At 64.7% G+C, this 56,364-nt stretch carries 53 protein-coding genes and 2 pseudogenes (2 of these 55 cut by a window edge); 17 read left to right on the top strand and 38 right to left on the bottom strand.

Annotated elements, in window-relative coordinates:
- The 3 genes in view from NCR39_RS28685 to NCR39_RS28675 are tightly spaced (at most 11 nt apart) and all read right to left on the bottom strand, a layout consistent with a single transcriptional unit that may run on beyond the window.
- Positions 1-900, bottom strand: partial view of a PDR/VanB family oxidoreductase gene (locus NCR39_RS28685; RefSeq protein WP_250456171.1) — the 5' portion only. Its footprint begins 66 nt before the window's first position; 900 of the gene's 966 nt are visible here — the first part of the coding sequence; its start codon is at positions 898-900; its stop codon lies beyond the left edge, outside the window.
- A gap of 11 nt (positions 901-911) precedes the next feature.
- On the bottom strand, positions 912-1,691 hold the full coding sequence (locus NCR39_RS28680) for an SDR family NAD(P)-dependent oxidoreductase (RefSeq protein WP_250456170.1): 780 nt from the start codon (positions 1,689-1,691) through the stop codon (positions 912-914).
- A gap of 10 nt (positions 1,692-1,701) precedes the next feature.
- Positions 1,702-2,973, bottom strand: a complete 1,272-nt coding sequence (locus NCR39_RS28675; protein ID WP_250456169.1) for an aromatic ring-hydroxylating dioxygenase subunit alpha — start codon at positions 2,971-2,973, stop codon at positions 1,702-1,704.
- Positions 2,974-3,129: 156 nt separating this feature from the next.
- On the opposite strand from NCR39_RS28675, the gene NCR39_RS28670 reads away from it, so the two are divergent.
- Complete coding sequence (locus NCR39_RS28670; RefSeq protein WP_250456168.1) at positions 3,130-3,894, top strand: IclR family transcriptional regulator; 765 nt, start codon at positions 3,130-3,132, stop codon at positions 3,892-3,894.
- A 51-nt stretch (positions 3,895-3,945) separates the two neighbouring features.
- Here NCR39_RS28670 and NCR39_RS28665 read toward each other — a convergent pair whose 3' ends face one another.
- The 5 genes from NCR39_RS28665 to NCR39_RS28645 all read right to left on the bottom strand — a co-directional run bounded on the left by NCR39_RS28665 (position 3,946) and on the right by NCR39_RS28645 (position 9,690).
- Positions 3,946-5,094 carry a peptidyl-alpha-hydroxyglycine alpha-amidating lyase family protein gene (locus NCR39_RS28665; protein WP_350029706.1) on the bottom strand — a complete coding sequence of 383 codons (1,149 nt, stop codon included), beginning with the start codon at positions 5,092-5,094 and terminating at the stop codon, positions 3,946-3,948.
- Between the two features lie 105 nt (positions 5,095-5,199).
- On the bottom strand, positions 5,200-6,081 hold the full coding sequence (locus tag NCR39_RS28660) for a Rossmann-like and DUF2520 domain-containing protein (protein ID WP_250456166.1): 882 nt from the start codon (positions 6,079-6,081) through the stop codon (positions 5,200-5,202).
- A gap of 22 nt (positions 6,082-6,103) precedes the next feature.
- The gene (locus NCR39_RS28655; protein WP_250456165.1) at positions 6,104-7,552 is read right to left on the bottom strand and encodes an aldehyde dehydrogenase family protein; all 1,449 of its coding nucleotides are present in this window, start codon (positions 7,550-7,552) and stop codon (positions 6,104-6,106) included.
- Positions 7,553-7,554: 2 nt separating this feature from the next.
- Complete coding sequence (locus tag NCR39_RS28650) at positions 7,555-8,658, bottom strand: tartrate dehydrogenase (RefSeq protein ID WP_250456164.1); 1,104 nt, start codon at positions 8,656-8,658, stop codon at positions 7,555-7,557.
- 111 nt (positions 8,659-8,769) lie between these two features.
- Positions 8,770-9,690, bottom strand: a complete 921-nt coding sequence (locus NCR39_RS28645) for a LysR family transcriptional regulator (RefSeq protein ID WP_250456163.1) — start codon at positions 9,688-9,690, stop codon at positions 8,770-8,772.
- A 243-nt stretch (positions 9,691-9,933) separates the two neighbouring features.
- Here NCR39_RS28645 and NCR39_RS28640 point away from each other — a divergent pair, with 243 nt between their 5' ends.
- Together NCR39_RS28640 and NCR39_RS28635 are read left to right on the top strand one after the other, a co-directional pair.
- Entirely contained in the window at positions 9,934-11,262 is a 1,329-nt protein-coding gene (locus NCR39_RS28640; protein ID WP_250456162.1) for an MFS transporter, read from the top strand.
- A 42-nt stretch (positions 11,263-11,304) separates the two neighbouring features.
- Positions 11,305-12,177 carry an NAD(P)-dependent oxidoreductase gene (locus NCR39_RS28635; RefSeq protein WP_250456161.1) on the top strand — a complete coding sequence of 291 codons (873 nt, stop codon included), beginning with the start codon at positions 11,305-11,307 and terminating at the stop codon, positions 12,175-12,177.
- Between the two features lie 43 nt (positions 12,178-12,220).
- Here the strand turns inward: NCR39_RS28635 and NCR39_RS28630 are convergent, their stop codons facing one another.
- The 8 genes from NCR39_RS28630 to NCR39_RS29850 all read right to left on the bottom strand — a co-directional run bounded on the left by NCR39_RS28630 (position 12,221) and on the right by NCR39_RS29850 (position 21,207).
- Positions 12,221-13,756 (bottom strand): hypothetical protein, encoded by a 1,536-nt coding sequence (locus NCR39_RS28630; RefSeq protein ID WP_250456160.1) that lies wholly within the window; start codon positions 13,754-13,756, stop codon positions 12,221-12,223.
- A 206-nt stretch (positions 13,757-13,962) separates the two neighbouring features.
- A complete protein-coding gene (locus NCR39_RS28625) occupies positions 13,963-14,409 on the bottom strand; it encodes a DMT family transporter (protein ID WP_250456159.1) in 447 nt (148 codons plus the stop codon).
- A 32-nt stretch (positions 14,410-14,441) separates the two neighbouring features.
- On the bottom strand, positions 14,442-15,695 hold the full coding sequence (locus NCR39_RS28620; protein WP_250456158.1) for an arsenic transporter: 1,254 nt from the start codon (positions 15,693-15,695) through the stop codon (positions 14,442-14,444).
- Positions 15,692-16,936, bottom strand: a complete 1,245-nt coding sequence (locus tag NCR39_RS28615) for an MFS transporter (RefSeq protein WP_250456157.1) — start codon at positions 16,934-16,936, stop codon at positions 15,692-15,694. The genes NCR39_RS28620 and NCR39_RS28615 overlap by 4 nt, the downstream gene beginning before the upstream one ends.
- 140 nt (positions 16,937-17,076) lie before the next feature.
- Positions 17,077-17,628, bottom strand: a complete 552-nt coding sequence (locus NCR39_RS28610; RefSeq protein ID WP_250456156.1) for a hypothetical protein — start codon at positions 17,626-17,628, stop codon at positions 17,077-17,079.
- Positions 17,629-17,665: 37 nt separating this feature from the next.
- Positions 17,666-18,412: a hypothetical protein gene (locus NCR39_RS28605; protein WP_250456155.1), complete on the bottom strand. Its 747-nt coding sequence runs from the start codon at positions 18,410-18,412 to the stop codon at positions 17,666-17,668.
- Positions 18,413-18,636: 224 nt separating this feature from the next.
- On the bottom strand, positions 18,637-19,029 hold the full coding sequence (locus NCR39_RS28600) for a hypothetical protein (protein WP_250456154.1): 393 nt from the start codon (positions 19,027-19,029) through the stop codon (positions 18,637-18,639).
- Positions 19,030-19,140: 111 nt separating this feature from the next.
- Entirely contained in the window at positions 19,141-21,207 is a 2,067-nt protein-coding gene (locus NCR39_RS29850; RefSeq protein WP_250456153.1) for a multicopper oxidase family protein, read from the bottom strand.
- A 251-nt stretch (positions 21,208-21,458) separates the two neighbouring features.
- On the opposite strand from NCR39_RS29850, the gene NCR39_RS28590 reads away from it, so the two are divergent.
- The gene (locus tag NCR39_RS28590) at positions 21,459-22,736 is read left to right on the top strand and encodes a hypothetical protein (protein WP_250456152.1); all 1,278 of its coding nucleotides are present in this window, start codon (positions 21,459-21,461) and stop codon (positions 22,734-22,736) included.
- Positions 22,737-22,801: 65 nt separating this feature from the next.
- On the opposite strand, the gene NCR39_RS28585 is transcribed toward NCR39_RS28590, so the two are convergent.
- On the bottom strand, positions 22,802-23,080 hold the full coding sequence (locus tag NCR39_RS28585) for a hypothetical protein (RefSeq protein WP_250456151.1): 279 nt from the start codon (positions 23,078-23,080) through the stop codon (positions 22,802-22,804).
- Here NCR39_RS28585 and cueO point away from each other — a divergent pair.
- Complete coding sequence (gene cueO, locus NCR39_RS28580) at positions 23,070-24,623, top strand: multicopper oxidase CueO (RefSeq protein WP_250456150.1); 1,554 nt, start codon at positions 23,070-23,072, stop codon at positions 24,621-24,623. The two genes, NCR39_RS28585 and cueO, sit on opposite strands and share 11 nt — an antisense overlap.
- Positions 24,624-24,650: 27 nt before the next feature.
- Here the strand turns inward: cueO and NCR39_RS28575 are convergent, their stop codons facing one another.
- From NCR39_RS28575 to NCR39_RS28555, 5 genes are all read right to left on the bottom strand, one after another.
- The gene (locus NCR39_RS28575) at positions 24,651-25,397 is read right to left on the bottom strand and encodes an SDR family NAD(P)-dependent oxidoreductase (RefSeq protein ID WP_250456149.1); all 747 of its coding nucleotides are present in this window, start codon (positions 25,395-25,397) and stop codon (positions 24,651-24,653) included.
- Between the two features lie 49 nt (positions 25,398-25,446).
- Positions 25,447-26,295 carry an alpha/beta fold hydrolase gene (locus NCR39_RS28570; protein ID WP_250456148.1) on the bottom strand — a complete coding sequence of 283 codons (849 nt, stop codon included), beginning with the start codon at positions 26,293-26,295 and terminating at the stop codon, positions 25,447-25,449.
- Positions 26,296-26,603: 308 nt separating this feature from the next.
- A complete protein-coding gene (locus tag NCR39_RS28565) occupies positions 26,604-27,098 on the bottom strand; it encodes a DUF3237 domain-containing protein (protein ID WP_250456147.1) in 495 nt (164 codons plus the stop codon).
- Between the two features lie 27 nt (positions 27,099-27,125).
- Complete coding sequence (locus NCR39_RS28560; RefSeq protein WP_250456146.1) at positions 27,126-27,875, bottom strand: SDR family NAD(P)-dependent oxidoreductase; 750 nt, start codon at positions 27,873-27,875, stop codon at positions 27,126-27,128.
- 58 nt (positions 27,876-27,933) lie between these two features.
- Positions 27,934-28,308 carry a DUF427 domain-containing protein gene (locus tag NCR39_RS28555; protein ID WP_250456145.1) on the bottom strand — a complete coding sequence of 125 codons (375 nt, stop codon included), beginning with the start codon at positions 28,306-28,308 and terminating at the stop codon, positions 27,934-27,936.
- Positions 28,309-28,541: 233 nt separating this feature from the next.
- Between NCR39_RS28555 and NCR39_RS28550 the strand changes: the two genes are divergently transcribed.
- Complete coding sequence (locus NCR39_RS28550) at positions 28,542-29,459, top strand: LysR family transcriptional regulator (RefSeq protein WP_250456240.1); 918 nt, start codon at positions 28,542-28,544, stop codon at positions 29,457-29,459.
- Here the strand turns inward: NCR39_RS28550 and NCR39_RS28545 are convergent.
- From NCR39_RS28545 to NCR39_RS28490, 12 genes are all read right to left on the bottom strand, one after another.
- A complete protein-coding gene (locus NCR39_RS28545; RefSeq protein WP_250456239.1) occupies positions 29,438-30,031 on the bottom strand; it encodes a ParB-like protein in 594 nt (197 codons plus the stop codon). The genes NCR39_RS28550 and NCR39_RS28545 overlap by 22 nt on opposite strands.
- A gap of 49 nt (positions 30,032-30,080) precedes the next feature.
- Positions 30,081-31,472 carry a DHA2 family efflux MFS transporter permease subunit gene (locus tag NCR39_RS28540; RefSeq protein ID WP_250456144.1) on the bottom strand — a complete coding sequence of 464 codons (1,392 nt, stop codon included), beginning with the start codon at positions 31,470-31,472 and terminating at the stop codon, positions 30,081-30,083.
- Complete coding sequence (locus NCR39_RS28535) at positions 31,469-31,777, bottom strand: hypothetical protein (protein WP_250456143.1); 309 nt, start codon at positions 31,775-31,777, stop codon at positions 31,469-31,471. The genes NCR39_RS28540 and NCR39_RS28535 overlap by 4 nt, the downstream gene beginning before the upstream one ends.
- Before the next feature lie 40 nt (positions 31,778-31,817).
- Positions 31,818-32,267 (bottom strand): MarR family winged helix-turn-helix transcriptional regulator, encoded by a 450-nt coding sequence (locus NCR39_RS28530; RefSeq protein WP_250456142.1) that lies wholly within the window; start codon positions 32,265-32,267, stop codon positions 31,818-31,820.
- A 148-nt stretch (positions 32,268-32,415) separates the two neighbouring features.
- Positions 32,416-33,351 (bottom strand): malonate decarboxylase subunit epsilon, encoded by a 936-nt coding sequence (gene mdcH, locus NCR39_RS28525; protein WP_250456141.1) that lies wholly within the window; start codon positions 33,349-33,351, stop codon positions 32,416-32,418.
- Positions 33,348-33,977, bottom strand: coding sequence for a malonate decarboxylase holo-ACP synthase (locus NCR39_RS28520; protein WP_250456238.1), 630 nt, complete (start codon positions 33,975-33,977; stop codon positions 33,348-33,350). The genes mdcH and NCR39_RS28520 overlap by 4 nt, the downstream gene beginning before the upstream one ends.
- Positions 33,977-34,792, bottom strand: a complete 816-nt coding sequence (gene mdcE, locus NCR39_RS28515; RefSeq protein WP_250456140.1) for a biotin-independent malonate decarboxylase subunit gamma — start codon at positions 34,790-34,792, stop codon at positions 33,977-33,979. Before mdcE ends, NCR39_RS28520 begins: the two co-directional genes overlap by 1 nt.
- Positions 34,789-35,631 carry a biotin-independent malonate decarboxylase subunit beta gene (locus tag NCR39_RS28510; RefSeq protein ID WP_250456139.1) on the bottom strand — a complete coding sequence of 281 codons (843 nt, stop codon included), beginning with the start codon at positions 35,629-35,631 and terminating at the stop codon, positions 34,789-34,791. The genes mdcE and NCR39_RS28510 overlap by 4 nt, the downstream gene beginning before the upstream one ends.
- Positions 35,628-35,930: a malonate decarboxylase subunit delta gene (locus NCR39_RS28505; RefSeq protein WP_250456138.1), complete on the bottom strand. Its 303-nt coding sequence runs from the start codon at positions 35,928-35,930 to the stop codon at positions 35,628-35,630. The genes NCR39_RS28510 and NCR39_RS28505 overlap by 4 nt, the downstream gene beginning before the upstream one ends.
- A gap of 35 nt (positions 35,931-35,965) precedes the next feature.
- A complete protein-coding gene (locus tag NCR39_RS28500; protein ID WP_250456137.1) occupies positions 35,966-36,832 on the bottom strand; it encodes a triphosphoribosyl-dephospho-CoA synthase in 867 nt (288 codons plus the stop codon).
- A gap of 5 nt (positions 36,833-36,837) precedes the next feature.
- Positions 36,838-38,499: a malonate decarboxylase subunit alpha gene (gene mdcA / locus NCR39_RS28495; protein WP_250456136.1), complete on the bottom strand. Its 1,662-nt coding sequence runs from the start codon at positions 38,497-38,499 to the stop codon at positions 36,838-36,840.
- Positions 38,496-39,266, bottom strand: a complete 771-nt coding sequence (locus NCR39_RS28490; protein ID WP_250456135.1) for a GntR family transcriptional regulator — start codon at positions 39,264-39,266, stop codon at positions 38,496-38,498. The genes mdcA and NCR39_RS28490 overlap by 4 nt, the downstream gene beginning before the upstream one ends.
- A 144-nt stretch (positions 39,267-39,410) precedes the next feature.
- On the opposite strand from NCR39_RS28490, the gene NCR39_RS28485 reads away from it, so the two are divergent.
- The 3 genes from NCR39_RS28485 (at position 39,411) to NCR39_RS28475 (ending at position 43,126) form a co-directional block, all read left to right on the top strand.
- The gene (locus NCR39_RS28485; RefSeq protein WP_250456134.1) at positions 39,411-40,733 is read left to right on the top strand and encodes an MFS transporter; all 1,323 of its coding nucleotides are present in this window, start codon (positions 39,411-39,413) and stop codon (positions 40,731-40,733) included.
- Between the two features lie 155 nt (positions 40,734-40,888).
- Complete coding sequence (locus NCR39_RS28480; protein ID WP_250456133.1) at positions 40,889-41,335, top strand: LysR substrate-binding domain-containing protein; 447 nt, start codon at positions 40,889-40,891, stop codon at positions 41,333-41,335.
- 30 nt (positions 41,336-41,365) lie between these two features.
- The gene (locus tag NCR39_RS28475) at positions 41,366-43,126 is read left to right on the top strand and encodes an IlvD/Edd family dehydratase (protein ID WP_250456132.1); all 1,761 of its coding nucleotides are present in this window, start codon (positions 41,366-41,368) and stop codon (positions 43,124-43,126) included.
- Positions 43,127-43,378: 252 nt separating this feature from the next.
- Here NCR39_RS28475 and NCR39_RS28470 read toward each other — a convergent pair.
- A pseudogene (locus tag NCR39_RS28470) lies at positions 43,379-43,582 on the bottom strand (altronate dehydratase); the annotation flags it as partial.
- A 21-nt stretch (positions 43,583-43,603) separates the two neighbouring features.
- Between NCR39_RS28470 and NCR39_RS28465 the strand changes: the two are divergent.
- A pseudogene (locus NCR39_RS28465) lies at positions 43,604-43,831 on the top strand (SMP-30/gluconolactonase/LRE family protein); the annotation flags it as partial.
- 41 nt (positions 43,832-43,872) lie between these two features.
- Here the strand turns inward: NCR39_RS28465 and NCR39_RS28460 are convergent.
- Positions 43,873-44,604: a FadR/GntR family transcriptional regulator gene (locus NCR39_RS28460; protein ID WP_284507396.1), complete on the bottom strand. Its 732-nt coding sequence runs from the start codon at positions 44,602-44,604 to the stop codon at positions 43,873-43,875.
- A 133-nt stretch (positions 44,605-44,737) separates the two neighbouring features.
- On the opposite strand from NCR39_RS28460, the gene NCR39_RS28455 reads away from it, so the two are divergent.
- Entirely contained in the window at positions 44,738-46,267 is a 1,530-nt protein-coding gene (locus NCR39_RS28455; RefSeq protein WP_250456130.1) for a UxaA family hydrolase, read from the top strand.
- A 64-nt stretch (positions 46,268-46,331) separates the two neighbouring features.
- Positions 46,332-48,029 (top strand): lactate permease LctP family transporter, encoded by a 1,698-nt coding sequence (locus tag NCR39_RS28450; protein ID WP_250456129.1) that lies wholly within the window; start codon positions 46,332-46,334, stop codon positions 48,027-48,029.
- Here NCR39_RS28450 and NCR39_RS28445 read toward each other — a convergent pair.
- Positions 47,999-48,367, bottom strand: a complete 369-nt coding sequence (locus NCR39_RS28445; protein ID WP_250456128.1) for a hypothetical protein — start codon at positions 48,365-48,367, stop codon at positions 47,999-48,001. The two genes, NCR39_RS28450 and NCR39_RS28445, sit on opposite strands and share 31 nt — an antisense overlap.
- Before the next feature lie 255 nt (positions 48,368-48,622).
- Here NCR39_RS28445 and NCR39_RS28440 point away from each other — a divergent pair, with 255 nt between their 5' ends.
- The 3 genes from NCR39_RS28440 to NCR39_RS28430 all read left to right on the top strand — a co-directional run bounded on the left by NCR39_RS28440 (position 48,623) and on the right by NCR39_RS28430 (position 53,224).
- Positions 48,623-49,726: a purine-nucleoside phosphorylase gene (locus NCR39_RS28440; RefSeq protein WP_250456127.1), complete on the top strand. Its 1,104-nt coding sequence runs from the start codon at positions 48,623-48,625 to the stop codon at positions 49,724-49,726.
- Positions 49,727-49,910: 184 nt separating this feature from the next.
- A complete protein-coding gene (locus NCR39_RS28435) occupies positions 49,911-51,575 on the top strand; it encodes an alpha-amylase family protein (protein ID WP_250456126.1) in 1,665 nt (554 codons plus the stop codon).
- Positions 51,576-52,111: 536 nt separating this feature from the next.
- Complete coding sequence (locus tag NCR39_RS28430; RefSeq protein WP_250456125.1) at positions 52,112-53,224, top strand: NHL repeat-containing protein; 1,113 nt, start codon at positions 52,112-52,114, stop codon at positions 53,222-53,224.
- Between the two features lie 121 nt (positions 53,225-53,345).
- Here NCR39_RS28430 and NCR39_RS28425 read toward each other — a convergent pair whose 3' ends face one another.
- Positions 53,346-54,239 (bottom strand): LysR family transcriptional regulator, encoded by an 894-nt coding sequence (locus tag NCR39_RS28425; protein WP_250456124.1) that lies wholly within the window; start codon positions 54,237-54,239, stop codon positions 53,346-53,348.
- 100 nt (positions 54,240-54,339) lie between these two features.
- Here NCR39_RS28425 and NCR39_RS28420 point away from each other — a divergent pair, with 100 nt between their 5' ends.
- Complete coding sequence (locus NCR39_RS28420) at positions 54,340-55,644, top strand: CitMHS family transporter (RefSeq protein ID WP_250456123.1); 1,305 nt, start codon at positions 54,340-54,342, stop codon at positions 55,642-55,644.
- Positions 55,645-55,656: 12 nt separating this feature from the next.
- A protein-coding gene (locus tag NCR39_RS28415; RefSeq protein ID WP_250456122.1) for an acyclic terpene utilization AtuA family protein crosses the window boundary here: on the top strand, positions 55,657-56,364 show its 5' portion. Its footprint extends 651 nt past the window's final position; only the first 708 of its 1,359 coding nucleotides appear in the window; its start codon is at positions 55,657-55,659; its stop codon lies off the right edge, out of view.

The following is a 56,364-nucleotide window of genomic DNA, read 5'->3' as shown; positions in this document are numbered from 1 at the left end:
CGCCTGCTCTTCGGGCGACAGAAACAGATCGCGATGCTCCGGTTCGCCTTCGAGCACGCGCGTGACACAGGTTCCGCAGATGCCCTGCTCGCATGAAACCGGCACATCGACACCAACGTCCGCAAGCGCCTGCGTCACCGACCGGTCGGCGGGAATTGACACCGTCTTTCCGGTGCGGGCGAGACATACTTCGAACGCTCCATCGGACGACGTATCGACGGCGGGCGCGGCGAAGAACTCGTAATGCAGCCGATTCTCCGGCCATCCGTTGGCGCGGGCCGCATCGAGCACCGCGTTCATGAAGCCCTGCGGCCCGCAGACATACAGATGCGTATTCGCATCGGCATCTTCGAGGAGCGCGTCGAGGCGAAGGCGCTGATGCTCGTCCTCATCGTCGAAGTGATACTGCACGCGCCCGGCCCACGACGCATTCGCGAGCCGCTCCAGAAAGGCCGCGCGCGAACGCGAGCGTGCGCAGTAGTGCATTTCGAAATCGCCGCCACTACGATCGAGGTGCTGCGCCATGCAAAGCAGCGGCGTCAGCCCGATGCCGCCAGCCAGCAGCAGATGCTTCGCGGGACCAGCGGCGAGCGCGAAGTGATTGCGCGGCGTGCTGACGCGCAGTTCGTCGCCTTCCCTGATGACGTCGTGCATGCCGGCCGAGCCGCCGCGCGACTGCGGTTCACGCAATACGGCAATCTGATAGCGCGAGCGATCATGCGGCGCGCTGCACAGCGAATACTGGCGCACATGTCCGGCCGGCAGATAAACGTCGATGTGCGAGCCCGCATCGAAGGCCGGCAGTTCGCGGCCATCCAGACTCGCGAGTTCGAAACTCACGACGCCCTCGGCCTCGATATTGCGCCGCGCGACGCGCACGGTCATGGTGGAATCGTTCATGGCCACCGCCCTCACATGATCGACAGGCCGCCGTCGACCATCAGCGTGACGCCGGTGATGAACGATGCCTCGTCGCTCGCAAGCCAGAGAATCGGCCATGCGACTTCTTCGGGAGACGCCCAGCGTCCGATCAACGACGTGTCCTGCCTTTGCGTCTTGAGCGTCTCCACGCTCTTTCCGGCTGCCTGTGCGCGATTCACGTGGAAATCGGTCAGCGTCGAGCCGGGGCAGATCGCGTTGGCGCGCACGCCGTGCGCCGCTTCTTCGAAGGCGAGCGTGCGCGTCATGGCGAGCATGCCGGCCTTGGTCGCGTCGTAGAGGCCCATGCCTTTGCGGCCGGTCACCGCGTAACAGGACGATACGTTCACGATGCTCGCCGAATCCGCCTTGCGCAAGAACGGCAAGGCCGCCTTGCAGTAGTTCGACGTGCCCACCAGATTCACCGACACCATGCTCTGCCACTCCTCCGGCGTCGCGTCGGCGATCGCGCTGTAGTTGCGCATCGCGGCATTGTTGACGAGCACGTCGAGCTTGCCGAACGCATGCATGGCCAGCTCGACCGCCGCCGTCGCCTGATCCGGATTCGCGACGTCGGCCACGTGGGTTTGCACGTTCGCCGCGGGATGACGGCTCTTCAATGCGTCGGCGACGTTCGCGAGCGCTTGCGGATTCGCATCGACGAGAACGACTGCCGCGCCTTCGTCGCAGAACACGCGTGCGGTCGCGGCGCCGATGCCGCCTCCCCCGCCCGTGATCAGCGCGACCTTGTCTCTTAGTCTTGAACCTTGCATGTGCGCGCGCTCAGATGGAGTAGATCGGCTGGCCCTTGCCATCCGAAAGATGGATGACGGCCCATTCTTGCGGCTTCTGATCGCGCGGAAGCAAGGCGCCGGCTGCACGCACGCGCTGCTGGTTCGCATCGATCGCGGGCGGGTCGGTGTCGATCTGCAAGGCAGTGGCTGCTTCATACAACATGCGTCGAGCCATCACGATGGCGCGGTCCGTCGGCAGCAGCTTCTCCTTGCTGTGGTCCTGAATCGGGCCCATGCTTTCCTGCAACGATGCGTCCTGCATCGCGAAGCCGAACACGCCCGAATAGGCGCGCTTGTCCTTCTGCGCCTGACGGTCGATCAGATAGTCGTTGTCCTTGTTCGCCTTCGGACGGAACGTGCCCGGCTCGTATTCGCAGTGAATGCCCTTGCCGGCGTTCAGGTCGTTCATCTCTTCCCCGGACAGCGGACGATCGGGACGGAAATTGATGCTCCACGCCCAGCACGTGTGATCGTCGATCGGCACCCAGACGTGGCCCGCCAGCGAGTGATCGCCGAACGGCGGAATCAGCGTGTACCACGGGAAAAGGTACTGCGTGATGCGCCAGTAGTACGAATCCGGCTCGCCATTGCGACGGCCGAAGAGCGTGAGCCCGAACGGCTGCTTCTCGATTTCGAAGATGACGTTGCCGTCCGCCTTGATGTATTCGAGCGCCTTGGTGCCCTGGTGCATCGGGTCTTCGTCGACTTCATAGCGATGCACGTACGAGACGTGGCTGGTGTCGATGCCGCCTTCCATCGCCTGCAGATAGTTCGACTCCTGCAGACGCTTGGACACGAACACATGGTCCGCCGGCAGATTGCACCATTCGAGGTCCGGCGGCGCGGGTTGCTTGTCCTTCGGTCCCATGTAAGCCCAGACGATGCCCGCGCGCTCGATGCACGGATACGCCGTGATGCTCATGTGCTTGCATGCCTGCGGCGCCGACGGCACCTCGACGCAGTTACCGTTGCGGTCGAATTTGAGGCCGTGATACGAGCAGCGGATGCCGTTTTCCTCGTTGCGCCCGAAATAAAGCGATACACCCCGATGCGAACAGAACTCGTCGATCAGCGCCGCGTTGCCGTCCGAATCCCGAAACGCCAGCAGCTTTTCACCGAGGATCTGCACGCGCACAGGCGGGCAATCCGGTTCGGCGACTTCGCTCGCCAGAAGAATCGGCACCCAGTAGCGCCGCATCAGATTGCCCATCGCGGTGCCCGGACCGGTGCGCACCAGCGTTTCCGACATGTTCTTGTCCATCCTCAAACTCCAATTCGTGTGGGGGATTGTCCGCCTGATGAAACTGTGATTTCATTCTACGGACAACCTGCGCGGAATTCAAGCGATTGGGACTTAGGGGATTTCTCTACAATGGCGCTGACGGCTTGGGCTCAAAGACCAGAAGGACACGGAAAAATGGAAGAAAAGAAGGCGCACGAAAGCGTTCGTGCCGTGGAGCGGGCGTTGGAAATACTGCTGGCGTTCAGGCCGGGCGATAAATCTCTGACCGTCGCGGAACTGGTCACGCGAGTGGATTTGAGCCGTCCGACGCTGTATCGGCTATTGAATACGCTGGAGCAGTCGGGCTTTCTCGCGTCATCGGGAGAACCGCAGCGCTTCCATCTCGGAAGCTCGGTCGCGCAACTGGCGCATGTCTGGCTGAGCGACCATAGAGTCGCCGAACTCGCGCAGCCGGTGCTGCGAAGCCTCTGGGAAGCCACGTCTGAAACCGTCGCGCTCTTCGTCCCCGACGACACTTACCGGCTTTGCGTCGCGGAACTGGAGAGCAATCAGCCGCTCAGCTTTCGGCGCGGCATCGGCTATCGCGAGAAACTCGTGCGCGGCGCGAGCGGCCGCACCATCCTTTCGCAGATGCGACTCACGCCCGAGGAATTGCGGCGATACCTCGTGGATCCCGAACAGGACGTCGAGGCGGTGATGAACGACATCGAGCAAATTCGCGCCAGGGGCTTCGGCACGAGCCATCATGAATTGATCGAAGGCGCCGTAGCCGTCGCAGCGCCCTTCTTCAACGGCGCCAACCAGGTAGCGGGTTCGATTTGTATTTTTGGCCCGAGCGTCCGGGTCACGGAACAGCGGGTCGAGCAGTTTGCGGAATTGCTCGAACAGGCCTCTGCAAGACTCTCTCGTCTGCTCGGGCAACAAGGGGCTTCTTCGTAGAATCGGCGGCACATCGCGAAGCCGCTTTCCGTAAGCCGCCCCAAGCGTCGATCAAGCGTGAAGCACCAGCTTCTGCACGCGCCAGTTCAGCAGTTCGGCGACGAACAGCACGTTCTCCGACGGGCACGCCATCTGATGAATCCAGCCGAACTGCTTCGGCTGCTTGCCGGCTTTCCCGAGCACGCCGAGCACCTTGCCGTCGAGCGTCATCTTGTAGATGCGGCCCGGGAATGCGTCGGCGCTGTAGAGCACCTGATTCGGCCCGGGCGAAATGCAGATGGCCCACGGCGAGCCCGGCGCGAACGTGCCTGCCGCGATGGCCGCTTCATCCGGCATGTTGCCGATCGCCGGACGCGCGTCCGGCGGCACGGGAACGTCGATCGTGAATTGCCGCTGGAAGTTGCCTTCGGTGTCGAACACCTGAATGCGCCGGTTGCTGCGATCCGCGACGTAGACGTTGTCGTGCGCATCGAGCGCGATGCTATGCGGCGTATGAAACTGGCCCGGGCCGGTGCCGCGGTCACCCCACGACTTGATCCAGTTGCCGTCGCGATCGACTTTCGCGACGCGCGAGTTGATATAGCCATCGCTGATGTACGTATTGCCCGCGACGTCCCACGCGACGTCGGTCACCTGACGGAAGCGCCCAGGCTCGGCGGGCAGCGGCGGGTTCGGGTGCTTCAGCGGGGCGGTCTCCTCGTCGGCGGCTTCCTGTTTGCGGCCGAACACCATCGCGACGCGACCTTCCGGCGTGAACTTGATCACCATGTCGGAGCCTTTGTCCGTCACCCAGATGTTGTCCTGCCGGTCGATCTTGACCGTGTGGGCGAACGACCACGCGTACAGGTTGTGCCCTATCTCGCGGACGAAGCGTCCGTCCGGCGCGAACTCCAGCAGTTGTGCCGCGGCGGCGCCATAGGCGGGCCCGGTCGTGTTGCCGCGCGACAGCACGAAGATGTGCCCGCGCGAGTTGAGCGCGACACCCGAGCACTCGCCGAGATACATGTCCTTGGGTAAATGAACGGGATCGGCAATCGAGTCGTAAGCAATCGACGGCACGGGCTGAGCGTCGGCGAACGCGGGAGGCATCGCGAGTCCGGCAGCGGTACCTGCAATAAGACTCATGAAAGCACGGCGACTCATTGCCCGATGCCCGGCACTGCCACAGCACGGGCAAAACAGCCCATCTCGCTCACTCATCTGGCGTCTCCTGTGTGGTGTGTTGCGTGCTGCCTGGCCAACCTGCTCGACGTAGGCAACGTGCAGAGGCAATCGTAGTGCACAAAACGCTTGATTGCCCGATCGTTAACGGCCAAGCGATGACGTGGCGACATCGAAACTGCCATCCGCAGACGGCACGTCGCGCACCTTGCCCGTGCGCGCAAGCCGCGTTGCGAGCGTCGAGAGCGCATCGTACGCATCGCGCGATACCGCGTCCCACGCGCCGATGGCCTGCGCTTGCGCTTCGACCACGGCATGATCGCCGCGCGCCGCCGGTCCGGTCAGCGCATCTTTCGGCCCGAGCGAAACGACGTTGGTCGCGGCATTGCGCGTGAGCGCATGCATCATGTCATCGATGAGCGCTTGCGGAATGCCCGCCGCCTGCCACATCTCGACGGACATCGCCGCGAGTATCGGCAGAAAGTTCGACGCGACGACCGCCGCCGCGTGATAGAGCGCCTTGCTGCCCGGCTCGATATCGAAGCAGCGCGCGCCGATGGCCGCGAGAATCTCGCTCCATGCCGCACGCGCGGCGCGATCGCCTTCGAGTCCGCACGGCGTGCCTTCGAACTGGAACACGGCGGTGCCCGGCTTGGCGAAGCTCAGCATCGGATGCGCGCTCGCCACGCTCCAGCCGATCGCGCGCAAGGGCGCGAGCATGTCGGCATCGAGCGCGCCGCTGCAATGCACGGCGATCGCAGACGCGTCATCCTTTCGATGCCGCGCGAGCATCTGCGCCACATCCGCGATACGCGCGTCGGGCACGGAAAGCAGCCAGATATCGGCGGGACGCATCGCGGCGATATCGCCGAGCGCGCGGCCCGCGCCGATGAAATCGACCGCTTCGTGCGCGTGCGCGATATCGCTGTCGCAGACATCGCCGATATCGAGCACGCGGTTCGCGACGATCAGATTGCCGAGCGTCGCGCCGACACGCCCCGCGCCGATGATGTTGAGAGTCGCCATGACGATGTGAACCCGCGCGAAACTAGCCGTGCCTGATCGCGATGGTCTTCAGGCTCGTGAAGCCGTACAGCGCTTCGAAGCCCTTCTCGCGTCCGTGCCCGCTCGCCTTCACGCCGCCGAACGGCAACTCCACGCCGCCGCCCGCGCCGTAGTTGTTGATGAACACCTGCCCCGCCTGCAGCTTGCGCGCGAGACGCAGGCCGCGCGATCCGTCGCGCGTCCACACGCCCGCGACGAGACCGTAGTTCGTGCCGTTGGCGAGCTTCACGGCTTCGGCTTCATCGTCGAAAGGCATCACCGCGAGCACCGGGCCGAAGACTTCTTCCTGCGCGAGCCGGCTTTGCGGCGGCACGTCGCGAAACAGCACCGCTTCCTGAAAGAAGCCATTACGCGATGCCTCCACCGCGATCTTGCCGCGCGCCGCCACGCGAATGCCTTCGCCTTCCGCCTGCTCGACGATGCCGCGCACGCGCGCATGTTGCTTCGCGTTGACGAGCGGGCCCATGTCGAGGTCCATCGCGGGCGGACCGGAACGCAGCGCTTCGAAACGCTGCGCGAGACGTTCGATCACGGTTTCGTAGATGCCGCGCTGAACCAGCAGACGGCTGCCCGCCGAGCACGTTTGCCCGGCGTTCTGGATGATCGCGTTCTGGATGACGGGCAGGGCTTCGTCGAGATCGGCGTCGTCGAAAACGAGTTGCGGCGACTTGCCGCCGAGTTCCAGCACGCTCGGGCAATGACGTTCCGCGGCCGTGCGTCCGACGAGCGCGCCCGTCACCGTCGAGCCGGTGAACGAGATATGACCGATGCCTTCGTTCGCCGACAACGCCGCGCCCGCTTCGCTGCCGAGTCCCGTGACGACATTGATCGCGCCCGCCGGAAAGCCGATGTCGGCGGCGATTTCGGCGAGACGCAGGATCGACAGGCTCGCATCTTCAGCGGGCTTCACGACGCACGCGTTGCCCGCCGCGAGCGATGCGCCGACGCTGCGCCCGTAGATCTGCATCGGGTAATTCCACGGAATGATGTGGCCCGTCACGCCGATTGGCTCGCGCACCGTCAGCACCGTGAAACCGGTCGTATAGGGCAGCGTTTCGCCGTGCAGCTTGTCGACGCAGCCGGCGTAAAACTGCAGATAGCGCGCGAGCACGGCCGCGTCGGTGCGCGCGGTCTTGAGCGCCTTGCCCGTGTCGCGCGCTTCGAGTTGCGCGAGTTCGTCGGCATGGTCGAGCACGGCCGCCGCATAGGCGAACAGCAGGTTCGAGCGCTCGGCCGGCGAGAGCTTCGCCCACGGACCGTCGAGCGCGTCGCCCATCGCGTTGCGGGCGGCGTGGACGGCCGCGCCGATATCGGCGGCGTTGCCGCGTGCGATCGCCGCGAACGGCTCGCCGGTGCTCGGGTCGATGACATCGAGCGATTCGCCGTTGTCGCCCGCTCTCCACGCATTGCCGATGAAATGACGATATTCCATGCTTACTCCGTGATCAGTGCGTGTTCCGTGACGGCTTCGGCGATCGCCGCGCCGACTTCGATGGTGTTCGCCGTGCCGCCCATGTCCGGCGTGCGCGGGCCGTTTTCGAGCACGCTTTCGATAGCCGCGACGATGCTCTTCGCCGCCGCTTCGTAACGCGCATCGCCGTGTCCGAGATGCTGCAGCATCAGCGCGGCCGACCAGATCTGCCCGATCGGATTGGCGATGCCCTTGCCCGCGATATCGGGCGCTGAGCCATGCACCGGCTCGAAGAGCGACGGAAAGCGCCGCTCCGGATTCAGGTTCGCCGAAGGCGCGATGCCGATGGTGCCCGTGCATGCCGGCCCGAGATCCGAAAGAATGTCGCCGAAGAGATTGGACGCGACCACGATATCGAAACGGTCCGGATGCTGCACGAAATGCGCGCACAGAATGTCGATGTGAAACTTGTTCGTCGCGATGTCGGGGTAACGCTTTGCCGCTTCGGCCAGGCGCTCGTCCCAGTACGGCATCGTGATCGAGATGCCGTTCGATTTGGTCGCGGCGGTCAGTTGCTTCTTCGGGCGGCTTTGCGCGAGCCGGAACGCGAAGTCGAGAATGCGATCGACGCCCGTGCGCGTGAACACCGCCTGCTGCGTCGCGAACTCGCGCTCGGTGCCTTCGAACATGCGTCCGCCGACCGATGAATACTCGCCCTCGGTGTTCTCGCGCACGACCAGAAAGTCGATGTCGCCGGGCTTGCGGTTCGCGAGCGGCGAAGGCACGCCGGGCATGAGGCGCACCGGGCGCAGGTTCACGTATTGATCGAAGTCCCGGCGAATCCGGATGATCGATTCCCACACGGCCGTGTGATCCGGCACGATGTCCGGCGTGCCGACCGCGCCGAAGAAGATTGCGTCGTGCTTGCCGATCTGCCTGTCCCAGTCGGCGGGCATCATCGTGCCGTGCTGCACGTAGTGCTCGGTGCACCATGACGCGAATTCGTCGAAATCGAGCGCGATGTCATAGCGCGCGGCGGCGGCCTTCAGCACGCGCAAGCCTTCGACCATGACTTCCTTGCCGATGCCGTCGCCCGGAATGACGGCGATGTGATGCGTTGTTGCCATTGCCCGATGTCTCCTCTTTTCGACGCCTGTTCAGAGGGCCAATCTAGCGGACGCGCGTAAGCGGAGGAAGTGCGAATGCGGAAACGGGAGTCTTCGAATATGCGCAAGGCTTCATCCGGCGGAGCGCTCGCCGCCCGGCGCGACGAGCGCAGCGGGCGCGAGCGCGCTCAGATATTCGAAGAGCTTGCGCGCGGGCAACGGCGCCGCGCCCGAGCGTATGCCGACGGACATCACGCGCTCGGCCCACGGATTCGTCAGGCGGATGAAGCGCAGGCGCATCGGCTCGCGAAAGAGCCGCACCGCGCCTTCGGGCAGCACGCCGATGCCCTGTCCCGCCGCGATCAGCCTGCACATGCCTTCGAAGCTCTGCACCTGCACGCGAAAGCGGATGGTGCGGCCCGCGAGCGCGGCTTCCTTGACGAGCATGCGAGTGACTTCGGCCTTGTCGTCGAGGCCGACGATATCGTGTTCGAGCAGCGCGGCAAAGTCGATCTCATCGCCCCGCAGCACGTGATCTTCCGGCACGACCACGCTGATGCGGTCGGTGCAGTACGGGGCGAGGCGAACGCCTTCCATGCCGCTCTGCGACGTCACCACGCCTACGTCCGCGCGCCCTTCGCGCAAGGCCTGAAGAATATCCATGCTGCGCAGTTCGCTGATGTGCAGCTTGATGTCCTGATAGCGCTGCGAGAATGCGCGCAGATGATCGGGCAAGTCCTGACTGATCGCGGAGATATTGGCGAACACCCGCACGCGGCCGACCGACCCTTTCGTATAGTCGGAGAGTTCGCTATAGATCGCGTCGGTCTTGAGCAAAAGATCGGTGGCATGACGCGCGAGCGCTTCGCCTGCTGGCGTAGGCTCGACGCCCGCCGACGTGCGGTTCAGAAGCCCCACGCGAAAGTGATGTTCGAGCAGCGCGATGCGCCGGCTCGCGGTCGACAGCGACATGTGCGATTGCTGCGCCGCCTTGGACAAGCTGCCCATTTCGACGGCGCGCAGAAAGAGAGCCAGCGACGTGAGATCGAACAAAACCGGATGCCCCGCAAAAGTTCATGCCGCGCAGTATGGCATTCGCCCACGCTCGCCGCGTCGCGCCCGAGTACAGGAAAACCCTGACCGGGGCACGCGCCGTGCCGGAAAGCGCGTGTTCGAAGTATTCGAAAGCCCGCTTCAGCGATTTCGCATATCACCCGCGCTGAGTAGCCGCTACATTTCTCCTGTCCCGCCGCGTCCCGCGCGAGCCGGACTCAAAAAACATATACGGAGACAGACGTGGAAATCGATGCGACCAACATGCCGCAAGGCGCGGCATCGCCCGCCCCGTCACACGATGGCGCCACTGCGGACCGAATTTTCCGGCGTCTCGCGCTGCAGGTCCTGCCGATCCTGATGTTCGCGTACATCACGTCTTATATCGATCGCGTGAACGTGAGCTTCGCGAAGCTGCAGATGGCGCAGCAACTCGGTTTCTCCGATGCCGTGTTCGGCTTCGGCGCGGGCATCTTCTTTCTCGGCTACGTGGTTTTCGAAGTGCCGAGCAACATGGTCCTGCAGCGCGTCGGCGCGCGCCGATGGATCACGCGCATCATTCTCTCGTGGGGCGTCGTGTCGGGGCTGACCGCATTCGTCGCCACGCCGATGCAGTTCTACGTGATGCGCTGCCTGCTCGGCGTCGCGGAAGCGGGCTTCATTCCGGCGATCATCTTCTATATCGGCCAGTCGTTTCCGCGCAACCGGCGCGCGCGCATCCTCAGCATGTTCTATGCGGCGCTCGCGCTCGCGGGTCTCATCGGCTCGCCGCTGACCGGCTTCATCATGCAGTACTTCGACGGCCTCATGCACCTGGCCGGCTGGAAATGGATCTTCATCGTGGAGGCGTTGCCTGCGTTCATCGCGGCGGTCTACACATGGAAAGGCCTCGACGACGACGTCACGAAGAGCCCGCGCTTCAGCGAAACGGATCGCGCGTTCCTGTCGCGCGTGCTCGCCGAGGATCGCGCGGTGACGGCGGAATCGAATCACAAGGGCCTCTTCACGAGCGTGCTCGTGTGGGCGTTCTGCCTGATCTATTTTCTCGATGTCTTCGGCATCTACGGCTACACGTTCTGGGCCCCGACCATGATCAAGTCGATGGGCATTTCCGGCGACTTCGCGATCGGCGCGCTCGCGGCATTGCCCAACGCGGTCGCGGTCGTCGTGATGGTGATGTTCGGCCGCAGCGCGGACCGGCGCGGCGAGCGGCGCATGCACGTCGCGGCGCTCTTGCTGATGGGCGCGGTCGGCCTGTCGCTCTCGGTGCTCTGGCATGACAACCTGTGGCTCGGCATGATCGCGCTGTGCATCGCCAATGCGGGATTGCTCTCGTTTCCGCCGCTCTTCTGGAGCATGCCGACTGCGGTGCTCGGGCAGGCCGCGGCGGCGGTCGGCATTGCATGGATCAGCGCGTTCGGCAATCTCGGCGGCTTCTTCGGCCCGTATGCGGTCGGATTTCTGAAGCAGGCATCGGGCGGCATGACGCTGCCGATCTTCTCGATGGTCGGCTGCCTCGTGCTCGGCATCGTGCTCACCATGATGCTGCCGAAGCGCCTCGTTAACCGATAAGCCATCCTTATCAATTCGACAACGACAACGGAAAAGACACGCATGAAGCAGCGAATCGGCATGATCGGTATCGGCCTGATGGGGCACGGCATCGCACGCAACGTGATGAAGCACGGTTATCCGCTCACGGTGGTCGAGCATCCCGGCAACCAGCCGCTCGACGAACTTCTTGCGGGCGGCGTGAAGACCGTCGCGAACGGCGCGGCGCTCGCGCGGGAATCGGACATCGTCATTCTGTGCGTGACGGGATCGCCCGAGGTCGAAGCGGTGCTGACCGCGCCCGACGGCGTGCTGGCGGGATTGCGGCCGGAAACGATCGTCATCGACTGTTCGACGGCCGTGCCCGCATCGACGCGTCGCATGGCGGCGCTCGTGGTGGAAGCAGGCGGTTTCTTCGTCGATGCGCCGATGACGCGCACCGCGAAGGAAGCGCACGAAGGACGTCTGAACCTGCTGGTCGGCGCGTCAGCCGAGTTGTTCGCGCGCATCGAGCCGTTGCTGCGCACGTATGCGGAAAATGTGACGCTCGTCGGCGGCGTTGGCGCGGGACACAGCATGAAGCTGCTGCACAACTTCGTGTCGCTCGGGACGATTGCGCTGATCTCGGAAGCGGCGGCCTGCGCGACACGCGCGGGCGTGGATGCGCACACGTTCGTCGACGTGCTCGCAAAGGGCGGCGGCGGCGGCGCGGCGCTGGAACGGCTGCGTCCGTCGCTCATCGAAGGCGATGCGTCGGGCATGCCGTTTCACATGTCGAACGCGCTCAAGGATCTCGGCTACTACGTGACGATGGCCGGCGACAACGAAGCCGTCGACGGGATCGCTGCCGCCGTGCGCACGACGTATGCGGATGCGGTCGAGCAAGGCGGCGCGCATCGGACATTGCTGGAGCTGCCGAAGCTGCTCGGCGATTGAAGTGCCAATGACAGATCGCGCGCCGGGCGGCCTGAGAACGCGCTCAGTTCGTGCCGCCCCGCGCCTGTTTCTGAAACCCGCCGGCGCGTTGGTCCGAACGTGACACCGCTTGCGAGGGATCGACGGTAAGCTCGATCACCTTTCCCTCCTGCGCCATGTAATACATTCGACCGGCATAGCCCGGCTGAATCATGGTCCCGGTATCGACTACAGGAAGCAGGTCGGATCGCGCCAGTTCGCGCCCGGTTCCGGCTTCGCGCCAGACCACGGCGTCCTGCGTATTCGAGCCTATCGGCTGGTTGGCGGGAATGTCGGTGCCCACCACCACGCGATGCTCGGCCGGCCCGATCAGCGCGAGAAATTCGGTCGTCCGTTGCTTTGCTGTCCATACGGTTTTCAGGCCATCGGAATCCAGTTGCAGCACGCCTATGACACCCGGACCGGCATCGAGAACGAAGACCCGGTTGCGCAGCGGGTCGACTGATACGGCCGACGGCGAAAAGCTGATGATGTTGGATGGCGACTCGAACGACTTGAACGGCTGGACGGCGAATTGTCGGGCGGCGTCGGCCTGATTGATCGCGGTCACCGTCATCCACGGAGAGGGGCCGGGGGACGGTTGCGTGACCGGCGTGCCGTTATTTTCGAAGACGATCCAGTCGTTCATGACGACGACCGCCGAGGCAGCCGTCTGGCCCGAGTTGCGATCCCGATAGACGACCGGGCCCCACGAGGTATCGAGCGAGAAATGTCGGTTCTGGTAAAGGTAGCGGAAGATCTTGGTCGAGCCGGCGACATAAGCGTAGTCCTTGCCCTGAAATCGAACCGAGGTGATGCGTCCGCCGATGAATTCTTCTGCTCTGATCCTGTCGACGACTTCCAGCGTCCGAGGGTCGATGGCCACGATGATCGAGCGTGGCACCGCCGCAGGATGCTCGCACTTCAGAAAGGCCGAGAAGCCTTGTTCCTCGCAGCCTTTCTCGCGATACACCGTCTTCGCGATCAACGTGCCGTCGGGCAGCGCGTCGAGACCGTTGTAAGAGGTATCGCGCAGGTCCGCCGTCGGTGCGGTCGGCAGTTGCACCGGTCCCGCCACCACGTGCCCGTCGACGGGATCGAGCTTGACGATCCGGTAGCCGTAGATGACGTAAAGATAGCCGTTGCGCAGGATGCTCACGACGCCCGGATAATCCCACTCGTTCGTCTCGACCGTGTTGATCAGCTGATTGGTCCAGAGCGTCTTCAGCGTCGCCGGATCGATCCGCGCGACGAAGGCGCCGATTCCGCCTTTGTCGCCGTAGCCGCCTCCGTAGACGAACATCGCGTCGGCGTCGAGATACACGACGTTATAGGGCGTCAGGTAATCATCGGGGGAAACTCGAACGTCGACCGCGTTGCCGCCCTGAACGAACGATCCGTGGAATCTCGCCTCGGTGAAGAGGTGGCTGCGTCCGGAATCGTAATGCTCGAACGCCATCAACGAGGGATACCACGGAGCGTTGCTGTCGGGCGGTTCGGCCATCGCCACTCCGGGCAGCACCGCAAGTGCCGCGATGATCGAGAGTCGAAGCGCATTCATGAATGTCCCTTCCGCGAGTGCCCGAAAAAATTGGCTGGGGTTGCCGCTTCGACACGCTCGTCGAGAATTCTCAGTATAGGAACGCTCAACGAATTGGGCGCAATTTTCGTGGCGGCGCGACGGATTGATACGGAAGACATCCGTCGATCGACGGGAGGATTGCACCGTCCGCTTTTTAGACAGACGAATCAACTCGCGGAGGCACATCAGAACCGCATCACGAGCGCGACGCCCGCCACCATCAACACCGTGCCGAGCGCGCGCAGCCAGCCCAGCGGATGCTCGGCGACGCCAATCAAACCAAAATGGTCGATCACAACCGATGCGACAAGGTTCGCGCAAATGGTCAGCCCATTGAGCGTGCCGACGCCCACCTTCTGCACGAGCGTCAGACCGGCGAACACCGCGACAGCGCCGACGATCCCGCCAAGCGGCGCCCACCACTTCATGTTGCGCAGATCATCGAGTGTCGGCAACGGCGTCGGCGCAATCGCGAACAACGCGATGGCGAGAAACGTGACGAGCAGAAACGACACGCCCGAAGCAAGCCAGGGATTGACGAGCGCGTGCTTGAGTTCGCCATTGATCGGAGCGCCTGCCGCCTGAAGCACGCCGCCCAGAATGATGAAGGGGTAAATCCATGCGCTGCTCATGTTCTTCTCCGTTTGCGGGCGTCAATTTCCGGTCAGTGTCCGGTCAGGAGCCGGCTGCCGAGCGCCAGCACGAGCGCCGGAATCATCACCACCACGCCGACCTTCAGAAACTGCATGAAGCTCACCTCCTCGCCTTCGCGCCGGATCGATGAAAGCCACAGGATGGTTGCGAGCGAGCCGGTGATCGACAGATTCGGGCCGAGGTCCACGCCGATCAGCAGAGCGTCGATGACGCGCTCCGGACTATGCGCCTGCAAGGCCGTCGCGCTCGCGATGAGTCCGGCAGGCAGGTTGTTGATCGCGTTGCTTCCGAACGCGATGACGAGGCCGGATACCGCCGCCGTCATCGGCTGACTGTGCCCGCTTGCCTGCGCCAGAAACGCCGAGAGTTCGCGAATGACGCCCGTATGATCGAGCACCTCGACCAGCACGAAGAGGCCCGCGACGAGCGGCAATACGCTCCACGATATTTCGCTGACGAGTTCCACGGGCGACCGGCGCTCCTTGACCAGCACGACCAGCGCCGTGAGGATGCCGAGACTCGCCGTGGGCAAACCGAGTTGCAGATCGAAGGCAGACACGACAAGCAGCGCCACCGCCGTCACGCCCATGCTCGCCAGCGTGACTTTGCCGTTCGTGCTGAGCCGTTCGACAGGCAGGTCGCGCGCGCACGCACCGCCCAGATCCGCGCGCTGGGTCCAGCGCAACATGACGAACGTAGCGACGATCGACAGCGCCGAAGGCAGCGCGAAACGCGCCACCCAAAGACCCAGCGCCGGCGTGTGGTTCGCATAGAGCACGAGGTTCGCGGGGTTCGAGATCGGCAGGACGAAGCTCGCCGCATTGGCGATGAACGCGCACGCGTAGAGCAACGGCAGCGGCTTCGCATTCGCTTTCTTTGCGGCAGCGAACACCGCGGGCGTGAGCACGACGGCGGCTGCGTCGTTCGACAGAAAGGTCGTCACCACCACGCCCACGAGATAGACCAGCAGGAAGAGCTTGCGAGGCGACCCTTTTGCGTAATTGACGGCATGCACCGCCACCCAGTCGAACAGGCCTTCGCGACGCCCCAGTTCCGAGAGCAGCATCATGCCGATCAGGAACAGATAGACGTCCGTGCCCTTGCCGACCGCTTGCCACGCAAGCTGCGCGGGAAGAAGCCCGAGCGCGACGAGCATCAGCGCGCCGGCCACGGCCCAGATTGCTTCGGGCCATCGGAAAGGCCGCAAGATGACGCCGGCAGTGGCGGCGAGCGCAATGCCCCAGGAAAGAAAAATCGGATTCATGTCGCCAGAGGAGATTCGTTATTCACGTCGCGGCGAAGGCCGCAAGCTTTTTTGAGCGTCGCGCCGAAGAGCAGCCACAGCGCAAGCGATCCGGTCGACACAGCGCCCAGCACGAGAAACGCGCTCGCGTAACCGAAATGTTGAGCGAGCACGCCGCCCAGCGCGGGACTCAGCGCCGCGCCGATTCCTTGCACGGTCATGACGACGCCCTGCCCGACATTCACCCGTCCCGTGCCCTGCAGCAGCCGCACCACCAGCGCGGGCACCGCGACGCTTTGCAAGCCCGCGCCGATGCCGTCGAGCGCCTGGACCGGCCACACGCCCCACGCGGTAATCGACATCGCGGCGACCATGCCACGCAGCGGCAGCGCGAGGAACGTGATCAGGATCACGCCCCAGTAGCCGATTCGCTGAATCAGGCGATTCGCAAAACATGCCGCGACGACCATCACGAGCTGCGCGACCACGATGGTCTGCGCGGTAAAGGCGCTCGGATCGCCCTGATGCGCCGCGACGACCGCGAGGCCGTAGAGCGGCAGCATCGCCGCATTGCCCAGATGAAACATCGCGAGCGACGCGGCCAGCAGCAGCAATGGCCGGCACGTCAGCAAGACGCGAAAGCCGCTCGCATGTTCATGCCCGGCGTCCGGCTCGCCCGATGCCGACGTTGCGAGACCGCGCGCGCTGTCGTGATCGATCGCATCGCGCCGGATCAGCAGCGTCGAGACGACGGTCAAGAGGCCGAACACGCCGGCGAGCACGAACACCGCGCCGAAGCCGTATCGCCATCCGAGCCAGCCCGAAAGCGCCGCTGCGACGACGTTGCCCGCGTGATTCGCCACCTGATTGCGGCCGAATTGCCGGTCGAAGCCCTTTTCGCGCACGATGCCCAGCGTCACGCCGGCCACCGCCGGACCGAGCGCCGCGCCCGTCACGGCCGTGAAGATCTGCGAAGCGGCCACCATCCAGTAACTGTGCGACACCCACAGCACGAGCGACGCGAGCGTCGTCATGATTCCCGCAATGACGATGATGCCGCGCTTGTGATGCGTGGCATCGACGAGCGCGCCCGCCGGTGATGTCGCGAGCATGCCCGCGATACCGCCGAGCGTCATGACCGTGCCGATCGCGTCGGGATGCCAGCCATGCGCCTGGAGGAAGACGCCAAGGAACGGTCCGATGCCCGCCTGCACATCGGCCATGAAGAAGTTCAGTCCTTCGAGCGCGTACCGGGGATTCATGGTTCATCCATGGCGTCCGTTGTTGTTGGGTCCGGGCGGCGGGTGGTGCCCGAGATGCTTTTCAGCGTGGCCCGCATGAAGAGCGCCGACGCGCATCCGGCTCGACATGACACACGCGCCATGGGTGAGATGCGGCTTCGTCAGATTGCCTGCGATGCGTCGACGAGCTGGGCTATTTCATCGACCTCGATCGTGCGCCCGTGCCTGTTTTTCACGCCGTGGCCCCAGGCGTGAACGTGCGCGCCGGGCATCAGGTAATCGGCGAGTTCGGCGGCAGCGTGAGGCGGCATGCGCAACGATGTGCCATCGTCCAGCAGCGCCCCGCGCAGTTCGCCTTTCGGGCCGAAGAGCGAAAGAATCACTTCGCCGGATGCGTCCATCGGCTTGCGCGCGACGTCCGGCCTCTGATGCTTCTCGCCGTTGCGATGCGGACCTTCGTCGAGAATCTCGACGCCGCTTTGGGTCGTCAGCGAAACAGCGGCGATCATGTCGGCGTCGCGAGGCTTGACGCCGCGTACGCGAACGACGTCGCCGAGTGCGACGTGACGCGCGAGTTGTTTCGACAGATGCGGCGGAAAATGAACCTGACGCGCGCCGATGACGAGGCCGTCGAGTTCGCCGTGCGGATTCAATAGGAAGCGCGTGACTTTGCCGTGCGTTTCCGGAAGGCTTGCGGGATCGATCCAATGCATTTTGTTTGTCCTTGTGAGGTGTGTTGAACGTGCGGCTTCAAGGCATCTGCGCATTACGGTCGTAGAGCGGAGTCAGGTTGCCCGGCGAGCCGAATGCGGTCGCCTGAAGCGCGGTGCCGTATTGATTGCGTGTGCCATAGCCTTGCGCCGATACCGTCGCGCCCGTACGGACCAGCCCCGGGAACTGTTGCGCCACGGGCGGCGTGAGCTTGATGACCGTGCCGTCGGAGAGAATCACGCCGTCGGGTTCGCCGCGTGGCGCGGTCGTGACGTGCGCCACCTGCCCTTGCGCGCTCAGGCGCGACAGACCTTCGCCACGCGCGGCGCGCGGCAACGGCGCGGCGCGGCCCATCGGCGGCTCGTCGATCACTTGCTGACCACTTCGCGTATCGGTGATGCGTTGAGCCGCGAAGCTACCGCCTTCGTCGCGTCTGCCGATGACTTGCACGACGTCGCCGCGACGCACCGCCGAAGTCAGTTGCGTGCTCATATGCGGAGGAAAGCGCACGAGGGTCCCGTCGTCGGTCATGAAACCGTCGACATCGCCATCCGGATTGGTCAGGAAGCGCGACACGGTGCCCTGCGTGGTCGTGATCGCAGCCGCGTCGGCCAGCGGACCCGGTTCGGCGCCCGGCGGCGGCGGAGCGGGCGGCGCGGGAGGTATCGGAGAAGCGGCGACGGGCGGCGGTGTCGACGGTGCAGGTTGCGCGGCGCAGCCACCGCTTGCCATGAACAAGACAGCCAGCGCCGCGATTCGCAGATTGGGATACCGAGTCGTTTGCATGATTCACTCCTTTTGCATGGCGAGGAGCTATCTGCAAGGGCTATGCCAATCGTCAAACGCCGATGGCTCGGCGCGCGCCGCGCGAGAGGCAAATCGAAGTGTCAGGAAATCCGACAGCGCATGTCCGGTTCCTTGACAGCCGGACAAAGCGCGCCAGTGCGAAGATCATCGAGGTCGTTGTCGAAGCACTCGGCTTCGCCGGTGACATGCCATCGACGGCGTCGTCACATATTCGTTCGCATGGTGGAAGTCACTCGACGCGAGTTCGCACGATGGCCTCCGAGCGCTTCATGCAATCGCACGAGCCACCAGCGCCATTGACGGACCTGATAGAACATGGGGCCGGGCGCGGCAGTCGTACAAACCGCGATCTCCACGTAGTTCCCGGCGACCATCCCGAACCGCGTCTTCGGAATGTCGTCGCTATTCCATTGGCACAACCAGCTCCGTGCATCGCGGATCGTGCAGAAAGGAAGCTCGCGTGGCAGACCCGGATCGTTCATCGTCCAGTACAGCACGGAATGTTGATCGAACGACACCTTGTAGACGAAAGGCACAGCCGTTCTCTCATCGCCTTCGCACGCGCCGTTCGCGCGCACTCCGTCGCAAGACAACATGTAGACCGTCGTTTCGTTTTCGAACGGAGTCCGGAATGTCGATGCGACAGGGAACGCTGCAAAACTCACGCCGACCAAAAGGCCGCCCAATAGCCGATGCATTTTGCCGAGTCAGTTCGTCACGCGATATGGCCGCATCATCTCGTTGTCTTCATGGGTGAGGACATGACAATGCCAGATGTAATACCCCTGCGTCGGATCGAACGCGTAAAGGTTCTGTCCTGCATAGGATTGACCGGGTTGGACGGGAACGCTGGAAGGCGTCCATCGCACGAGTATCCTGAGCACCTGTCCGGAATGCGCATCGGCTGTGTCTTTCCAGCCGGATTCTCCCGCCGTCGGCGCGATCACGGCGCCCTGAAGATAGCCGCTGAAGGGAAGATTGCCGCCCAGTGCGCCATCCTTGTTGGGCGTTGCGTAGTCCAGCGGCGGCCCGTAATCGGCGCAATAGGTGCCCGCCGTGCATCCGGCCGGCAGCGCCGCCGCACTGCTGCCCGCCGCCCCGAATGCCCGGGTCCAGTCCGCGAGATATTGACTCGTGTTGATCTCCTGACGATTGAGCACCTGAAACTGCGAAAGATGAATATGAACCGGATGGCTCGCTCCGGGCATGGTCGAGAGATAGACGATCTCCCACATTTCCGTCGATCCCACGCGCGGCAATTCGCTGATGCCGTCGCCCGGAAAGTCGTGCGCGATACCCGGCGACTCCAGGCCGTTCCACGCGGTGTTATTGACCAATTCCCTGATGTCGGTGGGAACCGGGCCGCCCGAGCGCTCGACATCGTCGTAGAGAACCATCTGCCTGACGCGGTCCACTTTCACGCCGGGCAATATGCTGCCTTGACCGTCGGTCAGGCGAACCAGCGGATGCGGTCGCGCGCAGATGCCGGCGGATGTATCCGGACTCGCGGGATCGCAACTCGTGTCGGGCGCGGACACCGAGGACGCCACTCTGAACTCCATGATGTCGGGTAACTGGACGTCCTGACCGCCCTGCGTATTCGTGAGTTCGATCGTCTGTCCGGCGAACCCGGAGAAGTCGACGATGATGTCTGCGCGCTCTCCCGGCGAGACCGGCAATCCCGCCGACGCGCCGGTCGAGGAAACGGGCAGCGGAACGGGCTTGTCGAAATAGTTGTCGTCGCTTCCGACCAGATAAGCGGGGGCGCTGCCGAAGACGAAGGTGTATCCGCGATTCAGACTGCCATTGAGAATGTGCAGCCGGTAACGTCGCGGCTCGACGTTCAGGTAGGGAAAGGCCGCGCCGTTCACGACCGCGACATCGCCTTCGAAGATCGGACTCCAGAACGGATGGTTGAGCGATGGCTGCTGGACCGGCAAATAGGACTGGCCGGTGGTGTCGAACATATGGTCCTGCACCGCCATTTCTATTTCGTGGGGACCGTCCGGATACCCTTTTGGCTCCGTGTCGGCGTCTTTGAGGAAATAGAATCCGGCGAGGCCCGCGTACACGTCGAGGCGTGTCGTCCCCAAAGCATGATCGTGGAACCAGAGCGTACCCGGCTCCTGTGAATTCGGATATTCGAGGGTCGCCGCGCCGGGCGCCGGCTTTCCGATGGTGTGATAGTCGGCGCCCATCAGACCGTTCGGCGTGAACCATGATTCCGGATCGCCGTCATCGGCGGCGGGCAGTTCGGCGCCATGCAAATGCACGGCGGCTGGAACCGGACCGATGTAGTTCGATCTGCATGCCGAACTGGTGGCCGCACCTTGCGTGGGCATTCCGCAGCCGCTTTTCAAAGGATCGGCCCAGTGAACGGTCTGATCGAATGGCAGTTCTCCCTGCACCATGCCGGGACCCGTCGGATTGTTCGGATCGAAGCTCGGCAGCCTGTTGACGTAGGTCGTGCGCGTTGCGATGCCGCGCTGGGCCGCAATGGTGACGGCTGGCCAGTGAGCCGGACCGAGCACCGCGCCCGTCTTCGAGTCTGTCGTCTGGTATGTCCAAACGCGCGTCGGGCCCAGCGTCACGCCCGGGCCGCATCGGGCGTAGGAACCCGGCGGCAGTACCTGCTGGCTCGTCTCGGCCATGGTCACGGTCAAATCGGGATGAGCCGCCGCATCCACGCGCGGCAGTTGTCCGGCGGGCCCGAACACCGGCATGGGAATGGCGAACTTCGCGAAGCACGTTCCATCGAGTTTGGTCCTTGTCACGGCTGTCGGGGCGTTGTCGCTATCGTCGCCGTGGCAGCCGTGAGCGAGAAGCACCAGCGACAGCGTAGCCACACTCAAGACGATCGAGCGCCGCAGGGACTGCGTTGCACGCTTGCGGCGCCCTGCTGCATCCCGGGACATGACGTCTCTCCTTTTACGTGCCTGTCGATCCAGCGACTGCGACGCGGACCTCGACCGAGTGAGAATCGAGTAAGAAGTGAGTGAGAAGCGAGTGAAGTGTGTAATATCGAGTGCAATCAGACATCCCCAGAACTGGGGATGCTCGCGCCGAATCCTCTCCTCACGCGGATCCTTTCTTGCAACGCTTCGAACTCACGGACGTTGTCGATCTGATTTATGCTGCCGCGCTCGGCGAAGGTGCGAGCTGGCAGGATCTCGGTGACAGTTTCATGACCCTCATGAACGCCCAGCGCGCCACGCTGTGGCTGGGCGAAGAACCTGGCGCGACAGGCAACCTGTTGATGCACGCCGATTCCTATGACGAGGAGTACGCGTACCGATACGTCGCGATCGACCCTTATCGCGAAGCGGCGGGCAAGGTCGGTCTGGACGAAACCGTGCGCCGCCGGGGAGATATCCGGCTCGGTCACGAGATCATTCCCGATGCAAGCTATGTGAAGAGCGAGTTCTATGTCGACTTCGGCCGCAAGAGTTCGCGTCGCTATATGATCGGCGGCCTGATCGGCACGTCGAAGGTCATTCCGCTGGGGCTGCATCGGGATGTTGCCTCCCAGCCATTCGTCGAGGACGACAAGCGCACGCTTTCCCTGCTCCTTCCGCATCTGCAACGCGCGCTTCAGATGCGTGCGCGGCTGGCGCCCACAGCAGCGAGTCTCGGTGACGGCGCGCTCGATCTATTGCCGCTTGGCGTCATCATCGTCGATCGGGAGATGCGGCTTCTCTACTGCAACGCGGAGGCCGACGCCTTGCTCGGCGATCCGCAATGCGGCCTGTCCATCGCACGGCATGGGCGCGGACCGCATACGAGCGCATCGAGGCTTGTCGCGCGACATCCGGCCGACGACGCGCAACTCTGCAGCCTCGTCGCTGCGGCCTCACGAGGCAGCGCCGGCGGCGGCATGCAGATCCGTGCGCGTTCAAGCGCATTGACCGGCGACTCCGCGACGCTTTCTGCATTGATATGTCCGGCTCTGCGCCATCTGTCGTCGCCAGGGCAACCGAACATGGGCACGAGCGTCGTCGGTGGCGCTGCGACCGTGCTCGCGCGGCGCCTGCTCGGGCGTGCTATTCCACCTTTCGGGCTGCTCATCGATCTGTTCGGTCTCACGCGCTCGGAAGCCGAGGTTGCGGTGGCGTTGGCTGGCGGCGTAACGGCAGAAGAAGTGGCGCGCACGCGAGCTGTCACTCTCGATACGGTACGCAGCCAGATTCGCGCAATACTGAGAAAAACCGGCGCGTCGGGTCTGCGCGATTTCGAGCGGATCATCGCTTTGAGTTCGACGATGCACACGGCGACCGCCGGAAGCCGCAAGACCGGCATCGACTGATATGTTTCGGCCGCCTGCAAGAGCAGGCTCGGACTTGTGACGGGCGATGCACCGGGCCGGCTCCGCTAATGCACGAAATTGTCACGCCGAGCATCGGCGGCTTTCACATCGACAGGAAACAGGAACGCTGCATCGGCTCCGCCATCGCCTACAATGATTTCGTCCCCCGAGTTGCACGAAGCGAGTTGTAGTCGCAGGTTCGCTGCGCCTGAGCGTGTGCGGCGTCGGACACCGCGATGGAGTGCGCCGCACACGCCGTTACGGGCGCCTATGTCGTGGTGATGACCCTTGTTGATCGTGACGCCGGCGTGCCGGCCCTTGCGGGAAATCACCATGCTATCCATGTCGCGCCGCCGGGCGCTTCAGACCGTTGCCGCGCTCGGCGCGCTGGCCGTGCGCCCCGGCTGGGCCGGCAATGCACGCGTCAGCTTGCCCATCCCGCGAGAACGCAGGGCGGACGCGCAAGGCGTGATCGCCTTCGACGCCCGCAGCGCGAGCAAGCGCTTCCTTCACGGACGCAACACGCCGACCTACGGCTACGACGGCGCCTATCTCGGGCCGGCGCTTCGCGTAAGGCGCGGCGAGACGGTGACGATCGACTTCACCAATCGCCTGCCCGAGCCGACCACCGTGCATTGGCACGGCCTGATCATTCCCGGCGATGTCGATGGCGGTCCGCACCGGCCCGTGGCATCCGGCGAGCGCTGGCGGCCCACGCTGCAGATCGACCAGCCCGCCGCCACGCTCTGGTTCCATCCGCATTTTTATCCGTCCACCGCAGCGCAGGTCGTCAGGGGTCTCGCCGGCCTGCTGATCGTCGATGACGAGGAAGCGGAGCGGCTCGCGCTGCCCTCGCGCTGGGGCATCGACGACGTTCCACTGATCATTCAGGACCGGCGCTTTCGCAGCGACGGCGCCTTCTTCGATGCGATGAACATCGTCACGGCGATCAACGGCTATGTCGGCACGCAGCCGCTGGTCAACGGCGCCGTCTATCCTCAGGCGCGCACCGCGCGCGGCTGGGTGCGCTTGCGCGTGCTGGACGGATCCAATGCCCGCAGCTACCGGCTGAGCGCTTCGGACGGTCGCTCGCTGTTCGTCATCGGCTCCGATGGCGGATTGCTGGAGCGTCCGGTCGAGGTGAACGAGATCGTCCTGCACGCGGGCGAGCGCTTCGAGATGATGGTGGATTGCCGCTCGGGCAAACCGTTCGACCTCGTCGCGCAACCCGAGGGCGAAGCCGTCATGCGGCTGCCCCCCTTCGACGCGCCGCTGCGCCTGCTGACGATCCATCCGACGGGCGTGGCGGGAAATAGCCGGCTTCCCGAGGTGCTCGCGAAGTTGCCTTCGTTGCCGGCCGAACCGCCCGAGATCAGCCAGGCGCTGGTCATGAATATGTTCCACGATCAGGCCGGCATGATGCCGCTGATGAAAGCCGGACTCATGATGGGCATGACGCCCCCGGGGCCTGTCGCGCCCGAGACCGTCGCCCGCGTTACCCGGCTGATCGAGGGCGAACCGACTCTGCCGATGGCCGAGCAACTCGCGCTGAATGGCGTCAACGGCAAGCCTTTCGCGCTGAAGGAGCCGGGCTTCGTGGCGGCCCGTGGCGACCTGCTGCGCTGGCGGGTGTCCGAAGGCGACGACAAGATGCTGCATCCGGTGCACATTCATGGCTGCCAGTTTCGCATCCTGTCCGAGAACGGCCGCCCGCCGCAGCCGCATCGCGCCGGCTGGAAGGACATCGCACCGATCACGAATGCCGGCGTCAGCGAGCTGCTGCTGAACTTTCCTCACCCGGCCGATGCCGACGCGCCCTACATGGCGCACTGCCACATCCTGGAACATGAGGACTCCGGCATGATGGCGCAGTTCACGGTGGCGTAGCGCGCGCCGAGCCCGCGCACGCGGCACTCACAGTTTCGAGCCGCCATCGACGCGCAGCGTATCGCCCGTCACCCACCGCGCTGCATCGGACGCGAGGAAAACCGCTGCTCCCGCGATGTCCTCAGGCTGGGCTACGCGCTTGATGGCCTGAATGCCGAGCGTGAAGTCGCGGCCCGCGTCGGTCCGGGCGAAGTTCGACATGTCCGTCTCGACGACGCCCGGCGCGATCGCATTGACGCGAATGCCGCGCTCGCCTAGCTCGGACGCGAAGTGCCGCACGAGCGTATCGATCGCGCCCTTGGTCGCGGCGTAGGCCGACAGATTGTTGACCGCGCTGCGTGCCGCGAGCGACGACAGCAACACGACGCTGCTGCCTTCGCCGAACATCGGCAGCAATTGCTGCACGAGGAAATACGGCGCGCGCACGTTGACCGCGAAGAGATCGTCGAAGTCCTGAACCGTCGTCTCTTCGATGGCAGCCGCTTTGGAGATCCCCGCATTCGCGACGAGGACATCCAGCCGGTCGCCGGCCAATGCGCGAACCCGTTCGGCAAGCTCGTGCGGGCCATCGGAAGCGCGCAGATCGGCCGCTATCTTGTCGGCGCTGCCGCCTGCGGCGCGAATGGCTTCGACGACCGCGTCCGCAGCGTCTTCCGCGCTGCCGAAGTGAACCAGCACGCGCGCGCCGGCCTTTCCCAACGCCAGTGCAATGGCGCGGCCGATGCCGCGCGAAGCGCCCGTGACGAGCGCGGTTTTTCCGGTCAGAGTGGTCATGATCTAGCTCCTTAAGATGAATCACCAAGACGCGCGCGTGTGCAGGGCGTCATTCAGAAAGAAACTGCGCGGCGTGCGCGACAAAGCGTTCGGGATACTGATACAGCGAGCCGTGATTGGCATCCGGATAGATGATCAGTTGGGCATCGGGGATATGCTGCTGAAGAATCCACGAATTGATCGAATAGATGATCACGTCGTCGTCGCCGTTCACGACGAGCGTCGGCTGCGTGATGGCCTCCAGATACGCATACGGGTTCTCGCGCGCGACGCCCCACTTGGCGAGCGCGGCGAGTTGCGCGGGCGCCACCTTGTCGTTCGCTTCGGGATCGCGATTCTCCTTGCGCAGACGAAACCGCTGGAGAAACGCGCGCCCCGCTGCCTGGCTCGCGGCAGACGGCGCGAAATGCACGCGCAACCAGATGTCGTCGGGTTCGTCATAAGTCACGCTGAAGATTTCCTGTGCCTCCGGCGTCAGCGAAGCCATGCCTTCACCGCTGCGCGGGCCGGTGCCGACGAGAATCAGCTTGCGCACGAGTCGAGGTCTCGTGATCGCGAGTTGCTGCGCGATGAGACCGCCCATCGAGAAGCCGAGAACGTCGACCTGTTTCAAATCGAGTGCATCGATGAAGGCCGCCGCGTTCGCCGCCATGTCTTCGATCGATTCGGGCACGGCGCCCGAACTGCTGGAAATGCCGGCGTTATCGAACAGGATCACTTCGCGGCCTTGCGCAAGACCATCGGTGACGGCCGGATCCCAGTGATCCATCGTGCCGGTGAAGTGAATGTTCATGACGAGCGGCACGCCTTGCGGATTGCCGAAACGGCGGTATGCGAACCGGATGCCGTTCGCTTCGACGTATTGCGTGGGTGCGGTCTGGTGAGTATGGCGAGTCATGGCTGTCATCCTTTGAGTGCGGAAGAGAAGTCAGGCGGCTCATATCTCGAACGTATGGCCTGTTCGTCGATGCGTCGCCTGTTGACGTTCAATGTAGGCTCGCCGCGCTCGCCTGAAAAAGACTTTCGAGGCAGGCCGCCATGCATGGCAGGCATGGGCGCTCGCGCATCGGTGCGTGCCATGCCGGATGTCATGCTGTGACCGGAAAGGGTGTCGCGGCGGCGCGGCCTCGCTTGGTGATGAGCGTGTCGAAGACTTCAGCAGAAACGCATCGTTGCGATGCGCGGAATCGACCGGACGGTCATCGCTCAAAGCACTTCGAACACGCTGTACACGGGGCCGTCAGGAAAGCGATGGCCCATGCCGACCGCAAGGACGCGGTTCAGCCATTCGTAGCGGCCCGTCGGCGCTTCGAATAGTGGGTTGATGCGAAAGTAGTAACGCGCGGGGTCGACGGCTTCGCCTTTGTCCAATCGCCGAATCACGTCCGCGGGGCCGTGGCGGATGCCGCGATACGACATCAAGATGGCGACGCCGTCATCGGTTCGCAGCACGAGCCGCACGTCGAGCGTGGTGCTGCCATCGCTGCGCACGGTCTGCCAGTCGCTGCTGCCGTCGAGCACTGCGCCCGAAAGCCGATCGCCCGCGAACGCGCCGGACGGCACGATACCGACACGGCGAAAAGGCCCGGGCGTCTCGCCGACAACGACGATCGGTTTCACGTCGAGGCGAAGCACGAACAGCGGCCGCGTCTGCACGCGCTGCAAGGCGGGAGGCAGATCGTCGAAAAGCGGTGTCGGCATGTCGTTCACCTTGCGGTCTGGGCAGCGTCAGGCAGCCGTTCTTCCACCATTCACGCGCAGCACTTCGCCGGTCATGAAACTCGCCTTCGCCGATGCCACGAACACGATCGCCTCGGCGATCTCCGCGGGCGTGCCCGCGCGCTTGAGCGGAACGGTCGCGAGCATGGCGGCCTTGCGCTCTTGCGAACCGGTCAGGCGGTCGAGCATCTCGGTTTCGACCGGCCCCGGCGCGACGGCATTGATGCGCACGCCGAGCGACGCCGCTTCCAGCGCGGCGGACTTCGTCAGGCCCTCCACGGCGTGCTTGCTCGCGGTGTAGATCGAAAGACCGGCTGCGCCGCGAATGCCCATCGTCGAGGACACGTTGACGATGCTGCCGCTTCCTTGCGAGGACATCGCGCGCAACTCGTGCTTCATCGCGAGCAGCGTGCCGAGCACATTGGCATCGAAGACAGCGGTGTAGCGTTCGGTCGTCTGGTCGACGACGGGCGCGGCCTCGCCCTCGGTGCCGGCGGCGTTCACTGCGACGTCCAGCCGGCCGAAGCGGGAGACGGTTCGCTCGACGAGCGCCTGAACCTGATCTTCGAAGCGGACGTCGGCCTGCACGAACTCGGCTTGCGCGCCGAGCGCGCGGAGTTCATCGGCCAGTTCCTTGCCGGCATCGGCGCGGCGGCCGGAAACAACCACGCGGGCCTTTTCTCTGGCGAATGCAAGCGCCGCGGCGCGGCCGATACCGGACAGAGCGCCGGTGATGAGAACCACGGGCATGTCATTCATTTCGGCTTCCTGATCGAATTTCGAGTCTCAGAGACCATGAAGGCGCAACCATGAGAAGTCAGTGCTTCTCTTCGATCGAGTCCACGCGGTCGGGATAGAACGCAAGGTGGCCGCGAATCGATTCCACGGCTTCATACGGCTCTTCATACGTCCAGACGGCGTTCGTTCCCTGTTCGCCGGCGGACGAAATCGAAAAGTACGCGCACTCGCCTTTGTATGGGCAATACGTCGCGTGCTCCGTGCGTTCGAGGCGCGTCATGTCGACGTCCTTTCGCGGGATATACAGCACCGCCGGGTAACTCGCTTCGCGCAACGTCAAGGCGTCGTGCGTATCGGCGATGACCGTGCCGCCCGTCGTGACGACCACGCGCGAAGCGTTACGTTCGATGGTGATGGGATGGCTGGCGTCCGGCACTTTGATGGTTCTGGACATGACGGTGTTCCTCTGACAAGTGGGTTCCTTCGGCGATTCAGCGATTCGGCTGACGGCGGCTGCTTGCGTCACGGCACGCGACGGTGCGTGGCTGTCACTCACCTTTCGGCATCACGTTGCTGGCAACGCGTAAGACATGCGCCGCCGATCAAAACCAAAGATAGACGATGCTTGCCGCCGCGAGAAAGACTTTATAAGCTGCCCTCCATACCTACGGGGCATGGGACATGAACATGGAACTGCGCCACTTGCGGTACTTCATCGCGGTCGCGGAAGAAGGCAGCCTGACGGTGGCAGCGGAAAAACGCCTGCACACGTCGCAACCCTCGCTGAGCCGGCAGATTCGCGACCTCGAATATCAGGTTGGCGTGCAGTTGCTGATGCGCAGCGCGCGCGGCGTCGAACTGACCGATGCCGGGCGGGCATTTCTCGATCAGGCGAGGCTCGCGCTGGCGCAAGTGGACGCCGCACGCGAAGCCGCGCGCCGCGCAGCGCGGCCCGCCAAGCCGGTTTTCGCGGTCGGATTCCTGAGCGGTCAGGAAGTCGTCTGGCTCGCCGAAGCGACGCGCGCGCTGGCAGGCGATCTGCAGAACATCGAAATGAAAGTATCGAGCGAGCACTCGCCGGAACTCGCGGAGGGATTGTCGATGGGACGGCTGGATATTGCTTTCATGCGGGCCGAGCCGGGGCGGCCGGCACTGGAATATGTGACCGTCGCCCGCGAGCCGTTCATCGTCGTGATGCCGAGCGATCACCGCCTCACGGCCCACAGGAAAGTGGACGTGCATGAGCTTGCCGGCGAGCTGTTCATCGGCGGATCGGAAGTCGCGGGCCCGATGCGCAGCGTCATCGAACGCTATCTGACCGAGAACGGTCTCGATATCGAACCCGCACATCGCGTCCACAATCTGACGATGGCGTTGTCCCTTATTACATCGACGCGCGGTGTCGCGTTGTTGCCATCGTATGCCGAGAATTTCCTGCCCGGGTCGGTCACGAGCCGGCCGCTCAAAGGCGAAGCGCCGACGATCGATCTCGTCGTCGGCTACAGCAAGACCCATCGCTCACCGATCGTCGAACTCTTTCTCTCGCGAATCGACCTGATTCGAAAGTGCCAGCCGCGAGACACTCAATCAACCGGTCCCAAATAACCCGGAAGCCCGAGCGCCGATTTGCTTCGCGCGAGTCTTACTGCCTTCTTCACCAGTGACTCGAACTCACTATCGCCATCGGGTTTCGGCAGATGAGTTCGAAAAAAATCGGCCCATCGAAATTCCTCTAGCGGGACGGGAGTCTTCTCGTAGCCGCCCGCCTCACGCACCGACGCCGACAGGCTGCGAAAGACGTCATCGTCGAGATCCCAAACATGCTTGCGCATCTCCGAGAACGAGACGCGCCGGCCATTCGCGTCGTAGGGATAAGTCCAGCGCTTGTTTTCCAGCGTCAGCCAGAATTCGGCCCTCGATAACGCCGACAAGTCTTCGAGAAGAACGACCGGAACGCTCTCGATTTTCGCCATCCACAATGCGGCGGCAACGTGATGATGGTCGGTTGCATACGCCGCGTCATCCGGGCCGCACACAATGGGAACGGGTTTCTCCGCGATCGCCATCTCAAGTTCGTGCCCCGTCAAAGACGCATAAGTCTTCGCTTTCTCGCGCACTTCGCGCATTCCGTGGGTCAGTTGAGTCGGGCGTAGTCGAGCGATCTTTACCGTCTTCATCATCTTCTCCGATCAGCTTTGCTCGGCTTTTAGCAACTTTCGCGCCGCGTCAGCTTCGCTTTCGCGAGCCACCTCTGCCCGGCAGCCGCACCACCGTCACGACCATCACCGCATGCACGATACCGAGCAGCAGAAATGCAGCTTCCCACGCGTTGACTCCGGCAAGCGTCGGCGGCGCGCTGAGCCATTGCGCCAGCACCAGCGCGCAGAGCGTCGTCACGGTCGGTCCGCCGAGCCGCTGCAGAATGTTGAGCGTCGTGGTCGCCATCGGCAGATTGCGCGGCTCGACCGACGCGTAGGCGGCCGACATCGCCGGCAGCGCCGTCGCACCGAGTCCCGCGCCACGCACGAACAACGTCGGCACGAGCGCGGCGACCTGCAACGGACGCGAGGCCAGCCACGCCAGCATCAACGTCGCGGCGAGCGACAGCAACGCGCCACCGGCCGCGACCGCGCGACCGCCGAAGCGTCCGGTCAGAAAACCCAGCGACGGAAACGCGACCATCATTCCCAGACCGAGCGGCGCGAGCAGCCAGCCCATTTCCGCAGGAGAACGGCCGCACGCCTGAATGAGAAAAAGCGGAATCAACATCTGCCCGGCGAACATCGCGCCGTTCGACAAGAATTGCACGCACGCCGCCACCGTGAACGCGCGCTTGCGAAACTGGCTCAGATCGATCAGCGCCCGCCCGGCCTTGCGCGCTTCCACCCGCAAGAAAACGACGAGCAGCACGACGCCCGCCACCATTGCGACGATGCCCGCATGTTGGCGGATGCGCTCCGCGCCGAGCAGTATCAAGGCGAGTCCGGGCGATAGCAGAATCAGCCCGAGCCAGTCCAGTTCGCGCGGACGACGAACATCGCGATCGTCCGGCAGAAACATCATCGACAAAACGAACGCGAGCACGCCGACCGGAAGGTTCACGAGAAACAGCCAACGCCACGACGCATGCCGAAGGATGACGCCGGCGATCACCGGACCGAGCAGCGGCCCGAGCAGAATCGGGACGGTCGCGTAGCCCGCCACGCGTGTGAACTGGTTGCCCGCCGCGCGCTTCATCATCAACTGCGCCATCGGTGCGAGCAGACCGCCGCTCGCGCCCTGCAACAGACGAAAGCCGATCAGCGCATCAGCCGACCATGCGAGACCGCACAACAGCGAACTGAGCGTGAACGACGCGAAGCACCACAGATAAAGCGCCTTCGCGCCGATCCTGTCGATCAGCCAGCCGTTGAGCGGCAGCACCAGCGTGAGCGCAAGCAGATATCCGCTCGTGACCCATTGGATGGCCGGCAACGTGGCATGGAGATCCTGTGCCAGCGTCGACAGCGATACGTTGACGATAGTCGCATCCAGCTGCGCGAGCAGCGAGCCGAGCACGGCGACGGCGGTGATTTTCCAGACGAGCAGATCGAGCCGGTCGGGTTGCGTCGCGCTCAAAACAGCCCTTCGCGACGCACGCGGCCAAAATGAAGCGATGCGAACACGCCCATGACCAGCACGCCGACCAAGAGCGCCGCGCTATCCATGTTCACGCCCGGCGCGAACGGGCGATGAATCAGCAGCGCCAGCCCGATCAAAGCGTTCAGCATGCCCCACAGAAAATTGGTCAGCGGCGACGACGGCCCCTTGCCATGCGGCCTCGAAAACGGAGAAGGAAACACCTCGCCGCGCAAGCCCGCGGTGAGATGCGGCATCGCGTTGCACAAGAAGGCGCCCGCGAAAAAGGCCTCGACGAAACTCATGGTTCGGTCCTTTCAAGAGAAACGGTAGAAGCCGCGAAGGCTAGGGAAGCGTGGAATCGCCGAGTCGCCGGATGAGCGGAATGGCGGCGGCAAGCGTCGCGACGTCGTGCGCGTCGAACTCTTCGAGCTTCGTCAGAAGCCAGTCGCGCTTGGCCGCCGTGCGCCGCTTGCGTTCGTCCAGCCCTTTGCGCGTGATCGCGAACAGAATCTGGCGGCCGTCCGTGGGATGCGGTTCGCGCTCGACACATGCCTCTTCTTCGAGGCTCGCGAGGATGGTCTTCATGGACTGCGGCTTCATCGATTCGGCGCGCGCGAGATCCGCGGTGGTCATCGGTCCATCGCGCTCCAACCGCGCGAGCACGCTGGACTGCGACAGGTTCAGGTCGCCGGAATGGGTGCTGCGCAGCCGCCGCAAAAGCTGGCCAACAGCCAGCGTGAGATCGGAGACGACGCTTTCAAGCGGCGGAGTGGATTGGCGGGAGCGAGTCATGCGCGAAGCATAAGACACGACAGCTAAACTTGCAAGTTTAGCTGTCGATTTGCGGAGCAAGCGCGAACACGGCCACGACGCTTAATCGTCCTTCCGACTATGCGCCGCAATGTAGTCGATCAGCAGCCGCACCGACGGCAGCATTGCGTCACGCCTGCGCGCGTCGGCAGGCGGCCCGTACACGCGCGGCGACCGATGCGGCCGGCGACGCATCCATCGCGATCGCGGCGGCGTCCGGCAGCGCATCGGTGGCAAGTTGGGCGAGCGTCTGACCCGGCGGCATCTCGACGAAGACGTTCGCGCCGAGTTCGGACAGCGCGACGGTGGAATCGTGCCAGCGCACCGGATAGCGCAGATTGGTGGCGAGGTCTTCGCGCACGGCATCGGCGTGGCGCAGCACGCGCGCACCACGATTGCCGACGTACGGAATGCGCGGCGCGCCGATCCGCACGTCGCGCGCGGCTTCGGTCAACTGCATGGCGGCGTCGTCGAGCAGCACGCAATGCGACGGCACGCTCACGCACAGGCGCTCGGCCTTGCGCGCGCCCCGCGAGAGCGCGATGTCGCGGACCTGGGCGAGCGCGGCGTCGCCGCCCGACACGACCATCTGGCGCGGCGCGTTCAGATTGCCGATGTAGGCGTCGGCGCCGCTGTCGGCAATCGCGCGGGCAAGCTCCGTTTCGTTCAGGCCGAGCACCGCGAGCATGCCGTAGCCGTGCGGATAGGCGTTCTGCATCAGCGTGGCGCGCAGTTGCACGAGCTTCAGCGCGTCGGCGAACGCAATCGCACCGCACACGACCGCCGCGCCGTACGCGCCCACCGAAAGCCCTGCGACCGCCTCCGGCTCGATGCCTTCGCCGGCGAGCGCGCGCGCGCCCGCCACGCCCGCCGCCACGAGCGCGACCTGCACCGCGACGGTCGATGCGAGCGCGTCCGCCGTATCGAGCGCGAGGACGTTTTCGCCGAGCGCATCCGATGCCTCGTCCAGCGTGCGCACGATTTCCGGATGCGTTTTGTCACCGCCGAGCCGATGCATGAAGCCCGGCGTTTGCGCCCCTTGGCCCGGAAAGAGATACGCGATCATGTCGCCGCCCACGGATCGATCGCGAGGCGCGGGCCATCGGCGCTGCGCAGCAGCACGCGCAGATTCGTGCGCGCGAATTCGGCGAGCGAAAAGGCCGCGTCGGGCGTTTCGAGCTGCACGTCGATGCGCGTCCCTGCCTGCCGCGCGGCGTGCGAGAGCGCGTCGAAGAGCGATGACGCGTCCGCGCGCGGCAGCGGCGTCGGCGTGCGCACGACGATGTCGAGGTCGCTGTCAGGCGTGATCGTGGGCAGCGCGCTCGCAAGCTCGAATCCCGCGCTGCCCGCGGGGCCCCAGTCGAGACCGCGCGCGTCGATGATCGGCGCTGCCGCGCGCAGCAACGCGAACGCGGGCAAGCCGGCGCGCGCGGGATCGGGCGCGCGCGTGCGCAGATCTTCGGGACTGAGAAGCGCGTCGATCCAGCGCGGCTCGATCCACGTGCCGAAGCGTTCGCCGCGCGTGCCGCCGCGCACGCCGACCGCGATGCCTTCGCCGATGCGCGGCGCGCGCCGCACGACGACGAAGGGCGCGCGCGCAAGCGCTGTCGCGACCCACGCGGGCGCATCGCCGAAAGCAGGCGTGCCGGGCGCGAGACGCAACAGATCGTGCGGACGCGGCGCGCGGTGCATCACGCGTCCCACTGCTCGCGCATGCGCCTGCGCACTTCGATGGACGCGGCGCGCGTGCGCTTCGCATCGGCGGAAGCGAGCCGGTTCGAGAGATCGCGCGAGCCGTCGCGCGCATCCTTCACCGCAGCCGCGAGCGATGCCTTCACGCGTTCGATGTCGGCGGGAGAAGGCGCATCGGCATCGACGTTTTCGATCAGTTCGTGCAGCAGCCCGAGCTTCGCATAGGCGCTCATCTTGTAGGACATCGGCAAGACCGTGTCGCCGAGCGCGTCGAGACTCTCCACGCTGCGACGCGTGACGCGCGCGGCGGCTTCCTTGCCCATCGCGTGAACGGCGGTGCCGGGCGCGTCGAGCGCGACGATGCGGTTCGCCTGATAGCCGTGCGCGAGGTACGCACCCGACATCGCCGGACCGACGATCAGCGCGATCACCGGATGTCCGGCGAGGCGCGCGCTCGCGTACGCATCCACGGCGGCCGCGCACGCGAGATGGATGCCGAGCAGTTCCTCGCGGCGTCCGTACGCCTGGCTCTTCACGTCGACGACGGCGACGACCGGGCGCTTCACATCGGCATCGCGATCGGCGTCGATGACGTCGCGCACGGCGCGCGCAAGCAGCCAGCCTTGTTCGAGGCCGACGACGTTATCGGTCGCGCGCGGGAAGCGGTTCTGCGGATCGGGCACGACGGCGATGAAACGCGCGCGCTCGCCGCCGAGCTGGCCGTCGCGGGCGCGAACCGGGCCGCTTTCGGCCCCGGCGGAATCGGACGCGAGCGCGTCGAGCCAGCGCGCGCCACGGGAAAGCGTGTCGGTCATGATGTGCCCCAGAGGTTGCGCAGCGTGTCGGGATCGATGGCGTCGGGATTCACTTGCGCGAGCCGCGCGACGTAACCGTCGACGTCCTCGGTGCGATGCCGCTTCGGCACGCCGCGCGCGAACGCGGCGAGCACGGCGTCGCGCACCTGATCGGTATCGTCTTCGACGAGCGTATCCGCCAGCCCGACCGCGACGCGTTCCTCGCCGCCGATCATCGACCAGATCAGGCGGCGATCGCTCGCATCCAGTTCCTCGATGCCCGCTTCCTGTTCGATCACTTCCGGTCCGTTCATGCCGAGCCGCGCCTGACGCGTCATCACGAGTTCGGTGCAGAGCGCCGCCGCGAGCGACATGCCGCCGAAGCAGCCGACCATCCCGCCGATCACGCCGACGACCGGCACATGACGCCGCAACGCGACGATCGCCGCCTGAATCTCGGCGATGACCGCAAGCCCGAGGTTCGCTTCCTGCAGGCGCACGCCGCCGGTTTCGAACAGCACGACGGGGCGGATCGGACGGCCGGCCTCGCATTCGCTCAAGGCCATTTCGAGCGCCGCCGCGATCTTCGCGCCCGACACTTCGCCGATGCTGCCGCCCTGGAACGCAGGCTCGATCGCGGCGATCACCGCAGGCTCGCCGCCGAGCGTGCCGCGTGCGATGACCGCGCCGTCGTCGGCCTGGCAAACGATGTTCTGCATGGCGAGCCAAGGCGATTCGAGCTTGTCGAACGGTCCGAGCAATTCGCGGAACGTTCCCTTGTCCAGCAGCGCGCGTGCGCGTTCGCGCGCCGTCAGTTCGATGAAGCTGTGCCGCGCGAGAAAAGTGTCGTGCGCGTTCATGCCGGGTCTCCTTCGCTCGCTTCCACCGCTTCGTTGAGGCGCAGCATGACGACGCCGGGCGTCGCGCCGAAGTCGTTGAGTTCGATTTTCGCCGCGCCGTCGTAGCGCTGGAAGAAGCGGTCCAGCACGCTCTTCCACACATGACCGTAGCCGTCGACGCTCGTGCGGATCACCACTTCCGCGTTCGCCGTCTGCGACGGCGAAAGCAGCACTTCGAGATCGCCCGAGCCGACCACGCCCACATGCGCGCGGCGCGTGACGGGCCGTTTGGCCGGGTATTCGTATCGCATGTTTTCCATCGTTCGTTCCTCTTCGATGCGCTTCGTGGTGCCTTTCAGGCGAGGCGCCTGAGACTGTCGAGAAAGAGCGTCGCGGCGAGCAGGTCGGCGGCGCCGCCCGGCGATGCGTTCAGCGCCAGCAATTCGGCGTCGAGCCGGGCGAGCGCGGCGCGGCCCTCTTCCGTGCCCGCGCCGCCTGCGCGCATCACGCGCTCCGCGCCGCGTTGCGCCGTGGCGAGCGCCGTCGTTCCGCCGCGATGCAGCAGGCACGTATCGTCCAGCGACGCGATGATCGCGATGAGCGTATCGAGCCGCGCGTCGGATTCGGCGAGACCGCGCGCGCGCGCATCGTCGAGCGCGGGCAGGCCGACGAGCCGCGCATGCGGAAAGCCCTCGCGCGCTTCGCCCCGCGCGCCCGCGACGCGATAACGTTCGCTCACGCGCGCGCCGTGACTCGTCGCGACGGACGCGGGCGCGTAGCGGTCGTCGTACTGTGCGATCGCGGCGGCGGATGCGCAGATCGCCTCGCTGTCGCCGGGTGCATGCATCGCCGCGCCCGCGCACAACAAGCCGACGATCCAGATTGCTCCGCGATGCGCGTTGCTGCCGTTCGTCGCGCGCATCATCGCGGCTTCGCCTTCGCGGCCGATGCGCGCCAGTCGCTCGCGCAACGCCTGCGACGGCTGCACGCCGCACGCGGCGCGCGCGATCGCGAGGAAGGTCGGTTGCAGTGCGCGCGCGGAACGCAGCATCGTGTCGAGATCGAGATCGCGATGCGCGCCGCTGCCGCGTTCATCGACGAGCGCGGGCTTCGGCGTGAGACGCGCCTCGGCGATGAGCGCATCGACGGCGTGTGTCGCGATGGTCAGCGGCGGCGCGACGAATGCTTCGGCGTCGCGGCGCAAAAGGGAAATGGCGTTCATCGCGATCACCAGCTTCTGAAGCGCGCGGGCGGCGCGTAAAGGCCGCCCGACCACGAAACGAGATCGTCGATGCTGCGCGCCGCCAGCAGCGAGCGCTTCGCTTCGCCGCGCCGCACGCCCAAATCTTCCGGATACGCGACGATGCCGCGCCGCCTCAACTCCTCCGTCTTCGCGGGATTCGCGCGCATGCCGATGGGCGTCACGCCCGCGACCGCCGCGAGCGCCGCGCGCCGCTCGTCGACGCCTTCCGCCGCATGCAGATACGCGATGCCCTCCTCGGTCACGACATGCGTGACGTCGTCGCCGTAGATCATGACGGGCGCGATCGGCATGCCGCTTTTCTCGCCGACGGCGATGGCATCGAGCGCATCGACGATGGTCGGCTCGCCGCCCTTCTTGTACGTCTCGGCGGTCTGCACGACGAGCTTCTGACCGCGCGCGATCTTCGGATTCGGGCCGTCGTCCTTCAGGAGCTTCAGCCACGCTTCGCTCGAATGGCGTCGGCCACGCGGATCGTGTCCCATGTTCGGCGCGCCGCCGAAGCCCGCGAGCCGCCCGAGCGTGACCGTCGACGAATTCGCGTCGGCATCCATTTGCAAAGTCGAGCCGATGAAGAGATCGACGCCGTATTGCCCCGCGAGCTGACAGAACACGCGATTCGAGCGCAGGCTGCCGTCGCGTCCGGTGAAGAACACGTCGGAGCGCGCCGCGATGTAATCCTCCATGCCGACTTCGCTGCCGAAGCAATGCACGCTCTGCACCCAGCCGGATTCGATCGCGGGAATGAGCGTCGGATGCGGGTTGAGCGCCCAGTTCGTGCAGATCTTGCCCTTCAGCCCGAGCGCTTCGCCGTACGTCGGCAACAGCAGTTCGATCGCGGCGGTATCGAAGCCGATGCCGTGATTGAGCGACGTGACGCCGTAACGGTCGTAGATGCCGCGTATGGTCATCATCGCCATCAAAATCTGCAATTCGCCGATGTGACGCGGATCACGCGTGAAAAGCGGCTCGACCGCGAACGGGCGGTCCGCCTGCACGACGACATCGACCCACGAGCCGGGAATATCGACGCGCGGCAGTTCGTCGACGATCTCGTTCACCTGCGCGACCACGATGCCATGTCGGAACGCGGTGGCCTCGACGATGGTCGGCGTGTCCTCGGTGTTCGCGCCGGTGTAGAGATTGCCGTGGCGGTCCGCCTGCACCGCGCACACGAGCGCGACCTGCGGCGTGAGATCGATGAACATGCGCGCATACAGTTCGATGTACGTATAGATCGCGCCGATCTCCAGCTTGCCGTCTTCGAGCAGTTGCGCGACGCGCAGGCTCTGCGGCCCGGCGTACGCGAAATCGACCTTGTGCGCGATGCCTTGCTCGAAGAGCGCGAGATGCTCCGGACGGCTGATGCTCGAAATGAGCAAGTGAATGTCGTGCACGCGTTCGGGATCGAGCTTCGCGAACGCGCGCGACAGGAAATCCGCCTGCTTCTGGTTGTTGCCCTCGAGCGCGACGCGGTCGCCGGTGACGATCAGCGCGCTCAACGCATCGACGATGCGCGCGGAATCGAGCACGGAGCCGGTCAGCCACGGCTCGATCAGCTTCAGACGCCGCGCCTTTTCCTGTGCGCGCGTGTTCCAGTTCCGGGTTTCAGCGATGACGTCGTTCATTGGTCGGCCTTCGGAGTTTTCGTTCGGTTCGATGCGCGGCGCTTCTTCTTGACGTGGCTCGACTGCGCGAGCGCTTGCGCATCGGCGAGAAAGCGGTGGATCAGTTCGCCCGTCGCGAGCAGATGACGCGCGACGAGCGTCTGCGCCTGTTCGATATCGCGCGCGACGAGTGCGTCGAAGATTGCGCGGTGCTCGGCGTCGGACGAATCCTTGTGAATCGGCAGCCCGAGCTTCAGACGCAGATAACGCTCGCCGCGCCGATGCATCTGGCCGATCAGTTCCATCAGGCGCGGCCGGTTCGCGGGCGCGTAGAGGCTCATATGGAACTGCTCGTTGCGCACCACGTAGAGCGTGGGATCGGGCTCGTTCTCGGCGGCTTCGAGCAGGCGCTTCGATTCGGCGAGCGTCTCGGGCGTGTGATGCCCGATCGCAATGCCGATCGCCAGGCTCTCCAGCGACGCGCGGATTTCATAGATCTCGCGCGCCTCGTCGGCGGATTGAAGGCTGACGGCCGCGCCGCGATTCGGCTCGATCATCACCCAGCCCTCGCTTTCGAGCTGGCGGAACGCCTCGCGCACCGGAATGGCGCTCACCGAGAACTGCCGCGCGATCGCGTCCTGACGCAGCGGCTCGCCGGGCAGCAGCGCGCCTTCGACGATGGCGGCGCGCAGCGCATCCGCGATGAAACGCGACGTGCTCCGGCGCGGTTCGAACTGCGCGTCGCGGAAGGAGGACGGCTGCGACACGGCGGAGAGATCTGTCGACATGGCTAGGTGAAAGTGCTGAGTTGTCGTGTTCCGATGTTCAAATATTATATATAAAAATGCACACGGAACCCCGGTGCTTTCCCTAGACGCCAGAACAAACACGATTAACCGGCGCGTCGTTAATTTCCTTGGAGAGACATGGCCATGCCGACAACGCTAGATCGACAGATAGGCGCCACGCGCGCCTCGAAGACGCCGCTGAACCGGTCGCAGATCACCGGTTTCTGGGGCGCGTGGGCCGGCTGGACGCTCGACGGCATGGATTCGTTCATCTACGCGCTCGTGCTCGCGCCTGCGCTCACCGAGTTGCTGCCGCGCTCGGGCTACGCGGCGACGCCCGCGAATGTCGGTCTCGCAGGCTCGATCCTGTTCGCGCTGTTTCTCGTGGGATGGGGACTCTCGTTCATCTGGGGGCCGCTTGCCGACCGCTTCGGCCGCACCAAGGTGCTTGCCGCGACCATCTTCACGTTCGCGATCTTCACGGGTCTCGCCGCGACCGCGCATACGGTGTGGGAACTCGGCATCTACCGGTTCTTCGCGGGCGTGGGCATCGGCGGGGAATGGGCGCTCGCGGGAACGTACGTCGCGGAAGCGTGGCCGGAAGATCGCCGCAAGATGGGCGCAGGCTATTTGCAAACCGGCTATTACGCGGGCTTCTTTCTCGCCGCCGCGCTGAACTACACCATCGGCGCGGCGTTCGGCTGGCGCGCGATGTTCCTCGTCGGGCTGTTCCCGGTCGTCATTTCGATCCTCGTGCTGTTGCGCGTGAAGGAAACCGACAAGTGGGAACGCGTTGAAGCAGCCGAGCCGCGTGTCACGCACGTGAAGCATCAGAGCCCGCTCAAGGCGATCTTCAACGCGCAGTACCGCAAGCGCACGATTGTCGCGGCCGTGCTGCTGACGGTGGCGATCATCGGGCTGTGGGCGGGCGCGGTGTACGAACCGTCGGCGGTCATCCAGCTTGCGGCGAAAGCGGGCATGGACAAGGCGGGCGCTGCGCGCATGGCGTCGATCGCCACGGGCCTGTTGTCGATCGGCACGATCGTCGGCTGTCTCGCGCTGCCGCCGATGGCCGAGAAAATCGGCCGCAGAAAGACGCTCGCGGTGTACTTCGTCGGCATGGCGGCATCGATCGCGCTCGCGTTCGGCTGGGCGTTCTATCTGCCGCACGGACTCGTGCCGTTCATCGCGCTGCTCGTCGTGCTGGGCTTCTTCGGCGGCAACTTCGCGCTCTTTTCGCTGTGGCTGCCCGAGCAGTTCGAAACCCGCGTGCGTGCGACGGCGTTCGCATTCTGCACGTCGGTGGGACGCTTCTTCGGCGCGATCGTGAACTTCGGCATCGGCGCAATGGTGCTCAACATGAAGACGCTCGGCGTGCCCATCGCGCTCACGTCGATCGCGTTCCTGATCGGCCTCGCGGTGATCCCGTTCGCGCCCGAGACGAAGGGGCACGAACTGCCGAACTGACGCGTCAGACTTGTTCTTCGACGAGCGGCCTTCGCGATTGCGAGGGCCGCTTTTTTGCTACACGACGCGCTTCCACTTGCCGGCCTTCGCGACCTGCGCTTCATCGAACGAAAGCCCAGAGTTGCGACTGGCACACGTTCCGCAGCGAACCGCTGGTGCTGCTTTCGAAACCTTTCATTCGTTACGACCGCGATGTCGTCGGCGGCCAGCTCGCGGATGCCTATCTGCGTCAGCATGGCATCAAGCCGCATCAGCGCTGCGAACTCGACGGACTCGCCGCCATCGCGACACTCGTGGATCGCGGGCTCGGCGTCTCGCTGGTGCCGGACTGGGCGCCCACCGAATACGCCGCCATTTCGGTGCGCAAATGGCCGTTGCCGCATGTCGCGCCGAAGCGGCTCGTCGGCCTGATCTGGGCCGCTCGTGCGCGCGCATCCGGCTCGTGCACGCCTTTCTCGACGCGGCGGAATCCATCGAACGGACGCGGCAGGCGCAGCCGAAACCGAAGCGATAGACGAGCGTCGCTCACGTCCGGAAGCAAAAACTTCTATGCTTTGAAGCTAGCGGCAACCCGTCGCGGCATCGGCACGCGCTGGCCATAATGCAGTAACCCCACAGGAGACGCCCTCGACATGAGCGACACATTCAAGAAGAAGCCCGCGAGCGATGCAGCCGCGCCACCGAGCGGCCTGCGCAAGTCGCTCACGAACTACGGCGACAACGGCTTCTCGCTGTTCCTGCGCAAGGCGTTCATCAAGGGCGCGGGCTACACCGACAGCGCGCTCGACCGGCCGGTGATCGGCATCGTCAATACGGGCAGCGCGTACAACCCGTGTCACGGCAACGCGCCGCAACTGATCGAGGCGGTCAAGCGCGGCGTGATGCTCGCGGGCGGCTTGCCGATGGACTTCCCGACCATCTCCATCGCCGAATCGTTCTCGCAGCCGACCAGCATGTACCTGCGCAACCTGATGTCGATGGACACGGAGGAAATGATTCGCGCGCAGCCGATGGACGCCGTCGTGCTGATCGGCGGCTGCGACAAGACGGTTCCCGCGCAACTGATGGGCGCGGCGTCCGCGAACATTCCGACCATTCAACTGATCACCGGTTCGATGCTGACGGGCGCGCATCGCGGCGAGCGCGTGGGCGCGTGCACCGATTGCCGTCGATACTGGGCGCGCTTTCGTGCCGAGGAAATCGACAAGACCGAAATCTCGGCGGTGAACAATCAGCTTGTCGCGAGCGTCGGCACCTGCTCGGTGATGGGCACGGCGAGCACGATGGCCTGCATCGCCGAGGCGCTCGGCATGACGGTGCCGGGCTGCGCGTCGCCGCCCGCGGTGACGTCGGACCGCATGCGCATTGCCGAACTCACGGGCACGCAGGCGGTGCGGATGGCGCGCGACGGTCTCACCATCGACAAGATCCTGACCGCCGAAGCGTTCGAGAACGCGATGCGCGTGCTGCTCGCCATCGGCGGATCGACGAACGGCATCGTGCATCTGACGGCGATCGCCGGGCGCATGGGCTACGACGTCGATCTGAAGGCGCTCGATCGCATGGGCCGCGAGACGCCGGTGCTGGTCGATCTCAAGCCGTCCGGCGCGCATTACATGGAGGACTTTCACAAGGCGGGCGGCATGGCGACGCTGCTGCGTGAACTGAAGCCGCTGCTCAACCTCGACGCGCTGACGGTCACGGGCCGCACGCTCGGCGAGGAGATCGAAGCGGCGGGTCCGGCGTTCGAACAGGATGTCGTGCGTCCCTTCGATCAGCCGATCTTTCCGCAGGGCGGCATCGCGGTGTTGCAGGGCAATCTCGCACCGGGCGGCGCGATCATCAAGCAATCGGCGGCGAATGCAAAACTCATGGAGCACGAAGGCCGCGCGGTGGTGTTCGAGAACGCGGCGGACCTCGCCGCGCGCATCGATGCCGACGACCTCGACGTGAACGCCGACGACATTCTCGTGCTGAAGAACATCGGTCCGAAAGGCGCGCCGGGCATGCCCGAAGCGGGCTATATCCCGATTCCGCGCAAGCTCGCGACGGCCGGCGTGAAGGACATGGTGCGCATCTCAGACGGCCGCATGAGCGGCACCGCGTTCGGCACCATCGTGCTGCACGTGACGCCTGAATCGGCGGTGGGCGGGCCGCTCGCGTTCGTGCAGAGCGGCGACCGCATCCGGCTCAGCGTGTCGAAGCGCGAGATTAGCCTGCTTGTGGCCGATGCCGAACTGAGTGCGCGCGCGCAACGTCATCCGGTGACGATACCGGCCGCCGACCGCGGATATCGCAAGCTCTTCTTCGATACGGTCACGCAGGCCGACAAGGGCGTCGACTTCGATTTTCTGCGTGCGACGGAGCATCGCGGGACCACGCCGCGAAGCTAGGCGCGACGTGCTGCATCGCTAATCGAGGCCGCTTTCGAGCGGCCTTTTTCATTCGTGCATCGCCTGTACTTCGCGCTCCGGCCGGCGGCCATACTGGGCGCGCCCCGCATAACATCAGGAGACGCCTGCCCATGTCCACGACCTTTCACGGCGCGCTGTCGCCCGAACGAAATGAAGCGGCCTCGATACCGTTCGAGCCATCGGCCGCGGATGATCGCCTGCTGTATACGCGTGCGTCGAACAACGTTTCGCTCAACTCATGATGCCGATCTGCCACGGCACGAATTCGTGGTCGCCCAGCCCGAGAAGTTCGCTCTTGCTGCGCTCTCCCGATGCGGTCGCGAGCAACGCATCGAAGATCGCCCGACCCATGCTCTCGACGCTCGCCTCGCCGTCGAGGATCGCGCCGCAGTTCAGGTCCATGTCCTCGGTGAGACGCCGGTACATCGGCGTGTGCCCGACCGAATATTCTTCCTTCGCGTCGATATCGACGGCAATCTGTGGTGCGGCTGGGGCATGGGCAGCGACGAGCTGGACGGCGTGATGGTGCTGTCGCCCGCGGGCAAGCTGATCGGGCGCATTGCGTTGCCCGAACGCTGCGCCAATCTCTGCTTCGGCGGTCCGAAACGCAACCGCCTGTTCATGGCGGCGTCGCGGTCCATTTATTCGGTGTACGTCAACACGCAGGGCGTCGCGGGCGGCTGAACCATTCGGGAATGCCGTCGGGCGATTCGACGGCGGCGTTCTCAGGCTTGCTGTGCGAATCCCGGCTCGAACTGCTTCCCGACGAACGCGATGTGCGCAAACATCGCCGTTTGCGCTGCCTCGGCGTCGCGGTTTCTCACGGCATAGAAGATCGACTCGTGCTGATTGAGCCGCATCGCCGACTGGCTGACGGCGTTCGCGTTGTTGACCGTCGCATCGAACGTATTCGCCGCGATGTGCTCGCGAAGCGCGCGGATCGTGGTCGCGTAGAACTGGTCGAACACGCGGTTGTGCGAGGCGGCCGTCAGCGCCGTATGAAACTCGCCGTCGCCGACGGCTTCCGCGTCGACATCATGCGCTTCGACCGCGTTGCGCATCTTCACCAGAATCGACTCGAGCTTGCCCAGTTCGTTGCTCGTCGCCCGTTGCGCGGCGAAGCGCGCGGCCGCGCATTCGAATACGAGGCGGAATTCGAGCATGTCTTCCCTCATCGGCGGATTCTCGGACACCAGTTCGAGCCACGGCGCGCTCAGGCGCGCGGGCTGCCTGTGCACGACGTAGACGCCGCTGCCGGGCTTCGTTTCGAGCATTCCACGGCTCACGAGACGCTGGATCGCCTCGCGCACGGTCGACCGCGACACACCCAGTGATTCGGCAAGCACGCGCTCCGCAGGCAGACGCGCCGACGCGCCCCACTTCCCTTCAAGCACTTCTTCTTCGATTTGCCTTACGGTCCTTTCGACCGCGCTAGACGAACGACTGTGAAAAGCCATGCCGGTGCTTCCAGAAATTGGTCCGACCGATTTGCTTCGGTTCATGAAGGAAATCAGTATTCGCCGCATCGAGCACGCGGACATCGAAACCGTTGCCGACGCCCACGAACCACACGATTCAGGAGGAAAATCAGTGGCTGATTCTAACTCTCAGGTGATCTCGCTGCATGCCGACGACGACGTTGCGATCGCGCGTGGCGCCATCGCCGCCGGCACCGTGCTTCAGGAACTCGACGGCCTCGCCGTCATCGCCGATATTCCGGCCGCTCACAAGATCGCCGTGCGCGCGCTCAAGTCCGGCGATCCGGTGCGCCGCTACGGACAGATCATCGGCTTCGCCACGCAGGCGATCGCCCCCGGCGCGCACGTCCACACGCAGAACGTATCCATGGGCGATTTCGCGCGCGACTATGCGTTCGGCACCAATGTGAAAGCCCCCGCCGCCGCAGCGCAGCCCCGCACGTTCCAGGGCTTTTTGCGCGCGGACGGTCGCGTGGCCACGCGCAATTACATCGGCGTCGTCAGCACCGTCAATTGCTCCGCCACCGTGACGAAACTCGTCACGCAACATTTCTCCGCGCCCGGCGCGCTCGACGCGTGGCCGAATGTCGATGGCATCGTGCCTATCACGCACAGCTTCGGGTGCTGCATCGACCACAACGGCGAAGGCATCCAGCAATTGCGCCGCACGATTGGCGGCTATGTGCGCCATCCCAACTTCGCTGCCGTCGTCGTGATCGGTCTGGGTTGCGAGGCGAATCAGATGGGCGCGATGTTCGTCGCTGAAGGACTCGAAACGGGCGAGACCGTCGTGCCGCTCGTCATTCAGGAACAGGGCGGCACGCAGAAGACCGTCGATGCCGCGATCGCCGCGATCGAAAAGCTGCTGCCTGTCGCGAACCGCGCTGTGCGCGAGCCGCTTCCCGTCTCGCATCTGAATATCGCGTTGCAATGCGGCGGCTCGGACGGCTACTCGGGCATCACCGCGAACCCGGCGCTCGGCGCGGCCGTCGATCTGCTCGTGCAGCACGGCGGCACGGCGATTCTCAGCGAAACGCCCGAAATCTACGGGGCCGAGCATTTGCTCACGCGCCGCGCCGTCACGCCCGAAGTCGGGCAGAAGATCGTCGATCGCATTCACTGGTGGGAAAGCTATGCGGAGCGCGAGAAAGGCAGCATCGACAACAACCCCACTCCGGGCAACAAGGCAGGCGGCCTGACGACCATTCTGGAGAAGTCGCTCGGCGCCGTCGCGAAGAGCGGTTCGACGCCGCTGATGGATGTCTATCGCTACGCCGAGCCGGTGACCGCCAAGGGACTCGTCTTCATGGACGCGCCCGGCTATGACCCGATGGGCGCGACCGGGCAGATCGCGAGCGGCGCGAATCTCGTGCTCTTCACGACGGGACGCGGCTCGTGCTTCGGCGCGAAGCCCGCGCCTTCCATCAAGCTCGCGACGAACACGAAGATGTACACGCGCATGGCCGACGACATGGACATCAACTGCGGCGACATCATGGACGGCGATGTTTCCGTCGAACAGAAAGGCCGCGAGATCTTCGAAATGATCATCGCAGTGGCCTCGGGATCGAAGAGCAAGAGCGAGGCGCTGGGCGTGGGCAACGAGGAATTCGTGCCCTGGATGATCGGCGCGCAGATGTAACGCGAAAAACACGGACGCGGCCACCACGGCCGCGCCGGAAAAACAACCGAAGGAGACTGAGTTTATGCAAGCCTGGCAACAGATTTACTTGCCATTCGATAGTGTCGGTCTTTCCGCGCTCGCCGCAGCGGGACCGATCATCCTGTTCTTCGTGTGTCTCGCGCTGCTCCGCATGAAAGGCCACGTGGCGGCCGCGCTCACGCTCGCGTTGTCGATCGTGATCGCGATCGCGCTGTACCGCATGCCCGTTGCGATGGCGTTCGCATCGGCGTTCTATGGCTTTTTCTACGGCTTGTGGCCGATCGCGTGGATCATCGTCGCGACGGTTTTCGTCTACAAGGTGGCTGTCCGCTCGGGGCAGTTCGACATCATCCGCAGCTCGATCACGGGCCTGACCGACGATCGCCGCCTGCAGATGCTGCTCATCGGCTTTTCGTTCGGCGCGTTCCTCGAAGGCGCGGCGGGCTTCGGCGCGCCGGTCGCGATCACGGCGGCCCTTCTCGTCGGCCTCGGCTTCAATCCGCTCTATGCCGCCGGGTTGTGTCTCATCGCCGATACGGCGCCGGTTGCCTTCGGCGCGCTCGGCATTCCGGTGATCGTCGCGGGTCAGGTGTCGGGCCTTTCGCCGTTCGCGGTCGGCGCGATGGCAGGCCGTCAGTTGCCGTTCATGTCGATCCTGCTGCCCTTCTGGCTCGTCTTCATGATGGACGGCAAGAAGGGCGTGCGCGAGACGTGGCCGGCGGCGCTCGTCGCGGGAGCCAGCTTCGCGCTGACCCAGTACTTCACGTCGAACTTCATGGGCCCCGAGCTTCCCGATGTCGCGTCGTCGATCGTGAGCCTCGTGTCGCTGGGCGTCTTCCTGAAGGTCTGGCAACCGAAGATGGCGTTCACGCCCGCTCTCACGGGCGGCGGCACGGCGGCGTTCGCCGTCGGTCCGGCCGGCATGGCGGGCGGCTTCGGCGGCGACAAGACCCCGAGCCCGTATCCGATGAGCACGATTCTGCGGGCGTGGTCGCCGTTCCTGATTCTCACCGCGATGATCACGGTATGGGGCCTCGGCGGCTTCAAGGCGCTGTTCGGCCCGAACGGCGCGCTCGCCGCGACGACGCTGTCGTTCCACATGCCGTTCATCGACCGCCTGATCATTCGCGGCGCGCCCGTCGTCTCCACGCCGACGCCGCTCGATGTCGTGTTCAAGCTGGATCTGCTGGCCGCGACCGGCTCGGGCATTTTCCTCGCCGCCGTCCTCGCGATCGTGTTCCTGCGCATGCCCGCGAAGACCGCCGTGAACACGTTCGCTGAAACGCTGCGCGAGCTGGGCCGGCCGATTCTCTCGATCGGGCTCGTGCTCGCATTCGCGTTCGTGGAGAACTATTCGGGCATGTCGGTCACGCTGGCGATGCTGCTCTCGAAGACGGGATCGGCATACCCGATGTTCGCGCCGCTGCTCGGCTGGCTCGGCGTGTTCCTGACGGGCTCGGACACGTCGTCGAACGCGCTCTTCGCAGCGCTTCAGGCAACGACTGCGCATCAGATCGGCGTGTCGGACATTCTGCTCGTCGCGGCCAACTCGACCGGCGGCGTCGCCGGCAAGATGATCTCGCCGCAGTCGATCGCCGTGGCGTGCGCGGCGGTCGGCCTGGTCGGGCGCGAATCCGATCTCTTCCGCTTCACCCTGAAGCACAGCATCGGACTGGCGCTGATCGCGGGGATCATGACCATCAGCCAGGCTTACTGGCTCACCGGAATGCTGGTGAAGTAAGCCGGCGTTCGAGAAGCGCGCGTTCCCGATGTGAACCCCGCCCGGGCTGAGTTCTGCACGTCACAGACCTCAGCCCTTTTTGCTTTCCGGTCCGAAGCGTTCTGCGCCAGCGCGACGCTGCGCGGATCGTAGTGCAGCGTCTTGTCGAGATACGCGGGCATGTGCGCGAAGAGCAGTCCGTTGTGGCCCGCCGTCGTGCACGTCGTCAGAATGCCGACGATCACTGCCTTGCCATGTCCCCGCATCAGCTCGGAGAACGGATGCTTCGCGGCCATGTGCTTCATGTGCGCGAACTCCGGCGTTTCTTCGAGCTTGCGGCGCAGCCAGAAGCCGAGCAAGCCGATGAGTCCGCCGAAGATGAACGCGATGCGCCAGCCGTATGCGGCGACGTCGTCCGGCGGCAGCGCCGCATGGACCGCTGGAGACCGGCCGCGCTCAGGCGCTGCCTCGCGATGAGATAGGAATCACGGCTGCGCGGCGGCATCATCGGCGCCCGACTCGCGCCACTATAATCGGTCTCGGTGGCCGCACGGGTCGTCCGACGCGTGCGGCCTTCCTTCGAGGTTCGAACCTTTACGAGGATGATGCCCGCCATGACAAAAGCTGCCGCGTCTCGCCCGAATCCCGCTCCACGCTTCTTCTACCCACGCGTTCTAGCCGCCGCCCTGGCGAGCGTCTCCCTGTTCACTGCTTGCGCCTATGCGCAGGACGATATCGACCACGACTCCGGGCGGCACGGCGATGGCGGCCGGCATGTCAAAGTGATGATCATTTCGATGTTTGGCCCCGAAGGCCAGGTCTGGCTGGACAATCTCGGCCCGTGGCAAGCCGTGCAGGTGCCGGGGCTGTCGCCGGACTATCCCAATGTCAATTGCAATCGCGACGACGTCTGCGTGATGACCACCGGCATGGGCCATACGAACGCGGCGGCGTCCATCATGGCGCTGGGCTTCTCCGATCAGTTCGATCTGCGGCACACCTATTTTCTGGTCGCGGGAATCGCGGGGATCGATCCGGCTCGCGGGACGCTCGGTTCGGCGGCATGGGCGAAGTATCTCGTCGATTTCGGCATCCAGTGGGAACTCGACGCACGCGAGAAGCCCGCCGACTGGCCGACCGGCTTCCTCGGCATCAATACGAAGAGTCCGACGGACAAGCCGCCGCTCGATTACCGCACGGAGGTGTTCGCGCTCAACGCATCGCTCGCGGATGCCGCCTACGGCATCTCGCGCAACGTCAAACTGTCCGACAGCGACGAGGCGAAAGTCGCGCGCGCGAAGTTCAGCTACGCGCCGGCGAATCAGCCGCCTACCGTCATCCAGTGCGACACGCTTGCAGGCGACACCTGGTGGTCCGGCAAATTCATCGGCGAACGCGCGCGCGACTGGACGCGTCTCTTGACCGACGGCAAAGGCGTCTATTGCACGACGCAGCAGGAAGACAACGCGACATACGAAGCGCTCAAGCGTGCGGCGAGCGCGAAGCGGGTGGATCTGTCGCGCGTCGCCGTGCTCAGGGCCGGCTCGGACTTCGACCGGCCGTATCGGGGGCAGACGGCTGCGGACAATCTCTTGAACTATTCCGCACAGGGCGGCTTCGCGCCCGCCATTCAGAACCTGTACTTGACCGGCAGCCCGGTCGTGAAGGAGATCGTCACGCACTGGGGCGCGTGGCGCAAAGGCGTTCCCGCGCATTGACGACGCACGTCGGGGGAGAGACGTTCGTGGTGAACGACGCACTACGGCGCTCTCCCGCAAACGATTCGCTAGGGAGTTGCATCAAGTTGTCGTGCCCGGCGATTGACGATTACACTGAATCTCCCGCGCCGGGCCGCCCGCCAGCGCGATCGTCCGCTCATCAACCGGCCTTCGATCAACGCGCATGGTCAACGACCTCTGGTACAAGAACGCTGTCATCTACTGCCTGTCCGTGGGCGTGTTCATGGACGCGAACGGCGACGGCATCGGCGATTTCCAGGGACTCGTGCGCCGTCTCGACTATCTTCAGGGGCTCGGCATCACCACCCTATGGCTGATGCCTTTTCAGCCGTCGCCGGGCCGCGACAACGGCTACGACATCTCCGATTACTACAACGTCGATCCGCGCTACGGCACGCTCGGCGACTTCACGGAGTTCACGCACGCGTGCCGCCAGCGCGGACTTCGCGTGATGATCGATCTCGTCGTCAACCACACGTCGGACCAGCATCCGTGGTTCAAGGAGGCGCGGCGCGACCCGGCATCGAAATATCGCGACTGGTATGTGTGGTCGAAGAAGCGGCCGGCCGGCGCGGACGACGGCGTCGTGTTTCCCGGCGTGCAGAAGTCGACCTGGACGTACGACAAGGAAGCGCGCATGTGGTACTTCCACCGCTTCTACGACTTCCAGCCCGACCTGAACACGGCCAACCCTTACGTGCAGGCCGAGTTGCTGAAGATCATGGGCTTCTGGACCCAGCTCGGCGTCTCGGGATTCCGCATGGATGCCGTGCCGTTCGTCATCGCGACCAAAGGCGCTCAGGTTAAAAGGCCGGTCGAGCAGTACGACATGCTGCGCATGTTCCGCGAGTTTCTGCAATGGCGCGAAGGCGACGCGATCATTCTCGCGGAAGCCAACGTGCTGCCCGACGCCGACATGAAGTACTTCGGCGATGCCGGCGAGCGGCTGCAAATGATGTTCAACTTCCAGGTCAATCAGAACACGTTCTATGCGCTCGCGAGCGCGGACACGGCGCCTCTCAAGAAAGCGCTGGAGGCGACCAAGCCGCGAGCGGCATCGGCTCAGTGGGGCGTATTCCTGAGAAACCACGATGAACTCGATCTCGGCAGGCTGACGCTCAAGCAGCGTGAAACCGTGTTCGCCGCGTTCGCCCCCGAGCCGGACATGCAGCTCTACGATCGCGGCATTCGCCGGCGTCTTGCGCCGATGCTCGATGGCGACCGGCATCGGCTGGAACTGGCGTACAGCCTGATGCTGACGCTGCCGGGCACGCCCGTCGTGCGTTACGGCGATGAAATCGGCATGGGCGACGACCTGCGCCTGCCCGAGCGCGAAAGCGTCCGCACGCCGATGCAATGGTCCACCGAGCCGCATGCCGGCTTCACGAAACACACGCGTCCGGTGTGTCCGGTGATTTCGGGCGGACCGTATGGCTTCGAGCGCGTGAACGTGGCGAGTCAGCGGCGCGAGCCGAACTCGCTGCTGAACTGGATCGAGCGCATGATCCGCATGCGCAAGGAAGTGCCCGAAATAAGCTGGGGCGATTTCGACATCCTGCGCACCTCGCGCGACGACGTGCTCGCGCTGCGCTACGCGTGGCGCAACAACTCGGTCGTCTGCCTGCACAACTTCAGCGCCGCCGCCTGCACGGTGAAGTTCCAGGTCCGCCCGGATACCGGCGAGAGCGCGACGCTCGTGAATCTGCTGTCGGACGATCACAGCCAGGGCAACGCGAAAGGACAGCACACCGTCGTGCTGGAGCCGTATGGGTATCGATGGTTCCGGTCCGGCGGGCTCGACTATCTGCTCAAGCGAAGCGAAGTGTGAGCGGCGGTTGATCGCGCATCGCACGCGAACCGATGGCAGCACGGGGGGCGTCGCGTCCGGCGGCAAGGCCGATTCGCCCTGGATTCACGACGAGTCCCTTGGTCGTCAAGGGACCGCGTGCCATGAACGCGTTGTTGTCGTTGTCGATGTCGAGTGCCGATGCGTCCGATCAGCATCCCTCGCGGATTGATCAGGCAAAAGCTCCCCGTCGCGTTCAACGTGCCGTCGTAAGCGCTTGCTTCGACGGCGCACACGCCCATGCCGATGGCGAATCGAACAAGCACTGGACATAGCCGGTCCGACACAGAATGGATGGAACGGTCGTGCGACATTCCAAGCCCCTCCATTTCTACGAACGGCTCATTCGATCAATGCGGAATTGCGACATATTCAAGTCACTCAATTTGGACTACCAACGACGCAAATTCGACCTACATTGAAGATCACGATGTCCCGTCGCGCAAAAAGTCAAAGTGAACAATCCGATCAATCAGGAGCCCGTTATGATGAAGAACCCGAGTCGAGTCCGGTTGCTCATGAACGTCGCGTTATGCGCGGCCGCGCTTCTAAGCGCTGCGAACGCACGATCGGACGACAAGAACGCGCAGTACGCGCATCGTGCAGCCAACGACGTGCTCGCGATCGGCGACACCGGACCGGCTGACGATCCGAACGCACCGCCGCAGCACTCCACCGTCAAGTTCTTCGATGCGCGCTCGGGCGAGCTTCTCTATCAATTGCCGGACGCGAGCGGCGGCCTGGCGGGCCCAACGGGCATCGTCTTCGATGATGGCCGGATGATCGTCGCCAATCAGAACGTCAATCTGCCCTTCAATGGCGAAGTGCTGCAGTATGGACGCGGTGTCGAACCCGGCACGCCGCTGGTTTCTCGCGACGATCCGCATGCGCCGCTCGCCCCGCGAGGCATCGTGCTCGTGCAGCGCGGCAATGGCAAGCGGCTGTTCATCGCCGATATGGGCGATCCGAACAACAACGTCAACGGCAAGCTGCTCGCCTTCGATGTCAGGCACGGCAAAGCCACATTCGTGGCTGACATGAATCCGAAGACCGATGCCCTTGGCACGGAATTCCGGCCGCGCGGGCTGGTGCTCGGACCGGACGGGTATCTGTGGGTCACCCTCGCGTATCTTCCCGGCGGTTGCGGCGGCAAGGTCGTGCGGTTCGACCCTGCGACACTCGCGTACAAGGACACGGTGCTGTCGAATTCGCCCGATTGCGCCAACGACGTCAACCATTTGAACCGGCCCGAGGGGCTCGCGTTCGCGCCGAATGGCGACCTGTTCGTCACGAGCTTCAAGAACTCCACCTTGGACGCGGACATCGACCGGATACTGATTCTGCGCGCTGAAGATCGCATTTATCGACGTTCCGCGCCGCAACTCGACTTCATTCCACTCGATGCTCCGGGTCAGCCGCGCACGTCGACCCAGGCGCTCGTGTTCGGTCCGGGCGGTTATCTCTACGTCGCGTTTCTGCAGAACGGCGAGGTGCGCAAATACGATGTGGTGACCAAAGGCTATTGGACGATCGTTCCGCCATCGGGCAAGCTCACGGCGCCGTTTTATCTCAGCTTCTTCAGGACCGACCCTGCGACGCTGGCTTATGAAGGGGATGATGGTCGGCGTTAGGGAACTGCCTGTCCGATCGCGCAGCCGTTGCCTGCGATGCTGAGGTTCGCCTTCTGAATGCGACCGGCAGATTCGCCGCCGACGCTCAAACCCGTGCGCCGCACTCCGACCCGCGCCAGGCTCACCGCGTCCTGACGCTCTGACGCATCCGCTGCACGAACTTGTCGGTGATCGCCGGCAAGGTCCGGCCTCTTTTCTTCACGATCGCGATCGATCGCACGAACGCCGGATGATCGATCTTCTTGACGACGAGCCCCGGTTCCGCGCCCACCTCGCGCGCGGTCTCCGGCAGGATGGTCACGCCCAGCCCGGCACGCACCATCGCCACGGCGGTCATCATGTACGTGGGTTCGCACGCGATATCGAGCGGCCCGATCGACTGACTGAGCGCTGCATCGACGACCGCGCGCACGCTCGTTCCCGGCGCGGTGAGCACGAGCGGCAACCGCGCCAGATCGCTCAGGCCGATACGACGCTTCCTCGCGAGCGCATGCTCCTTCGGACACACCGCGACGAGCCGGTCCACGCCCGCATGCAGCACTTCGAGCATCGGGTCGAGCACTTCGCCGCCGGTCAGGCCGATGTCCGCTTCCTCGTCGCGCACGAGCGCATTGACGGTGCTCGCCACGACATCGCGAATCTGGAACACCGCGCGCGGCACGTCGCGCTTCATGCCGATGATCAGTTCGGGCAACACGCTCGCCGCGAACGTCGGCAGGCACGCGATACGAATCGTGCCGCTCTCCCCGATGCCCAACGCGCGCGCATCGCGCAGCACGCTTTCCATGTCGCGCAGCGACTTGCGCAGAAGCGGCAGCAGTTCGCGGCCCGTCGGCGTCAGCGCGACGTTGCGGCTGTTGCGATCGAACAGCCGCGCGCCGACCGCTTCCTCCAGCCTGCGTATCTGCACGGTCAGTGCGGGCTGCGACAGATGCAGCCGCTCGGCCGCGCGCGTGAAGCTGCCCGCCTCGGCAACCGCGACGAGCGCGCGAATATCGCGAAGATTCAAATCCATTATGGTTCGTGATAGCTGCGATCAAATCATTTCAATTGTGTTATCGCCGCTTCGAACTTACTCTCGGCTACATCAAAAAACAAGATTCGGAGACAGACTCATGCTGCCGTTGCTCGGCCTGGCCACCATCGTCGTCCTGCTCGGGGCGATTCTTTCGAAGCGCATGTCGCCGCTCGTCGCGCTCATCATCGTGCCGATCGCGGCGTCGCTGATCGGCGGCTTCGGCTTCTCCACGAGCAAGTTCGTCATCGACGGACTGAAGAGTCTCGCGCCCGTCGTCGGCATGTTCGTGTTCGCGATTCTCTATTTCGGCACGATCACGGATGCGGGCACGCTCGATCCGATCATCGACCGCATCCTGCGCGCGGTCGGCACGAAACCAACGCGCATCGTGATGGGCACGACGCTGCTCGCGCTGCTCATCCATCTCGACGGCTCCGGCGCCGTGTGCTTTCTCGTGACGATCCCCGCGATGCTGCCGCTCTACGATCGCCTCAAGATGGACAAGCGCGTGCTCGCGGCGGCCGTTTCGATGGCGGCGGGCATCAACTTCCTGCCGTGGACCGGGCCGATGATCCGCGCGTCCGCCTCGCTGCATCTGCCGATTTCATCGCTCTTCAATCCGCTGATTCCGGTGCAGGCGATCGGCCTCGTGTTCGTGTTCGGCATGGCGTGGTGGCTCGGGCGTCGCGAGGAAAAGCGCCTCGGTTATTCGAGCGCGAGCGGTGCGATTCCCGTTCCGAAGCGCGAACTCACGCCGGAGGAACAGGCGCTGCGCCGCCCGAAGAACTTCTGGTTCAACATCGTGCTGACGATCGTCGTGCTCGGCACGATGGTCGTGATGGGCGAGAAGATTCCGCCCGCGATCATGTTCATGGTCGGACTGTGCATCGCGCTGATGGTGAACTACCCGAACGTCGACATGCAGCGCAAGCGCATCGACGCTCACGCGCGCGCCGCGCTGATGATGGCCGGCATTCTGCTCGCGGCGGGCGTGTTCACCGGCGTCATGCAGGGCAGCGGCATGTTGAAGGCGATGGCGCAGGCGGCCGTCGGCTTCGTGCCGCCCGCGATGGCCGGCCACATTCCGGTCGCGCTCGGCCTTCTGTCGATGCCGCTCTCCATGCTCTTCGATCCCGATTCCTTCTATTTCGGCGTGCTGCCGGTCATTGCCGAAGTGGCGTCGCAACTGGGCGTGCCGGCGGTGCATGTCGGCCAGGCCGCGCTGCTCGGCCAGATGACGACCGGCTTCCCCGTGAGTCCGCTCACGCCCGCGACGTTTCTCGTCGTCGGCTTGTGCGGCATCGATCTCGCGGATCATCAGAAGTTCACGTTCCCGCTGCTGTTCGGCGCGTCGATCGTCATGACGATTGCGTGCGTCGTGCTGGGCGTGTTTCCGTTGTAAGGGACAAGCATCATGAAAGACACCATCAGAATCGGCGCGGGCGCTGGCTATTCGGGCGACCGCATCGAGCCCGCCGTCGAACTCGCGGAGCACGGCGCGCTCGACTATCTCGTGTTCGAGTGCCTCGCCGAACGCACGATCGCCATCGCGCAGCAGGCGCGCCGCCACGATCCTTCGCTTGGCTACGATCCTCTACTGGAAGCGCGCATGCGCGCCGTGCTGCCGGTCGCGGCGAAGAACGGCGTGCGCATCATCTCGAACATGGGCGCGGCCAATCCGCGCGCGGCGGCGAGAAAGACGGCGCAGATCGCGCGTGAACTCGGCTTGCACGGATTGAAGATCGCCGCGGTCACCGGCGACGACGTGCTCGATATCGTCCTGCGTTCGCGCATGCGATTCGAGGAATCCGGCGACGATGTGGCCGCGTATGCGGATCGCATCGTGTCGGCGAATGCGTATCTCGGCGCGACGGCTATCGTCGATGCGCTCGCGGCGGGCGCGGATATCGTGTTGACGGGGCGCGTGGCGGATCCGTCGCTGTTCACGGCGCCGCTCATCCACGCATTCGGCTGGCGCATGGACGACTGGAACACGCTCGGGCAGGCGACCGTCGTCGGTCATTTGCTCGAATGCGCGGGACAGGTGACGGGCGGCTATTTTGCCGATCCCGGTTACAAGGACGTCGGCAATCTCGCGCGTCTCGGCTTTCCGATTGGCGAG

It is taken from the genome of Caballeronia sp. ATUFL_M2_KS44, assembly GCF_023630965.1.
GTDB classification, from domain to species: domain Bacteria; phylum Pseudomonadota; class Gammaproteobacteria; order Burkholderiales; family Burkholderiaceae; genus Caballeronia; species Caballeronia concitans.
Note: the sequence above shows the minus strand (reverse complement) of the source record. Positions and strands in the feature narration are given on the sequence as shown.

What these genes read in the sequence shown, in the direction of transcription:
- NCR39_RS28500 (WP_250456137.1), bottom strand. Translation starts at nt 36,832, where the DNA reads ATGAACGCCATTTCCCTTTTGCGCCGCGACGCCGAAGCATTCGTCGCG.
- NCR39_RS28655 (WP_250456165.1), bottom strand. Translation starts at nt 7,552, where the DNA reads ATGGAATATCGTCATTTCATCGGCAATGCGTGGAGAGCGGGCGACAAC.
- NCR39_RS28530 (WP_250456142.1), bottom strand. Translation starts at nt 32,267, where the DNA reads ATGACTCGCTCCCGCCAATCCACTCCGCCGCTTGAAAGCGTCGTCTCC.
- NCR39_RS28615 (WP_250456157.1), bottom strand. Translation starts at nt 16,936, where the DNA reads ATGAATCCCCGGTACGCGCTCGAAGGACTGAACTTCTTCATGGCCGAT.
- NCR39_RS28675 (WP_250456169.1), bottom strand. Translation starts at nt 2,973, where the DNA reads ATGGACAAGAACATGTCGGAAACGCTGGTGCGCACCGGTCCGGGCACC.
- NCR39_RS28420 (WP_250456123.1), top strand. Translation starts at nt 54,340, where the DNA reads ATGCTGCCGTTGCTCGGCCTGGCCACCATCGTCGTCCTGCTCGGGGCG.
- NCR39_RS28485 (WP_250456134.1), top strand. Translation starts at nt 39,411, where the DNA reads ATGCCGACAACGCTAGATCGACAGATAGGCGCCACGCGCGCCTCGAAG.
- NCR39_RS28430 (WP_250456125.1), top strand. Translation starts at nt 52,112, where the DNA reads ATGAACGTCGCGTTATGCGCGGCCGCGCTTCTAAGCGCTGCGAACGCA.
- NCR39_RS28555 (WP_250456145.1), bottom strand. Translation starts at nt 28,308, where the DNA reads ATGTCCAGAACCATCAAAGTGCCGGACGCCAGCCATCCCATCACCATC.
- NCR39_RS28610 (WP_250456156.1), bottom strand. Translation starts at nt 17,628, where the DNA reads ATGCATTGGATCGATCCCGCAAGCCTTCCGGAAACGCACGGCAAAGTC.
- NCR39_RS28520 (WP_250456238.1), bottom strand. Translation starts at nt 33,977, where the DNA reads ATGCACCGCGCGCCGCGTCCGCACGATCTGTTGCGTCTCGCGCCCGGC.
- NCR39_RS28425 (WP_250456124.1), bottom strand. Translation starts at nt 54,239, where the DNA reads ATGGATTTGAATCTTCGCGATATTCGCGCGCTCGTCGCGGTTGCCGAG.
- NCR39_RS28560 (WP_250456146.1), bottom strand. Translation starts at nt 27,875, where the DNA reads ATGAATGACATGCCCGTGGTTCTCATCACCGGCGCTCTGTCCGGTATC.
- NCR39_RS28460 (WP_284507396.1), bottom strand. Translation starts at nt 44,604, where the DNA reads ATGGCTTTTCACAGTCGTTCGTCTAGCGCGGTCGAAAGGACCGTAAGG.
- NCR39_RS28475 (WP_250456132.1), top strand. Translation starts at nt 41,366, where the DNA reads ATGAGCGACACATTCAAGAAGAAGCCCGCGAGCGATGCAGCCGCGCCA.
- NCR39_RS28565 (WP_250456147.1), bottom strand. Translation starts at nt 27,098, where the DNA reads ATGCCGACACCGCTTTTCGACGATCTGCCTCCCGCCTTGCAGCGCGTG.
- NCR39_RS28660 (WP_250456166.1), bottom strand. Translation starts at nt 6,081, where the DNA reads ATGGCGACTCTCAACATCATCGGCGCGGGGCGTGTCGGCGCGACGCTC.
- NCR39_RS28575 (WP_250456149.1), bottom strand. Translation starts at nt 25,397, where the DNA reads ATGACCACTCTGACCGGAAAAACCGCGCTCGTCACGGGCGCTTCGCGC.
- NCR39_RS28535 (WP_250456143.1), bottom strand. Translation starts at nt 31,777, where the DNA reads ATGAGTTTCGTCGAGGCCTTTTTCGCGGGCGCCTTCTTGTGCAACGCG.
- NCR39_RS28570 (WP_250456148.1), bottom strand. Translation starts at nt 26,295, where the DNA reads ATGACTCGCCATACTCACCAGACCGCACCCACGCAATACGTCGAAGCG.
- NCR39_RS28670 (WP_250456168.1), top strand. Translation starts at nt 3,130, where the DNA reads ATGGAAGAAAAGAAGGCGCACGAAAGCGTTCGTGCCGTGGAGCGGGCG.
- NCR39_RS28630 (WP_250456160.1), bottom strand. Translation starts at nt 13,756, where the DNA reads ATGAATGCGCTTCGACTCTCGATCATCGCGGCACTTGCGGTGCTGCCC.
- mdcA (WP_250456136.1), bottom strand. Translation starts at nt 38,499, where the DNA reads ATGAACGACGTCATCGCTGAAACCCGGAACTGGAACACGCGCGCACAG.
- NCR39_RS28585 (WP_250456151.1), bottom strand. Translation starts at nt 23,080, where the DNA reads ATGGATAGCATGGTGATTTCCCGCAAGGGCCGGCACGCCGGCGTCACG.
- NCR39_RS28490 (WP_250456135.1), bottom strand. Translation starts at nt 39,266, where the DNA reads ATGTCGACAGATCTCTCCGCCGTGTCGCAGCCGTCCTCCTTCCGCGAC.
- NCR39_RS28510 (WP_250456139.1), bottom strand. Translation starts at nt 35,631, where the DNA reads ATGAACGCGCACGACACTTTTCTCGCGCGGCACAGCTTCATCGAACTG.
- NCR39_RS28665 (WP_350029706.1), bottom strand. Translation starts at nt 5,094, where the DNA reads ATGAGTGAGCGAGATGGGCTGTTTTGCCCGTGCTGTGGCAGTGCCGGG.
- cueO (WP_250456150.1), top strand. Translation starts at nt 23,070, where the DNA reads ATGCTATCCATGTCGCGCCGCCGGGCGCTTCAGACCGTTGCCGCGCTC.
- NCR39_RS28435 (WP_250456126.1), top strand. Translation starts at nt 49,911, where the DNA reads ATGGTCAACGACCTCTGGTACAAGAACGCTGTCATCTACTGCCTGTCC.
- mdcE (WP_250456140.1), bottom strand. Translation starts at nt 34,792, where the DNA reads ATGACCGACACGCTTTCCCGTGGCGCGCGCTGGCTCGACGCGCTCGCG.
- NCR39_RS28600 (WP_250456154.1), bottom strand. Translation starts at nt 19,029, where the DNA reads ATGTTGTCTTGCGACGGAGTGCGCGCGAACGGCGCGTGCGAAGGCGAT.
- NCR39_RS28450 (WP_250456129.1), top strand. Translation starts at nt 46,332, where the DNA reads ATGCAAGCCTGGCAACAGATTTACTTGCCATTCGATAGTGTCGGTCTT.
- NCR39_RS28625 (WP_250456159.1), bottom strand. Translation starts at nt 14,409, where the DNA reads ATGAGCAGCGCATGGATTTACCCCTTCATCATTCTGGGCGGCGTGCTT.
- NCR39_RS28505 (WP_250456138.1), bottom strand. Translation starts at nt 35,930, where the DNA reads ATGGAAAACATGCGATACGAATACCCGGCCAAACGGCCCGTCACGCGC.
- mdcH (WP_250456141.1), bottom strand. Translation starts at nt 33,351, where the DNA reads ATGATCGCGTATCTCTTTCCGGGCCAAGGGGCGCAAACGCCGGGCTTC.
- NCR39_RS28605 (WP_250456155.1), bottom strand. Translation starts at nt 18,412, where the DNA reads ATGCAAACGACTCGGTATCCCAATCTGCGAATCGCGGCGCTGGCTGTC.
- NCR39_RS28680 (WP_250456170.1), bottom strand. Translation starts at nt 1,691, where the DNA reads ATGCAAGGTTCAAGACTAAGAGACAAGGTCGCGCTGATCACGGGCGGG.
- NCR39_RS28440 (WP_250456127.1), top strand. Translation starts at nt 48,623, where the DNA reads ATGACAAAAGCTGCCGCGTCTCGCCCGAATCCCGCTCCACGCTTCTTC.
- NCR39_RS28620 (WP_250456158.1), bottom strand. Translation starts at nt 15,695, where the DNA reads ATGAATCCGATTTTTCTTTCCTGGGGCATTGCGCTCGCCGCCACTGCC.
- NCR39_RS28635 (WP_250456161.1), top strand. Translation starts at nt 11,305, where the DNA reads ATGAAGCAGCGAATCGGCATGATCGGTATCGGCCTGATGGGGCACGGC.
- NCR39_RS28550 (WP_250456240.1), top strand. Translation starts at nt 28,542, where the DNA reads ATGGAACTGCGCCACTTGCGGTACTTCATCGCGGTCGCGGAAGAAGGC.
- NCR39_RS28650 (WP_250456164.1), bottom strand. Translation starts at nt 8,658, where the DNA reads ATGGCAACAACGCATCACATCGCCGTCATTCCGGGCGACGGCATCGGC.
- NCR39_RS28545 (WP_250456239.1), bottom strand. Translation starts at nt 30,031, where the DNA reads ATGAAGACGGTAAAGATCGCTCGACTACGCCCGACTCAACTGACCCAC.